A 57,356-nucleotide genomic window follows, 5' to 3' on the forward strand; every position below is an offset into this window, starting at 1 on the left:
CCGCGGCCCTGCCCAATGACAGTTCGCTGTTGTACCGCGCTCGTCTTGAGCAAGCTTATGGTCGACTCCTCGTTCGTCGGCCTGGAACGCGGCGCGCGGGAATCGACTGGCTTCGGACAGCCCAAGAGCGTTACGCGGCCATGGGGGCGCGCCCGTTTCTGGAGACCTGCTCCAAAGAACTGAGTGCGCGCGGCATGCACGTTGATTCGCAACCCGCAGATCCGTTGTCCGGGTTGACCGACCGTGAACGCGAGGTGGTTACTCTCATTTCGCGTGGGTTTCCCTACCGGTCGGCCGCAAAGGAACTGTACGTCAGTGTCAAGACCATCGAGTACCACATCGGTAACGCGTATGCCAAACTCGGTATCTCCAATCGTACAGACCTGGTCAAGAAGCTTGCCGCTGCCGAGGGGACTAGGTCAGGAGGATGAACGCCCCGGTGTGGTCCTTTCGGGCAGTCTCGGGCGCCTCGTGTCAATGCGGTCCTGCCTAGTCCCCTGCCCACTCGGTCCGCAACGCTGATTTCGCCGGGCGATAGTCTCAGCGAGTCGTCTCGACGAGAGCGGTCCAAGTCCTACTTCACAGTGACTCGCGACGCGGAGTAGGAAGCCAACGTGAAAAATATCGGTAGCAGGTCATTCCATCGGTTTGAGCGGCGGTTGTGCGTAGCCCTTGAGCATCGGGCCAACGGGCCCGTCGTTGAGCACGCATTCACCGCTGATCGGTTCGGAGATCCCGCACCCGGATTTCGGATTGCCCCACCGGCTTGTGATATTGAGCCAGGACAGCGATCCAGAATAGGTTCCCCGCGGCTGCCAGGTGAACGGGACAAGCGCCGAGTGGGTGTCCCACAGGATACCGACCCCGGTCTCGTCGGTGAGCTTGGCGCCGTTGGGGAGTTCGCGATACGTGTTGACCCCGACGCCCGGGTAGGAACCGTGTGACCCCTTCGCCGAATAGACGTCCGGGCGCCAATCGGCCAGCCGAACGTACTTGTCGCCAAAGGTGAACTCCTGCCCATCGGCGTGTTGACTGTAGTAGATCTTCGCGGGCCGATTTCCGATGAATCTGAGGGTGACGTGCTCCCAGTCGCCGACGTGGTTGCCGAAGGTGCTGTAGCCGCCGAGGCAGCCTGCGGGCGACATCAATCCGATACAGACGCGCTTGCCGTTGTTGTAGGGATAGAACATCCAGTAGATGATGTCCGTGACATCGGTGGGAACGCCGTTGTCGGTGCGGTGGATCACTTCGGCGTAGGCGCTGACGGCGGTTGAATTCGGCCGCACTCCGTCCAGGAAAGCTGGTTCGGTACAGGAGTCGCAACCGAGTGCCTGGTTGGTGACCAAGTAGCCGTTGGATTCATGCACGTTGTCGAGAAAGGACTCGACCGGCGACGGGAAGTAATACTCGGCAGGGTGCAGCCACACGCGGGGGGCGAACGCGCGGGCGGTAGCGACGGTGACGGCCGCTCCAGACAGAGCGCGCATCCCGGTGAGCGTCTTGTTGATCACTCGGTAGCGCTGAGCGCCACCGCTGTCGCCATGGCCCTGGCGAGCGATGAAAGTCGACGGGGACAGACCGCGATGGTCCGCTGGGTTGGATTGCCAGAGACTGACGTCGTCGTTAGCGCCGGATCCGCTGTCGTCCCATTCCTTGCCGGGGGCACCGGGTAAGGTATAGGTGGACTTGAGACAGCGAACAGCGTCGGTCGACGGTGGCGTGGAGTATCTGGGATTCGCGATACTGCCAAGGCAACTGTAGCCCTGCGGTGGTATCGGTTCCCACAATGATACGTCGTGGTCACCGCCGGAGCCTTTGTCGTCCCAGATCCAGCGGTAACCGACCGGACGGGCGAGGAAGTCGGCCTCTTCGCGTACCAGAAAAGTGTTGGACGGCGGCCCGAACCCTTTCATGACAATGTCGCCCAGTGCGCGGTAGCCGGGGTGACGGCCTACGTTCGGACGCCAGATGGATATGTCGTCGTCGGCGCCACTCGCTCGATCGTCCCAGATTCTGGTGAACTGGTCGGTGGGCTGCAAAGATAAGAACTCCGGTCCACCGGTCGGACCGGACGGACTGGCGAATGATGTCGACGGTAGGACCGCCATCGCCAGTGTCAGCGTCAATACCGGGGTGAATTTTCGTTTCATTGATCTAGGCTGACATGGTGGATCGGTGTCGTCAATACGACCAGAGGGGAAGACCCGCCTGGCAGCACCAGGCGGGCCGAACCCGTGCGGCACGCGCTACCTGACCAATTTGTTGTATTCCGCGAGAGTAAGCTTGCCATCCGTGTTCTCATCAGCCCATTTGACCATTGCATCGATATTCGCTTCGCTGACCTTGGGATCGTCTTTCATCGACTTCTTCAGCTCGGCGACGGTAATGAATCCGTCATTGTCGGTGTCAATTTCATTGAAGTCAGTCTCGACTTCCTTGGCCCTTTCGTCGACGCTCATGAGCTTTCCCTCCGTACTCTGTCGGCCCCCATCGTGGAGGTCGGGAAACTTTTGTACAAAAAACCATTCGACTACTTCTGGGACGTGATTGACGTCACGAATCAGTGCGCTCGGATCATGACACACGAAGTTCGTTCACGCTACCTAGGGGATGATCAAGGTCTGTCATGATCACTTGGTCCGACGCGGTTGACCAGGGGTTTGACCTGGTCCTGAAGCCGTTTATCGACTGTGTTGTGCCCGTCGGTGCCTTTTCGGGCACCTGCGTCTGCTCGAATTCGTGGCCGGATTGCCCCCTGGTTCGTCGGCTCGCCAGGGCTGATGGTGCCGACATCGAGGAAAATCCGCGCTTGGTGGCATTCCTCACCTGCCCGGTCAAGTAATTGATCAAGACAAGATTCCCGATGCGGACGGTGCAGTGAAGACCACGAAGTGATCTGTCTCCGCGCCGAATCATTGAGTGCATGCTGGATCGGCGGGAGCAAAGGAGGGGTGGTGGACAAGCGATCGCTCGTATCCAGGCGATGGAGCATTCGGCTTCGTTGCCATGCTCGTCGTGGGCATGCCCGCCTTTGTCTCGGACCCGGTCGAACCGGTGTCGGCGCAGGTGGACCTCGGCCGCGTCGAACGGCTGTCGGTCACGGATGCCGGCGTGGAGGGGTCGATGCCAGGTCATCGAACGCCCAGGCCGGGCTCCACCCCGCGGACCGTGCACCGACCCCGGGATCACGTCAGTGCGCCGGAACTTGCACCCAGGCCACGACCGTGCCGTCGTCTTCGGCGCCGCGCTCAACCCGACAGCGGCTCGCCTGGGTAGAAGCCCAGGACGTCGCGAATCGGGTCGACTGGCGATCCGAGTTGCTCGGCGGCTCCGAACAGTGGTCATGCGACTTGACGACCGACTGCGGGCGATGGTGATGCACGCCTCCGCGCGCTGGACGGTGCGTTACGGGGAGAATCTGCGCTTCGCCGGGTCGGACCTGCCGAAACCTCGGGTGCACCGGGTCGCCACCCGGCACGGCCGGGTCCCGGTGCACGTCTACCGTCCCCCCGGCCTGGGCGACGGGGCGCCCGCCTACGTGCACTTCCACGGCGGCGCGTGGCTGATGCGCTATCCCCAGATGGACGACTGGTGGTGTCGCTATCTCGCGGCCACCGCCCGCGTGGTGGTGCTCAACGTCGACTTCCGCGCCGGCCCCTACGTCGCCTATCCGGTGGCTCAACACCAGTGTCACGACGTCGCGGCCTGGGCGGCGGGCGGCGGCGCGGAGCTGTGCCTGGACGGCGACCGGATCGCGGTCGGCGGGTTCTCCTCCGGCGGCGGGCTGGCCGCCTCGGTCTGCCTGCAGGCGCGCGACGCCGGGTCGTTTCGGGCGGTGTTGCAGGTGCTGGGGGTGCCCGCGCTCGACCTCGCCTCGGAACTGCCGCCCGGCCGGGGAATGATCTCCCCCGCGCTGCGCCACCTGGTCCGACGCGTCTACTTCCCCGACCCGGCGACCCGAGCGCAGCCCTATGCCTCGCCGGTGCTCGCTCCTGATCTGTCCGGGTTGCCGCCCGCGGTCGTGCTCACCGCGGGACGGGACACCCTGCGGCGCGACGGGGAGCTCTACGTGACCCGGTTGCGTGAGGCCGGTGTCGAGGTCGTGCACGATCTGACACCCCACAGCGACCACTACTTCCTCAGCGAGGACCCGATCCGGGCGCGCACCACGATGGCGATGGTCGCGGACACCCTCACCCGCGCCATGGCATAGCCGTCAGCCGTTCCGCCGCCAAGGGGCCGAGACTCCGGTACGTCCAGGGTCCGAAGGGTGATAACACCCGCTCTCAGGGTTGGTCCGTGCGGAATCTGTCGAGTACCCGGCGCTCCCGTTTCGTCGGTCGCCCGGTTCCTCGGTCGCGGCGGGCGACGGGCGTGGCTGTCTCCGGGGGAGGGGCGGGTGTCCGGTCGATGAAACAGGTGGCGGCGTCGGTCTGCCCGACCCGTTTCTGGATCACCCGCACCACTTCGACGACGCGGACCGTGCCGCCGACGCGGGCGCGCACCTCGTCGCCGGGGGACACCGTTGTCGCGGGTTTGGCGGGTCGGTCGTTGACGCGCACATGTCCGCCCCGGCAGGCCGCGACGGCGTCCGGTCGGGTCTTGGTCAGCCGGATCGCCCACAGCCAGCGATCCACACGGGTGGACTCCACAGTGGTACATGATGCCTTCCCGGCTCGCCAGTCCGCGGCGGCGGTCGACGCCGTGAAAGAGCCGGATATCCGCCGTGGTTTGCGAATGCTCCGGTTCCGGGCCGGATCGGAACCCGCCGCGGTCGGTGCCGCTCTGAGCACCGACCGAGTCCCCCGACCGCAGAGGACGCACGATGACCGGATTCCAGGTCGACCCGGACGCGCTCACCGAACTGTCCGAGTTGATCGCCCGCGGCCATGATGATCTCAGCGCCGCGGAGACGTACGCGTACCAGGTCGAGTGGTTGGACCCGTATACCGGAATCCTGGAACCGTTGCAGCCCAGGGTCCAGGCCGCCTTCGAGGCGCTCGCGCACTACACGACCAGGGCGGCCTCGATCACCGATCTCGCCGCGCAGGCTGTCGGCGCCGCCGCCACCAAGTACGCGAGCGTCGACTCCGGGAACGCGGCGATCCTCGACTTCCAGGTGCCTGCCCAACCCGCGGTTCCGCTTTCCGAACTGGGTCCGTTCTCGCACCACGGATACGAGGACGTGACGGCGCCGCCGCGGCGGCACCTCGTCGAAGCGCCCGGCTACGCCGAGATGGAGTGGAAGTACGCGCTCGAAAGTGACCTGCTCAGCGTCAGCGGCGCGGTCCGCGAGGTCGTTCGGCGGGCATTCGACATCGACATCTTCGAGCCGCTGCTCGGGGTGGCGGCCGGGGACTGGCGGGAGGTGCGCCGGACCGCCGACCGGTGCGTCTTCGTCGGCCGCTGCTGCGCCGATGTCGCCGAGAACCTCGACGCGGGCAGGCGGTCCTCCGCGTCCGACTGGCAGGGAAACGCCGCCGACGGGGCGCACGCCCATCTCGCCGCACTGGCCGCGGGGGTGGCCAGTACGCAGGTCTTCGGCGAGTACCTCGGCGATCAGTTGACGCAGCTCGCCGAGGGCGCTTTCGGTTTCTACCAAGCGATTTCCGGGATTCTGGCGGACCTGCTCGACATCGCCATCGACGTGGCGATCGCGGCGGGCGCCGCGGCCGCGGTGTCGTGGGTGCCGGGTCTCAACCTCGTGGCGGCAGGCTCGGCGGTGGGCTACGCGGCGTACAAGATCGGGAAAATCGGCGAACTGGCGGCGGATGTCTACCGCTACTACGAGGATCTGTCCGCGTTGATCCAGACGATCCAAGCCGGGATGGACATCCTCGGCGGCGGCCAGGTGGCCGCCCAGGGCACCGCCGCGTTGACCGTGCCCGGCGTGGATCTGGCCCCGCTGCCCGACGAGCCCTACGTCTTCCCGCTGTCATGACCGGTCACGACAGGTCGCGGGCGGGCGCCGAGCGGGAGCTGCGCCGTCGCATGCTCGACGACGCGGTGTCCCATGTGGACGATCCGGTGACCCGTGAGCGGCTGATCGCGTTGCGGGACGGGAAGATCAGTGGCCGCGAGTACGTGGCCGGTCTGACCGAAGGGTCGCCGGGGCGGACGGCCGTGCAGTCGTTCCTGCGGGATTTCATGGCGCTGCCGGAGGATCAGCGCGCGGCGCTGGCGGCGGCGCACGAGCGCCGACTCGACGAGATCGTGCGGGAGTCGGCCCAGCGGCCCGACACGACCGACCCGGAGACAGCGACGGACATTCTCCGGGACGCATGGTGACCGCGACCCCGTCGCCGCCCTAGTCGGTGTGCCAGAGGTCGACGCTGTGTGCTCGATCAGGGTGTTGACGCTGGTCAGGACGTCGGTGGCGGGCAGGGCGGGCAGCCGCCGACCGTCTCGCAGCCGAAGCGCCACCTGGTCGTCGGCGGCCTCGTTGGCGCCGATCACGGCCTGGTACGGCACGAGCCGGGCGGCCCGGATGCGGGCGCCCAGCGACCCGTGGTCCGGCCCGACGACCTCCGCGCGCAGCCCGCGGTCGACGCACGCCCGCTGGAATTCGGCGGCCGGGGCAATTCGGCGTCGGAGATCGGGAGCACGGCGAGCTGGGTGGGCGCGAGCCGGCCGGGGAAGGCCCCGCCGCGCAGTTCGATGAGGTGCGCGACGGCCCGCTCCACGCTGCCGATGATGCTGCGGTGGACCATGACCGGCCGGTGTTTGGCCCCGTCTGCGCCGATGTAGTGCAAATCGAACTGCTCCGGCTGGTGGAAGTCGATCTGCGGTCGACAGGGTGGACTCGCGGCCCGCGCTGTCGGCGATCTGGACGTCGATCTTGGGGCCGTAGAACGCCGCCTCGCCATCGACGGCCTCGTAGGCCACCCCTGAACTGTCGAGGACTTCGATCAACTCGGCGCGGTACATGCCGCCCAGTTCGGCCGGCCGCAGCGGCAGTTCGCGGTAGCTGTGGGCGCGGGAGCGGTAGATCAGCGCGTGGTGGGGGCACAGGCTCGGCCGCAGGACGACCTGCTCGCCCACAGGCCAAGTTCGCGGTGATCGTGCATCGCGGGTCTCCTCGCGGACTTTCGAGGCGGGTGACGACACCGCGAAGCCCCGGGGCACTCGCCCGGGGCTTGTCGACAAAGGCAACTGTCAGCGCGCCGGGACACTCTCCGGCGTCGTCGTCCGACCAGCGCGCTGCATGCCGGGACCGTAGCAGTGGTGCCGCTCCCGCCGCGTCCGATTTTACCCGGCTCGTTCGGAAATGGCCTGGTCAGGGCGGGGTCGGTGGTCGAGCTTCCGGCGGATCTGGGCGAGGATCGTCGGTCCGAGGAAGTCGATGTGGACCAGGATGCGCCCGGGTACGGCGGCGAGTTCCTCCACGGTGCCGATGCCGACGCTGTTCAGCAGATTGGCCGCGCGCGTGCTCAGCGCCATGGTGTCCAGCGGGGTCGTCGCGGCAGGCGCGGCGTGCGGGCGCCAGGTGGGCTGCTCGCCCGCGGTGAGCGCGCGGGCCACGGTCGCGGCGAGCGGCCGGTGCCCGGTGACGAGGATGGTGCGCGCGCCGGTCCGGGCGAGCAGGACGCGCGGGCCCGGGACGCCGTGGGGCGCGCGGGGATCGACGACGGTGGCCGCGGCGGCGGTGCCGTGCGCGAACCGGTCGAGGACGGTCCGCAGAGCCACGCCCAGGGTGCGGTGGTCGGTGCCTGCCCGGCGGTGCCTGTCCGGGCTCGGGTGCAGGATCACCTGGTAGCCGTCCGGGGCGGGCGAGAGTCGTTGGCGTGTCACGGTGATCATCCCTATCGTGTGCTAGCCGTCTTGCTATATGACAGTGTTTAATCCACAACGTCAACTCGAACATGTTCATACAATCGGGTGATGTTTACCGTGTTGTACCCGGTGACACGAGAAGGTGGGCACTGTGAACGACTCAGGACTCCCCAGCGCACTCCAGTCCGCGGGCCCGGTGCTGTACCGGCGCATGATCACGTCGTCGCTGCGGCGATGGCGCGACGAGGCCGGGCTGACCCAGGCCGAGGCCGCCCGGCGGCTGGACCGCACCGTCAGCCACATCAGCAATATCGAGACCGACCGGCTGCCGCCCACGAGCGATCTCGAACTGCTGCTCACCATGTACGGCAAGCAGGACCGCATCCAGTACATGCGCGAGCTGCTGTCGGCGGCCAAGCGGACGAAGAACTGGTGGACATCGCCGTCCGGCGCCGTGCCCGGCTGGTTCGGCCTCTATCTCGGCCTGGAGTCCGGCGCCGCCGGGCTGTCCAGCTTCGACAGCACCGTGGTGCCCAGTCTGCTCCAGACCCGCGACTACGCCGAGGCCGTGCTCCGCGGCGACCCGGCTCTCACCGACGAGCAGGTCCAGGAATCGCTGGAGGTGCGCATGCGGCGCCAGCAGATCCTCGACCGCGTGGACAACCCGCTGCACCTCGGTGTCGTGTTGGACGAGTCGGTGCTCTACCGCATTCGCGGCGACGCCGAGACGATGCGTGCCCAGTTCGAGCACCTGCTCACCATGTCCGAGCGGCCGCGGATCGACATCCAGGTGCTGCCGTTCGACGCGGGCTCGACGCCGGTCAAGAACGGTGGCACGTTCACCTTGATGACCTTCCCGCCCGAGATGGAGCACGACCCCGGCCTGGTCTACGTCGAGATGCTGACCAGCGCGACGTACCTGGAGCGGCCCGAAGACCTCGGCGAGTACCAGCGGGTGCTGGACAGACTGCGCACGCTGGCCGCCGATCCGAAGACCTCGCGCCAGCTCATCGAGCGGGCGATGAAGAAGTAATCCGGGTGGACTTCTCAGGCGGCTCACAGCCATTCCACGGGTTGAGCCCGTTGACTGGTGTCACCGGCCCTTGGTGACCGGTGCGGCCCGCCCGAGGAGGCCACGTCATGCACACCAACGCCATCCCGATACCCCACTCCGTCGCCATCATGTCGGAGTCGTGCAGCGGGCGCGGTCCGCGGTCGATCAACGCCGACGCCGTCGCCACCGCGACTGACCCGGTCACCGGCCGCGCGGCCTTCGCGGTCGCCGACGGGATCGGCGACCACCTGCTCGCCGCGCGGGCCGCGCGCACCGTCGCGACGGTCGCGGCGCGGGTCGGCGCCCGGGCGGGCGCACGGGCCGCGATCCTTGCCGCGCAACAGGAACTGCTGCGCGAGTTCGCCCAGCCCGCCGCGGACAGCGTGCTCGTCGTGGCGGTACTGCCGGTGGACGACGGACCGTGCGACATCGCCTGGGTTGGCGACTGCCGTGCGTACCGGTGGAACGGCAGGGTGCTCCACCAGGTCACCGCCGACCACACCCTCGCCGAGTACCTGCGGGCGTGCGGGCAGTCCGCCACGCCGCGGATGGAGCACGTGGTGACCACATCGGTGCGCACGGTCCGCCCGGCAGGCATCGGCCAGGCGGGCACCGGGTCCGTCGGTCGGCTGCTGCTGAGTACCGACGGGGTGCACAAGACGCTCGGGATGATCGGGATCAAGACGGTCCTCGCCGACGAACAGGCTGTCGGCCACGCCGCCGAGACCCTGGTGGACACCGCCCACCGCTTGGGCGGCAGGGATAACGCCACCGCACTCGTGGTGGACCGACTCGCGCCCGGGGCGTAGCGGAGTCGGCGGAGCAGGGCGCGCGGGTATGGCCGACTTGGGGCGCGGCCACCGGTCGACGCTCTGGCCGGTGTTGCGCGGCAAATGTTCGGCGCGCGGTCTCGATGTCGATCGGACTGTCCAAATTGGACTAGTTGGGCTTTCCGACCCCTGGTGTCAGCGGGTAGTCGTCCCTGGGTTGGTCGCTGGTCGACCAGATGTGGGCCGGTGTGTCGCGGCAGTGCGCGGGCCAGGTCGCGGTTCATCGCCTACTGTCGGAATCGGAACCAGTCGTACCCGCCGGAAGGGCACAAGCATGATCACCGTAGGACTCGTCGTGAAGTTGACCGCCAAGCCGGACACCGTGGACGAGGTCGCCGCGTTTCTCACCGACGCGGTCGCGCTGGCCAACGAGGAGCCCGGCACGCCGGTGTGGCTCGCGCTGCGCACCGACGAGACGACGTTCTGGATCGTCGACGCGTTCCCCGGTGAGGCGGAGCGCCAGGCGCACCTGTCCGGGCCGATCGCAGCCGCGCTGATGGCCAACGCGGACCGTCTGCTGAGCGCGCCGCCGGAGATCAACCCGGCCGAGGTACTGGCCGCCAAGTAGCCGCCCCGCCGCCCGCCCCGGCGTCAGGGGCGGGCGGGCGACCGGTCGCGCAGCAGGGTCTCGCCCTTGATCAGCCAGGCCACGCCGAAGGCGAGGATCGCGACGGTTTCCAGCCACAGCGCGGGACGCAGGTCCCGGGTCGCGGCGTCGAAGAACCAGGCGAGCACCGCGATGAGGGCCAGGCACACCAGCATGATCACCCCGCAGGCGAGGTAGACCTGGTTGCGCTGGATCTTGCGCGGGCCGGGGTGCTCTTGGTCGGTCTTGCGGAACAGGACCAGGCAGAAGTACGCGAGGGTCAGGAAGAACGCCGCCGCGAACACGATGTGCAGGACGCCGATCACCTGCTCGGCCTGCGTCGGGTTCTCGGGCCTGGTCGGGAACAGGGCCGCGCCGACCGCCGCGACCGCGGCGACGTTGCCCGCGACGTCGTCGACGCGCCCGTATCCGCGGTAGGACAGCAGGAACACGCCGATCGCGCACATGGTGCCGACGTAGACGTCGCGCAGGTCGCTGTAGTAGTAGCCGCTGATCGAGTTGAGCAGGCCGCCGCCCGCGAGCAGGGTGCCGGTGATCAGCACCACCGGCAGCGCCATGCCGAGCAGGCCGACGGCGCGGCGCAGGAACAGGTACGAGTGAACGAGTGTCATGGTCGCCTTCGGTCCGGCGGTCGGGGTGCGGGGCAAACCGTAGCGCCCGATTGTCGGTGCCGCGTGCGAACATATGTTCGTGTCAGCCCGGGCGACGATCCTGCATGCCGACCTCGACGCGTTCTACGCGTCGGTCGAGCAGCGCGACAAACCCTGGCTGCGCGGACGGCCGGTGATCGTGGGCGGGGGAGTGGTGCTCGCGGCCAGCTACGAGGCGAAGTCCCGCGGCGTGCGCACCGCGATGGGCGGCGCCGAGGCGCGCCGTCTCTGTCCACACGCGACGGTGGTGGCGCCGCGGATGTCGGCGTACGCCGAGGCGAGCAAGGCGGTGTTCGAGGTCTTCCGCGACACCACGCCGCTGGTCGAGGGGCTGTCGATCGACGAGGCGTTCCTGGAGGTCGCGGGCCTGTGGCGGATCGCGGGGACGCCCGCGGAGATCGCCGCCCGGCTGCGCGCCGACGTGCTGAGCCGGGTCGGGCTGCCGATCACGGTCGGTGTGGCGCGCACCAAGTTCCTCGCCAAGGTGGCCAGCGCGGTCGCCAAGCCGGACGGGCTGCTGGTGGTGGCGCCGGAGGCGGAGTTGGCGTTCCTGCACCCGCTCCCGGTCGAGCGGCTCTGGGGCGTGGGGCGGGTGACCTCGGCCAAGCTGCGCGACCTGGGGATCAAGACGGTCGGCGAGGTGTCCGAGTTGACCGAGTCGACGCTGGTGTCGCTGCTGGGCCGGGCCGCCGGACGCCACTTGCACGCCTTGGCGCACAACCGCGACCCGCGCCAGGTGCGGGTCGGTCGCCGTCGCCGGTCGATCGGGTCGCAGCGCGCCCTCGGCCGCGCGCCGCGCACCCCCGCCGACCTCGACGCCACCGTCGTCGCCATCGCCGACCGGCTCGCCCGCAGGCTGCGCGGCGCCCACCGGGTCTGCCGCACCGTGACGCTGCGCCTGCGCTTCGCCGACTACACCCGAGCGACCCGGTCGCACACCCTGGCCGAGGCCACCGGCGACACCGACCAGATCATGGCGGCCGCCCGCACCCTGCTGCGCTCGGCCCTGCCGCTGATCCGCGACAACGGGATCACCCTGATCGGCTTGACGTTGGCCAACCTCGGCAACGACGACGCCGTCCAACTCGCGTTCCACTTCGACACGCCGGACACCGGGTGTCTCGACGTCGCCGTCGACCTGGTGCGTGCGCGGTTCGGGTCGGTCGCGGTGACCAGGGCGGTGCTGTTGGGCCGGGATCCGGGGGTGTCGGTTCCGCTGCTGCCGGATTGACGGTCAGCCGTGTGGATCCACTGTGGAGCGTTCGGCGGAGCCTCGTTACCTATCGCTTCAGTCCACTATGGAGTGTACCGATGACGACGGTGGCGTGGTATTGGGCGGAGTCGGTCGTTCGTGCGGTCAGGCCGGCGTGAACGACGGCGTCGATCGTCTGCGGCGCCTGGTGTTCGCTGGTCTCGATGAGCAGGTGGCCGCCGGGCGCCAGCCAGTCCCGGGCCGCTGCGGTCACCCGCCGCTGGGTGTCCAGGCCGTCGGGGCCGCCGTCGAGGGCCTGCCGCGGCTCGTGCAGGCGGGCCTCCGGGGGCAGCAGCCGGATCGCGGCGGACGGCACGTACGGCGCGTTGACCACCAGGACGTCGACGCGCCCGCGCAGGTCGGCGGGCAGCGGCGCGTAGAGGTCGCCCTCGTACACCCGACCGGCGGCGACGTTGCGCCGGGCGCACCGCACCGCGGCCGGATCGATGTCCACGGCGTGCAACTCGACCCCGTCCAGCGCCGCGACCAGCGCGGCACCCACCGCACCCGAGCCGCAGCACAGGTCGACGATCACCGCACCCGGCCGGTCGGCGAGTGCGATGGCCTCGCGGACAAGGAATTCGGTGCGCCGCCGCGGGACGAAGACACCGGGGTCGACCGCGATCCGCAGCCCGCAGAACTCCGCCCAGCCGAGCAGGTGTTCGAGCGGCTCGCCCGCGGCGCGCCGGTCAACCAGGGCGGTGAGGTCGGTGGGCGTGCGCGCCGCGGCGACGAGCAGGCGGGCCTCGTCCTCGGCGAAGACACAGCCCGCGGCGCGGAGCCTGGCGACGATGACGGAGTGCGGTGACATGAGCGCGCCTTTCGGGGGTTGCCGCCGGGCGCTCTCTCGTCAGATCAGTCGGACACGCGAGGAGAGCACCCGCCCTGGACCAGCGATCATGGGGTTCCCACCTCCTCGATTCCGACCCTGTCGATCACAACCACACTACCTGAACCGCGGGGAGACCGTCAGTGGTCTCAGCAGGCGGGCCCGGGGTGGCTCAAGTGGAGCCACCCCGGGACTGTCCACTTAGCTCAGTCGGTAGCTGTTGGCGAAGCCGCTGGGGTTGCACACGTTGAGCTGGTTGCTCACCTGGCTGTAGCTGAAGCCAGACGGCACCGAGCACGCCCAGAGCCCGACGACCGGCACCCGGACGTTGTAGCTGTTGGCGAAACCGCTGGGGTTGCACACATTGAGCTGGTTGACGACCCGGTCCCAGGTGTGGCCCGCGGGAATCGAGCACGCGTAGAAGTTGTCACCCGGGGCGCGCAGCCGGTAGCTGTTGGCGAAACCGCTGGGGTTGCAGACATTGAGCTGGTTGGACACCTGGTCCCAGACGTACCCGGACGGCACCGAGCAGACGTAGATGTTGTTCGCCGGACTCCGCAGCCGGTAGCTGTTGGCGAAACCGCTGGGGTTGCAGACATTGAGCTGGTTGACGACCTGGTCCCAGGTGTAGCCCGGGGGGATCGAGCAGGCGTAGGTCCCGTCCAGGTTCTGGTTGACCGTCCACCCGAACGACGTGCTGCCGGTCCGGTTGGCGGTGTCCCTGGCCGTGACGGTCACGGAGTAGGTGTTGACCGTGGTCGGCGAGCCGGTGATCCGGCCGGTGGTGGTGTTGATGGACAGCCCGGCGGGCAGGCCGGTGGCCGACCAGGCGTAGGGCGTGGTGTCGCCGGTAGCGGACATCTGGAGGCTGACCGCGGTGTTGCGCAAGGTGGTCTGGCTGCCCGGGTTGTTCACCGACGGGCCGCCCGGTGTGCCGCCCCCGGTGTTGACGAACAGCAGCCGGTTCGGCGAGCCCGAACCCGGGTTGGTGATCTTGTTCGGCGTCGAGTTGGTGAACATCGTGCTGGCCACCTGGGCGGGCGTCAGACCGGGGCTGCCGCCCAGGATCAGCGCCGCGCCGCCCGCCACGTGCGGGGCGGCCATCGAGGTGCCGCTGATCGTGTTGGTCGCGCTGTCGCTGCTGCTCCACGCCGAGGTGATGCTCTCGCCGGGGGCGAAGATGTCGCTGCACGTGCCGTAGTTGGAGAACGACGCGCGGGCGTCGTTGATGGTGGAGGCGTTGACCGTGATCGCCTCGGCGACCCTGGCCGGGGTGAAGTTGCACGCGCTGGAGTTGGAGTTGCCGGACGCGATCGAGTACGTCACGCCGTCGGCGATGGACCGGCGTACCGCGGCCTCGCCGGTCGGGTCGCTGCCGGAGCCGCCGAGGCTCATGTTGGCCACCGCCGGGCCGGACGTGTGGTGCCCGGTCACCCAGTCGATGCCCGCGGCCACTCCGGCGAACGAGCCGGAACCCGCGCAGTTGAGCACTTTCACCGCGATCAGCCGCACACCCTTGGCCACGCCGTAGGACGTGCCGCCGACCGTGCCCGCCACGTGCGTGCCGTGCCCGTTGCAGTCGGTGTTGTTGCCGTCGACGGTGTTCGTGCCCCAGAGGGCGCGGCCGCCGAAGTCGCTGTGCGTGGTGCGGATGCCGGTGTCGATGATGTAGGCGGTGACGTTGGCCGCGGTGTTCGGGTAGGTGTAGGCGTTGTCCAGCGGCAGGTTCCGCTGGTCGATCCGGTTCAGCCCCCAGGACGGCGGATTGAGCTGCGTGGCGGCCAGTTCGACGGTGCCGTTCTGCTGCACGTAGGCCACATCGGGCTCGGCGGCCAACTGCCGGGCGGCCTTCGCGCTGAGCGTGCCCGCGAACCCGCGCAGGGCGTGCCGGTAGGTGTAGTCGATCTTGGCGTCGTACTTGGCGGACAGGGTGTCCGTCAGCGCGTCGGTGGTCGCCAGGCCCTCCTTGTAGACCACGATGTAGCTGTCCTCGATGGCCGTCGCGCTGCCCGCGCCGAGGATCTCACCCTCGGCCGCCGCGGTCCACGGCGTGATCGCGGTCAGGGTGACGGCCGTCGCCGCGATCGTGCCCAGCCCGGCCAGTCGCCGGGTCCAGGATCTGCTTCCCATAGCGGACTCTCCTCGTGCGGTCGGCCCGCCGAATACACGGCGGGCCGGGATGAGGTGGGGATCGATCGCGCGGTCGTGATCAGGACGCTAACGTCGGCGGCCGGTGCGGACAATCGTCGGATCAGGCGATGCCTGCGGCCGTTCGAGGCGGCCGATTTCCTTGATACGCCAACCCGATTCACTCGCCTGCGATGATTGCCGGACCGGTGTCCGCCGAACGGCGGATCGGTTCACTTCGCGGGAAAGCGGGCGACCCAGCCGCGCTGCCACGGGGTTTCCACGGCCTTGTGGTGATAGTTCGCCCGAGTCCACTCGATTGCGTCCGATGTGGACAGTCTAGAAAGGACGGCGAGGCAGGCGATGACGGTGCCGGTGCGGCCGATACCCGCGCCACAGGCCACTTCGACCCGACGCCCCGCGCACGCGTCGTCGTGCAGCGCACGGATCTGGCGCACGGCACCGTCTCGGTCGCGCGGCAGCAGGAAGTCCGGCCAGGCAACCCAGTCGTGCGGCCAGCGCAGGGTGGACTCGTGGCGGTCGCGGAGCTTCCGGGTACCCAGATAGAGTCCCCGATCGGGGACGTCGCCGGGCGGCAGCGGATCGCGCAGGCCGCGACCCCGGACCCAGGTCCCATCGGGCAGCCGGATCGCGCCGGTGAGGTTCTTCATGCCCTACATGATCCCTGATCGGTCGGCGTCCGAATTGGGTCGTCAGCGCGTGCCCCAGTCGGTTACCTTGGCCGCCATGACGACCATGAAGGTGCAGGTGGACCTGCGATCGGACAACCGTTACCTGACCTGCTGGGTCGAGCCACGCGTCAAGGTCGGCGACCGGATCACCCTGAAGAACTCCGCCGAGCCGCTGCGTCGGTGGGATGTGCTCCGAGTCGGCGCCCCTTCGCAGGCGAGTGACATCAATCGAGGCTGGAACAACAACTACTGAGCCTGGCCGCCGCCGCCCAGTGCGGCTCCTGGTGGTCCCCGCAACGCTGGCTCAGCGTGCGGTGCACTGTGGGCGTTGTCGACTGTGGCGGAATGTCACCCGTTTGGGTCTTTCCAGGTGTTTCGGTCTGCTTGGATAGTTTGGTCGGCTTACTGGGGTGGCGAGTCGTCGGGGGGCGCGCTCGGGCACAGGGGGATGTTTCGATGTCAGGCCGAGTTGGTTTGTTGTTGTGTGCCGTGCTCTTGACGGTCGTGGGGGTTGACGGCGTCACGGCCGAGGGTTCGGAGCGCCGCTCGTCGGCTGCTGGACCTGTTGTGACCGAAGCGGCGGATGAGCGGTCGGCGAAGGCTGCCGCTGTGGCGTCCGGTGGCCGCGTGGAGGTGCTGGACCAGCGGACCGAGACCGGGCGGGTGTTCGCGAATCCTTCGGGCACCGTGACGTTGGAGCAGCACAGTTTGCCTGTGCGCACTCGTCAGGACGGCCGGTGGGTCGACATTGACACGACGTTGCGGATGGTGGGCGGCCGCGTTGTACCGGTCGCATCGGCTGCCGAGGTGGCGTTGTCGGCTGGTGGTTCGTCGCCGTTGGTGGTGTTGGGGCGCGAGGGAAAGCAGTTGTCGTTGTCGTGGCCTGGAAACCTTCCCGTTCCCGATCTTGCGGGGGACACGGCGACCTATCGCGATGTGCTTGCGGGTGTCGATGTGCAGATGCGTGCCGAATCGACTGGTGCGCGGCTACTCGTTGTGGTCAAGGATCGTGTCGCGGCCGCCAACCCCGCGCTGCGATCGCTGAGTTTCCGCTATACGACCAAGGATCTGGAGTTGCGCCGTGATGCGGCGGCTGGCTCGGTGTCTGCTGTGGACAGTGGTGGCAGGGTGGTGTTCGGCGCTGGGACCGCACTGATGTGGGATTCCGGGGACCAGCCTGACGTTGGGGAGGCCGGAGTTGGGCAGCGGGCACGGAAACTGGCTGCCATGCCGGTAGCGGTCAGTTCTGGAGAGCTGACCGTTGTTCCCGACCAGAACCTGCTCACCGGAGCCGACACCGCGTACCCGGTGATGGTCGACCCGTGGTTTACCGCGGGCGCATGGGCGTGGACGTATGTGAATCGCAAGTTCCCGGATCAGTCGTACTGGTCTTATGGCCGTGAGGTCGGTTCCAATGCGGGATTCGAGGCGACCGACAACACGACCCAGCGTTCGTATTTCCGCATGGGAACGGGTGCCCTCAATGGCAAGGACATCATCAGCGCCCAGTTCCGGGTGAACCTGTGGGGTGGATGGTCGTGCACCCAGCGCGAGGTGCAGTTGTGGGCCGGTGGGGACATCGGGCCGGGTACGACGTGGAATAACCAGCCGTGGCGGCGTTACATCGGTTCGCTGACTGCGGCGAAGAGGTCGGGCGGAACGGGGACGTGCGCGCCGGGCGTCGTCGAGTTCAACGCGCTGTCGGCGGTGAGTGAGGCCACATCGAACGGCTACGCGCACACGGTCTTGTCCTTGCAGGCTCCAGAACAGGCGGAGAACAATCAGGACCCGTTCTTCTGGAAGAAGTTCAGCCCCGACCCGCAGTTGGTGATCGAGTACAACACCGCGCCGAACGTGCCCGCGGACCTGTATGCCGACATCAATCTGCCGTGTGCGACTGGCGGTGGTCGCCCAGTCACGAACACGAGTCCGACCCTGTTCGCCACGGGCGCCGATGTCGACGGCGGCAATGTCGAGGTCGAGTTCGAGTGGTACCACCACGGTGGCAGCAAGATCGGGAGCTACCGGCACCCGTTCGTGGCGACCGGCTCCCGGTTCTCGGCGGTAGTTCCGGTGGCCGCACTCCAGGACGGCAACGTCTACACCTGGCGAGCTCGCAGCGGGGACGGCCGGGTGTGGGGGCCGTGGTCCGGGTCATGCGAGTTCGCCGTCGACACCACCCGGCCGACCGCAATTCCGGTGGTGAGTTCGGCCGCGTTCCCCGAAAACGATCTCGGCATCCCGGCAGGCAGTCGCGGCGAGTTCACCTTCACCTCCGCGGATCCAGACGTCCACGGCTACCGCTACCGACTTGCCGAGGGCACCACATACTTCATCCCCGCAGGCCCCGGTACCGGGAGGCTGGCGTCGGTTCCGGTCACGGCCACGACCAGCAGGCCGCAGACCATGTACGTCTACAGCGTCGACCGGGCGGGCAACCGCAGTGACACCTATCGGGCATACCCGTTCTACCCCGATGAGCCCGTCCCGCCACCGCCCCCTGTCCGGCACGACGTCAACGCGGACGCGCTGGCCGATGTGACCGCGGTCCGGCAGGTGGACGCGGACGAGACGGCGTTCCTGACCTTCGTCTCGACCGGACAGTCGGTGTATGCACCGTCGCATACCTGGGAGAGCGGTCCCAACACCAACTTTCGCGCCGACCGGATCAAGACCGGCGTGGGCGACTTCAACGGCGACGGCCGCAGCGATCTCGTGGTGCTTCGAGACGAAGGCGGCAATCGCCTCACCCTCTGGCTGTTCTATGCCAACGGCATCGGCTACGACATTCCGACGGTCCCGGCCTGGGACAGCGGGCCTGGCTCCTGGGACTTGAACCGGGTGAAACCAGTCACCGGGGACTTCAACGGCGACGGCAAGGACGACGTGGCCGCCGTGTACAACTACGACTCGCCGCACATCGGGATGTGGGCATTCCTCGGCACGGGCACCGGTATCGCGGCCCCGACGATGTGGTGGCAGACTCCCGCGGCGGGTTGGGCCGACTGGAACCGCATGAAGGTTGTGGCCGGAGATTTCGACGGTGACGGCGACTCGGATGTTGCCCATTTCTATTCGTATCCAGACGAGCAAACCAGGCTCTGGATCCACTACTCGTCCGGGTTGGCGTTCGGTGCGGGCACCGAGGCGTGGAACAGCGGACCGTTCCAATGGGACTGGAATCGGATGAAGCCAGTCGTCGCCGACTCCAACGGCGACGGCAAGGACGATGTGATCGCGTTCTACGAGTACTACAACGCCAACTTCCGAATCTGGATCTTCACCGGCACGACAACCGGTGTGCAAGCACCAACCACTTGGTTCACCGGCCCGGCAGGCTGGGCGGACTGGTCTCGAATGAAGATCGTCGCCGGAGACTTCGACGGTGACGGCCGAGACGACGTCGCGCACCTGTACCGGTACCCGAACAACCGCACTGCATTGTGGGCGCACACCTCGACCGGTACCGCGTTCGGTGCGGGCGCACTGCGCTGGGACAGCGGTGACTGGGGCCTGGACTGGGATCGAACCACCTTCCACTGATCCATTCGACTTCGCCATCAGGGGTGTATATAGCCATGGTGAGAACGCCAGTCTCGGTTCACCGGTCCGGCGCCAAGGTGTCATTGCGGCGTGCCGCACTGACGGTGCTGGCCGTCGTCGTTGTCGCGGTCACGCTCCCCGTGGGGTCGGTAGCGGCGGCGCCTCCGCCCGCTGCGTCCCCGGAAGTACCCACGCCGCAGCGAGAATCGTCGGTCCCGGTCAATGCCGTATCCGCATCGCCCGTCTCCACGCAGCCTGTGCCGGGCCGCGCCCTGTCCAACGCGCCTGGCTTCGCGTGGCCGGGTGCGGAGGTCGCCGAGGTCGACCTCGGGCGGGCGAGCGGCGGTGGGTTGGCCAAGGTCGACCGGCTCCCGGTGCTTGTCGGCGAACCCCAGTCCGCCAGTCCCGATCGGACGACGCCAGGCAAGGTTCGCGTTCGGATCATCGACAACGCGAAGCCGTCGAACGGTTCAAGTGCGTTGGTGTTCCGAGTGGAGCGCGCCGACGGTGTCAAGGAACCCGGGCAGGTTCGGGTAGCCGTGGACTACAGCGGGTTCCGACACGCGTTCGGTGGGGATTGGTCCGCACGGCTGAGATTGGTGAGCGTTCCAGAGTGTGCTCTGTCCACACCGGACAGACTGGAATGCCTGCCCACGCCGCGGGAGTCACACAACGACGCCATGTCGGGCATCGTCGCGGCGGACACCGCGGCGGACGGCGGCATGCTTGCGTTGATGGCTGGCTCGTCCGGTGCAGGCGGCGACTTCGCGGCAAGCGCGTTGGCGCCGTCGTCGACGTGGAGTGCGGGCGGTTCGTCGGGTGAGTTCACCTGGTCCTACCCGATGCGGGTTCCGCCGACGTTGGGTGGACCCGCGCCCGAGGTGGCACTTGCCTATTCCTCCGGCAGTGTCGACGGCCGCACTTCCTCGACGAACAATCAGCCGTCCTGGGTGGGCGAGGGATTCGACCTCCCCGTCGGCGGGCACGTGGAGCGGCGGTACAAGTCGTGTGCCGATGATCTGGGTGGCAACAACGGCCAGACCAAGACCGGCGACCTGTGCTGGGGGACCGAGAACGCCTTCGTGACCCTCGGTGGCAAGGCCAGTGAACTGATTCGCAACGATGCCGATGGCGTGTGGCGGTTGAAGAACGACGACGGATCCCGCATCGAGAAGACCACCAGCTCCGGCAACGGCGACAACAACGGCGAGTCGTGGCGGATCACGACGAGAGAAGGCACCCAGTACCTGTTCGGCTCACGAGCCGCGGCGAACTCCACCTGGACCGTGCCGGTGTTCGGCAACAACCCCGGCGAGGACTGCTATCAGTCCGCGTACTCGACGTCATGGTGTCAGCAGGCATACCGCTGGAACCTCGACCACGTTGTCGACCCCAACGGCAACACCACCGGCTACGTCTATCAGACCGAGAGCAATCTCTACGGTCGCAACCTTGCCACCGCCGGATCGACCTACCACCGCGGTGGCTGGCTCGACCGCATCGAGTACGGCACCCACACCGCCACACCCGGTCAGGCACCCATGCGGGTCCTGCTGACCGCGGCCGACCGCTGCGTGACGCCTGGAGCGACGTGCACCGCGTCGAATCCGTCGAACTGGCCCGACACCCCGTGGGACCAGAACTGCACCGGCGGGACCTGTCCCGGGAAGACGTCCCCGACGTTCTGGACGCAGAAACGCCTGGCGGCGGTCACAACCCAGGTGTGGGCTGGTTCGGCCTACCGCGACGTCGACTCCTGGACTCTGGAACACCGGTTTCTCGACCCCGGCGACAGCACCAGTGCCGCGTTGTGGCTCGAAGCGATTCGGCACACGGGTCTGGTCGGCGGATCGGCGACGGTCCCGGACGTCAACTTCAACGAGATCCCGCTGAGCAACCGGGTCGACGGCATCGACACGCTGCCACCCCTGGTCCGCCACCGCATCTCGTCGATCATGAACGAAACTGGTGGACAGATCGCCGTCACCTACTCGCCACGCGAGTGCGATCGCAGCAGTGTCATGCCCGCCACCCCGGACTCGAACACCAAACGGTGTTTCCCGGTGTACTGGACACCCCAGGGCCAGCCACAGTTGCTCGACTGGTTCCACAAGTACGTCGTGACCGCGGTGACCCAACACGACCACACTGGCGGCGGGCGCCCGATCCTGACCAGCTACGACTACCTCGGCGCCCCGGCCTGGCACTACGACGACGAGGACGGCCTGGTTCCCGCCGACCGCAAGACGTGGTCGCAATGGCGTGGCTATGGCCAAGTCGGTGTCACCGTCGGCGACGCCACAGTCAATCGGACTCGTTCCGTGTCCACCTATCTGCGTGGCATGGACGAAGACAAACTGGCCAACGGCACCCGACGCGACGTCGTCGTCACCGACTCCTCCGGCGGCACCGTGGACGATCACGAACTCCTCGCCGGAACGGTCCGCGAAACCGTGACCTACAAGGCATTCGGCGACTCCACCGTGCTCTCCGCCACCGTTACCGACCCCTGGATCTCGGCTGCGCGAGCGACCAGCGTCCGGCCCTGGGGAACCGACACCGCGCATCTCACGGCGAGTGTGTCCGTGCGTTCCCGGGTCGCACTCGAAACCGGCGGCTGGCGCACCACCCAGATCGACACGTCGGTGGACCCGGCCACCGGATTGCCCACCGCGGTATCCGACCTGGGCGACACGTCCACCACGGCCGACGACCGATGCACCCGCACCACCTACGCCACCAACACCGGCGCCTGGATGCTCGCCTACACCAACCGCATCGAGACCGTCGGTGTCGCCTGCACCACCCCGGCCACCTACCCCGCCGACCTGCTCTCCGACACCCGCACTTTCTACGACGGCGCCACCACCCACACCACCGCACCCACCAAAGGCGACATCACCAAGACCGAAGTCGCCGAATCCTGGGGCGGCACCACACCCCGCTACATCACCACCAGCCGCGCAACCCACGACCAACACGGCAGAGCAATCGAAGCATGGGACGCCACCGGCGAACGATCCACCATCGCGTTCACACCCACCACAGGCGGACCCGTCACCCAAACTTTGGCGACCAATCCACTCGGCCACACAGTAACCACCACGATCGAACCCGCCTGGGGCCAACCGACACTAATTGCCGATGCCAACTCCCGACGCACTGAGACTAGCTATGACTCACTCGGTCGAGTGACGAAGGTATGGGCGCCTGGCCGGAACAAGGCGACGCAGACGCCGAGCGCGGAGTATGAATACAGGGTTCAGAGTAGTGCGGCGAGTGTTGTGTCCACTCGGTCGCTCCGCCCGGACGGAGCGACGTACACGGTGGCGCATGCGATTCTCGACGGCCTACTGCGGGTCAGGCAGGTACAGGCACCCTCCCCCGGAATCACGGGCGGTCGGATCATTTCCGAGTCGCACTATGACTCAAGAGGCGCCGCGTACAAGTCCAACGGCCCATTCTTCAACGGAGCGCCACCTGACACTGCCTTGGTCACGCCGATCAATGACAACGATGTGCCGACTCAGACACTGACCGAGTTCGATGGCGCAGGGCGGGCCACGGCTGCCATTGTCCGGGAGATGGGGGTAGAAAAGTGGCGGACTACGTGGTCTTACGGGGGTGACCGAGTCCATGTAGATCCCCCCGCAGGTGCAACTCCGATCACTAGGGTTGTCGATGCCAGGGGGCAGGCCACCCAGCTCCAACAATACATCGGGCAAGGTCCCACTGGCACTTACCAGACCACAAGATACTCCTACACGGATGCTGGTGAGCTGTCCACCGTCTCCGACCCAGAAGGCAACGTCTGGCGAAACTTCTATGACCTGCGCGGATTCACCACACGACGAGAAGACCCAGTAAACGGGACAACGACGTTCACTTATGACGACGCGGGCAGATTGCGATCGACTACCGACTCTCGAAACATCACGCTTGCCTACGACTATGACCGACTGTCGAGAAAGGTTGGTCTGTATGACGGTTCTCTGACAGGTCTCAAGCGTGCGGAATGGGCTTTTGATATGCCTGGTGGGCTCGGCCTACCGGCATCGAGCACTCGGTTCGACAACGGTAACGCGTACGTTTCCCGGGTGGAAGGTTACGATGACGCCGGGCGCCCCACCGGGGGCTCGGTCGTCATTCCAGCAGTCGAGGGTCCTCTTGCGGGCAGTTACGCCACGACGTTCGCATATCGTCCGAACGGCATGCCTCAATCGGTGTCCCTGCCCAGCGCAGGAGGGTTACCCGCCGAGACATTGACGGTGGGATACAATACAATAGGACTCCCTGACACGCTGTCCGGATCTAACAGCTACGTCAAACAAACCACTTACAGCGACCTCGGCGAACTTGGCCAGCTCAATATGTCGACAGCCACCTCGGGTAAGAAGACCAGTCAGACGTTCTATTACGAACGCGGAACCCGGCGACTGTCTCAGATTCGGTTGGACCGACAAGCAACGGGTGTCAACCAGGGCAATCTCTACTTCTCCTACGATGCCGCCGGAAACGTCACCCGCATTGCGGATCTGCCTGTCAACCTCCCATCTGACATCCAATGCTTTCGTCACGACCATTTTCAGCGGATCACGGACGCCTGGACACCGAATACAGACAATTGCGCCACGAACCCAACGGCTGGCGCGCTTGGCGGGCCGGCGCCGTACTGGCACTCCTACGAATACGACGGCATAGGCAACCGTTCCTCCGAGGTACAGCACGCGTCATCGGGTGACACCACTCGCACCTATACATATCCTGCACTTGGCCAACCCCAACGACCGACACTGCGTCAAGTAACCACGCTCAGACCTGGGCAAACGGCGACAACGGACTCGTTCGCATACAACGAAACCGGCGACACTGTCACCCGTTCGGTCGCTGGACAACCTGGACACGCGCTGACCTGGACAGCCGAAGGACAGTTGGCCAGCGACACCGCCAACAATCAGACAACCACATTCGTGTACACCGCTGACGGCCAACGTCTGCTGCGACGGGATCCCACCCACACCACCCTGTACCTTGGGCAGACCGAACTCCGCTGCGAGCGCTCGACCGGTGCGATCACCGGTACCCGCCAGTATGTCCATGGCGGTCGGGTAATCGGGATACGAACCCCCGGTGGGCTCAGTTGGCTCTCGGCAGACCATCACGGAACCAGTCTTTTCGCCGTCAATCCCACGACCCTTGATGTCCAACGGAAGCGTTACCTGCCGTTCGGAGGGCAACGAGGTGCGCCCCCCATGTCCTGGCCTGGAGACCGAGGTTTCCTGGGTGGTCCCCTAGACTGGGCGACAGGGCTGACACACCTAGGTGCGCGCGATTACGACAGCGTCACAGGTCGGTTCATCTCGGTCGATCCGATCATGAACGCGGCCGACTCCCAACAGATGAACGGCTACACCTACGCCAACAACAACCCCACCACCTTCCACGACCCGACGGGCCTCTTCCTCGATTGCGGCTGCGCATCTGACCGCTACGGATCCGACAACATCGTCCACAACGCCAATGGCTCTCCGCTGAGTAATCTGCACGCCCAGAAATATCTCAACCCGCAACAAAAAGGTCGCTGGCAAGCCAAAGCGGCCGTCCGCGACGTCAAAGCCAAGGCCGACCGCGCACTGCTTGACCAACAAATCGGCCAACTCTACAAAGACTGCGTCAACATCAAGTCATCCTGCCCGGCCGCTGTGCAGTTGAGTGAGGCCAACAAACGCTTCTTCAGCACCCCCATTCCTGCCACCACTTGGGCCGACGTGGTCGCTGCCTGGTCAGCTACAGCCAAAGCGATCGTCGACTGGACCACCCCGGTCTACGACATAGCCGAATGCCAGGAGAATCCTGGACTCTCCAGTTGTGCGGCCGCAGGCGCGGCCTTTCTAGGCTCAATCGGCAAACTACTCGGCAAGGGTGCCAAGAAACTTCTCGGCAACTCTGATGAGGCTGCTAAGGTCCCCCCTAATGGGGGTTTGGGCGATTTGGTACGTGTTACGGTCAAAGACCCTGATGCCATCGCGCTTGCAGGAAGACTTGATGGTCAGCCAACCGTTAGATTCGCCAACGATCCTATTGGGCGCGAGTTTGACGCTGTTAGTGACAAGTATGTCGCGCAAACCAAACCGGCAAGTTTCACGTTGAACCAGAAATTTCGAAACCAGGCGAAGGCCACATTTGAGTACGCTATGAAGTCCGGCAGATTGCCGTACTTTCATTTCAACGGAGCGCCGGGGCCTGGTGTGCTTGAGGCAGTCGACCGGTATAGTGAACGCTATGGGGTGACGGCCGTTATTGACTTGCGTCCACTGGGAGGCTGACGTGCATGAATTCCATGGCTGGTTCGGTTTGTCTGAAACCACCGAGGAGGCTGATATTGGCGGATTGCAGAACGTTGTGAATGAGATCCGTCAACTTCTCACGCCCCATGAATTGGCGCCCATGTCAATGTCGTGGTCATTGGAGCCATTAAATGGACAGTATTTTCTCATTGTGACCGGAAATCCCAATCGGCGTAGGACCGAGCTTGCGCTTCTCGATCGTGCCTTAGAGTTGATTCGCGATCGGCTGCCAGGATCTTGGGGGCTGCTCTATGAGCGGGATGATGAATTGCCCGTTCCGCCAGGACCCAATTCCTATCAGGTTAGAGTCTTGGCTCGCGGACAGTTCAGTGTTCACCTCGACCCATTCCTGTCCCCGTGTAATCCAACAATTGAGGATTGATTTCTCTGGATTCCACCTGTTGGATTGAGTAGAAGATACATTCGAAGCACTTCGGAACGTTCAACGTGGGAAGAAGGGGTGTTTTCACCTTGGCGGGCGGAATAGAGTTCGGCAAGGAATTCGATTGGATGACCTCTGGTCGGGTGTTCGGCAGACTGATTGATGCGATTAGGAGAGATGATCGGCTAACTGTAATGGTTGAGGAGAAACTACGTATGGCGGAGGCGAACGCCGTGCTGTACCTCACCAACATGGAGCCTGAAGTGGCAGTCGAGGTGTTGGACTTGGTTGAGGATGTCGCCAAGAATGAGACGAAGATCTACAGCAACAATGAGTCTGCGTGGGACCGACAGTACGGAAAGGAACTGGGGGAGCTGCTCCGCCTGATCGCAGAGCGGCGACCGGGTGACTGTCGATGAGCTGAACTACGAGAAAGGGTACCAGTGAGTGGCGGAATAGTATTTGGTCGAAGCCTGGACTGGATGGTGTCAGGCGTAATTTTTGGGCGGTTGATTGACGCGATTCGCGTCAGTGTCGGCGCCTCAATTGCGGTTGTGAATGAACTCAACGAGGCCGAAGCCAGCGGTGGAATGCTCCTTTTCGATTGCATGGAGCCTGATGTTGCGGATGAAGTTTTCGCAGTACTGGAAAGTGTCGTTCGATCGGAACTATCCAAGCAACTTGATGAAGCATCACTAGTACTCCAGTCGTAGATCGTGATGCTCATGGTTTTTGGCGGGATTGTCGCTGGTAGTGGGCTTGTTGGGCGCGGTGTTGGTGTCGTCGGCGCCAGCGTGAGCAGGCGAGGATGTGCCCGGTATCGGCGGCTGGTGTGGCGGCGAGTGTGTTGTAGAGGTGTCGGATTTCGTTGAGTGTCAAGGGGATCAGTCCTTCCGGGGTGGGTGTGGCCCGGGCTGCGACGGTGGTGATGGCGAGGAAGGCGTGGGCGAGCAGCACGAGGGTTGTCCAGCGGTACCAGGAGGTCCAGCAGCGGACCTGGTGTTCGTCGAGCCCGGTCTGGCCTTTGCCGGTTTGGAAGGATTCCTCGATGGTCCACCGGCGTCCGGCGACCCGCACGAGCGTGGCCAGCGGCACCGGGCCGGGCGCGTAGCAGCGGTAGTAGGCCAGTTCGCCGGTGCGGCGGTTGCGTCGGATCAGCAGCCATCGGTTCCCGGGGTGCTCGCTGTCGCTGGTGATGCCGATCCAGGCCCAGTCGTAGAACCGGTGCCCTTTGACGCCTTTCCCGGCGGAGAGACGCTGCCAGGCGCGTTTCGGTAACCGGGCGAGCAGTTCATCGGCCCGCTGGGTGCCCGTGGCGGTGCTGACATGGTGGGCGCAGGCCACCGCCAGCACGTACCCGACCTGCCGTTTCTCCAGGTCGCCGCGCAGGGTCGGGTTGCCGCCGTAGACCTCGTCGCCGGCGACCCACGCCGCGGGCACACCACCATCGAGGGCGCGCAGGATCATCCGTGAGGCCAGCGCGGGCTTGGTCGCGAACCGCGTGTCCTCGGGCACCCCAGCCCCCGCGCACCGGTCGGTGTCGTCGGTCCACGAGCGCGGCAGGTAGAACTCACGGTCGATCAGCGTGTGCCCGGCCTTGGTCGTATAGGTCAGAAACACCCCGACCCGGGCGTTCTCGATCCGCCCGGCGGTGCCGGTGTATTGCCGCTGCACCCCGACCGTGCACTCGCCCTTCTTCACGTCCCCGGTCTCGTCCACGACCAGCATCGCCTCGACGTCACCGAGTCGTTCCACAGCGACATCGCGCACGTCGTCCCGGACCTCGTCGGCATCCCACACCGCCCGCGACAGCAAGTGCTGCATCCCGTCCGGCGTCGCGTCCCCGGCATGCTCAGCGATCGTCCAGCAATTCTTACGCGGCAGATCCGACAACAACCCCAACACGAACGACCTGGCCCACCGACGCGGCTCCACCCGCCCGAACCGGCCCGCCACCCGGGCCATCAACTCCTCGAAGATCTCCTGCCAGCCAACAGGATCAACCCCGGCACGGTCTAAGCTCGTACCCGCGGCCACCACGCGATCTTGATAGGTCCACACAACCAATCATGATCAACTGGTGGCCGCACCCGTCTCCGACACCCCCACCAGCCAAGATCACGATCTACGACTGGAGTACTAGTGGATCGCAACTACAGGGAGAGTTTGACTTTACTGCTTAGTGCTATGGAGAAATTTGCCCGAGAATAGCATTTAATCCTATGTCGGCCGGTGAAATGGAGTTTGACAACGAGTGCGACTGGATGAACCGCACCGGGTGTCATGGCCCAGCACGAAGACGGCGGTTGCCGCGTACACCGGGGCGGTGGGCGGTGCCTGAGCGTCGCCCGCGTTCGTTGGCCGACTGCGACACGACTGCTTCGGCGACGGGGTTCGAATCCGATCGATCATGGCAACTTTGATCCCGCTGCTCGACTTGTGTGGGGGTGGGGGGTGTGGTGCACCATCTTGGTGGGCGTCCAACGCGAATGCCCCGGCACACGCTGCGGGTGAGCCGGGGCATTCGTCGTTCGCGGGTGTCAGTGCTCGCGGACGGTGGTGGTGAACGCCGCCCATGCCTGGGGGGCGAACGCCAGGATCGGGCTCGCGGGGGCGAGCTTGGTGTCCCGAACACCGACAACCGTGTGGATCGAGCCGACTTCAACGCAAGCGTTGGCGCCGTTGCTGTAGGTCGACTTGTGCCAGTTTTTCGCGGTCGCCAGAGCTGAGCCGACCTCGACGCAGCCGTTGGCGGCGTCGCTGTAGGTCGACTTGTGCCAGTTCGTCGCGGTGGCGAGGGCGGCAGCGGCGTCCTCGTACCTCATGTGATCACTACTCCTTCGCTATCCGATGGATGAACGCCGGAGAGTCTGCCGGTTTGACGGCCTGGACACGGAGTCGGGCAAGTGCGTTGCGGTACCGCACGATCTGCTCCTGGTCCTCGTAGTAGTAACCCTTGACTCGGGTGTCTATGTAGACCACGCCGGGATCGTTCTCCAACTCGGGCGGGAACGACAACAGGTCAAACGTTCCCTCGCCACCAGTGTGCGCCCCTGCGGAGAACGGCAACACCTGGATATCGATGTTGGGTCGCTCGGACAGTTCCACGAGGTGGTTGAGTTGCGCGCGCATGGTCTCCGCGCCGCCGACCTGCCAGCGCAGGGCAGGCTCAGCGACCACCCGCCACACCAGTGGCTGGATCCCTTCGTCCAGTACCTCGTGCTGCCGGGCCATTCGAAGCTCAACCTGTCGGTCGACCTCATCCATCGGTCGCTCTGGCTCGCCGCCGCGAATGATGGCCCGGGCGTAGTCCGGCGTCTGGAAGAGACCCGGGATCACGTGCGCGTCCCAGCTTTCGATCTGGATGGCGCTGGATTCCAGGCCCAGGAACAGGTTGAAGTACTCGGGCACGGACTCGCTGAAGCCGATCCACCAGTCCTTGCCCTTCTTCGCCCGGAGCCGCAGTTCGCGCCAGAACGGGACCCGGTCGGGTACGCCGTACAACTGCAGCAACCGCTCCAGCTCCAGCGGTCCGGGCAGCGAACGGCCCAGTTCCATGTGGCCGACGTTCTGCGTGCTGCCCTGGATCGCGGCGGCGGCGTCTTCGCGGCTGAGCCCGCAGGTCTCGCGGAGTTTGCGCAGCTCGAAGGCGATCCAGCGCTTGAGGACGGTAGGGCTGTTGGCGACCACGATGATCCTTTCCGTCGGCGGGTGGCACCCAGCATGCCGGATTCAGCTCAGACCGGCATTCACCCAATCGGAGGACTAACAATGGAGCACGCTCCATTGTAGCATCTGCAACGGGAGTGGTTCCAGATGGAGCTGCGGAGCCGGAACCGCTCCTCCAGGGGGTGCCACCTGCTTGGCCGCCCGCGCCACCGCGGGTGGCCGCCCCCTGGTCCAGTTCGACGGCACGCGAGGGAGTCACGGCATGCGGAGACCCGGGAGGTCGGCCCTGGCTACCGTCCTCGGCTGGCTCGGGGCCCGATCCGATCCCCACGCCGCCACGGTGCGCTGCCGAACCGACAGCGGACGGCGGGCCGTGCTGCGGGTGCACGCCTGCGCGGCCGGGATCGGCCTGAGCTGCACCCGGCCGGGTCCGTACGTCCTGCCACCGCTGGCGGTGGGCAGGCTGCGCGCGGCACTGCGGGACGCGGTCCAGGCCCACGCTCTCCTCGCCGCCGACGAACACGCGAAGAAGCTCGCCGACGGGGACCCCGCGGCGCTCATCGAGGTGATCGCCGAGGTGACGGCCGCGCTCACCGCCATGGCTGGGGAGGGAATCCCGGATGACGACGATGGCGATCACCGGTCGCGACCGCGTGCGGCGGCGTGAATCGGCTGTGCGCCCACCACACCGCGACCAGCCGATGAGCTGGGCGCGCAGCCCGCACTACGGGGGACGCGCGCACCTCGTTTCGCACGGCCGGTTCAGCGGACTGTGCGGAATGCCGATCGCCGACCCGCAACCGGTGCGGCCGGGCGACGCGCTGACGTGTCCCGAGTGCGCACTGCACTTCGTGGAGGCGATGTTCCCGGCGACGCAGTCATGGCCTTACGGAGCCCGGTGAGGAGCACGCCCGACCGCGCGCTGGTCGCCTACCCGCAACTCCGGCGGCTGATCCAGTTGCGGGACAACGGATGGATGTTCATCCCTGTTGCCATCGACGGGCGGCTGGACGAGCTGCGCGGTGTGCGCACGTGGCCCACCGGCTGGGCGGAAGCCATCCGGGTCAACAACATCACCGACGCTGCGGCGCTGCGGACCGACCCGGACGGGCGCATCGTCTGGGCACGCGACGGCGGTCTGGTCGACGTCGTGGACGCGCTGGCGGCGCTGCCCGCACCGGAGTTGCTCGGTCGGTCCGGCCTCGTCGTGCCGAACATGAACCTCGCGCCCCAAGGCTTCTGGCAGTGAAGCGGACATCAATGACGAATCAGGGTGGGTCGAGTCTGCTGCGGAGTAGCTGGGCGAGGTGGATCGGTTGCCTGTCACCGAGTTGGGCGATCTGGAGCCTGCACGAGTAGCCGTCCGCGAGGACCGGGGCGTCGGGGGAGGCCGCCGCCAGGTGGGGCAGGAAGGACTGCTCGGCGCAGGTCTTCGAGATGTCGTAGTGCCCCTTCTCGAAGCCGAAGTTGCCTGCCAGGCCACAACATCCCTCATCGACACTGTCCACAGTGACCCCGGCGTCGCGGAGCAGGGTGCGGTCGTGGTGGGTGCCGAGCACGGCCCGGTGGTGGCAGTGGAACTGGGTGACTGCGGCGACTGGTTCCGCCGACGTGAACGGAAGTTGTCGGTCGTGCAGGAGTTCGGCGAGGGTGCGGATACGCGCGGCGATGCGGCGGGCGCCGTCCTCGGGCAGGAGTTCGGGGAGATCGGCGCGCAGTGCGGCGGCGCAGCTCGGTTCGAGGGTGACGATGGGCCGGGTGTCGGCCGGGTCGTCGAGGGCGCGGATTGTGCGGCGCAGCACGCGTTTGGCGGTGTCGAGCTGACCGGTGGAAATCCAGGTGAGGCCGCAGCACAGCCCCGGAGCCGACGGCTGGACGCGGAAGCGGGCGGCCTCCAGCACGGCGACCGCGTCGATGGCGACCTCGGGGGAGAAGGACGCGGTGAAGGTGTCCACCCACAGCACCACCTCCTCGCCAGTCTCAAGTGGACGGTGGCGGCGCAGCCACGGGCGCAGCCTGCGCGGGGACAGCCGGGGCAGCGCCCGCCTGCGGTCGATGCCCCCCAACCGCTTCGCCAGGGGCTCGACGCCGGGGACGGCGAGTAGGGCGTTGGCCAGCCGCGGGGCGCGGCGGGCGGCGGCGAGCCAGCGCGGCAGCCAGCCCATGCTGTAGTGGCTCGCGGGCCGGAGCCTGCGCCGATAGCGCTGGTGCAGGAACTCGGCCTTGTAGGTCGCCATGTCGACGGTGACCGGGCACTCGGACCGGCATGCCTTGCACCCCAGGCACAAGTCGAGCGCGTCGGCCGCGTCGGTGGAGCGCCAGGCATCGTCGGCGAGGTGGCCGTCGAGCATCTCGAACAGGATGCGGGCCCGGCCGCGGGTGCTGTGCCGTTCGTCGCGGGTCGCGCGGTAGGACGGGCACATCCCGCCGCCTTCGGACTTGCGGCACGCGCCGACGCCCACGCAGCGCCGCAGGGCCTTGCCCAGGTCGCCGTCGTCGGTCTCGTAGGCGAACCCCAGGTCGATCGTGTGCGGCCTGCTGTGGGCGACCTTCAGGTCCGCGTCGAGCGGTCGGGGATCGACCAGGATGCCGGGGTTGAACAGCCCGGTCGGGTCGAAGGCGTGCTTGAACGCCGCGAACGCCGACAGCATCGGCACACTGTACATTGTGGACAACAGCTCGGAGCGGGCCCGGCCGTCGCCGTGTTCGCCGGACAGTGAACCCTCATGTGCCACCACGAGTTCGGCGGCGTCGGTCTGGAACGACCGGTACGCCGCGCGGCCCTCGGCGGTGAGCAGGTCGTGGTCGATGCGGACGTGCACGCAGCCCTCGCCGAAGTGGCCGTACACCACGCCCCGCCTGCCGTAGCGCTTGAGCAGGCCCCGGAAATCGCCGAGGTAGCCCGCGAGCCGGTCGGGCGGCACGGCCGCGTCCTCCCACCCTGGCCACGCCTCGCCGCCGTCGGCGCTGCGCGTGGCCAGCCCGGCGCCCTGCTCGCGAATCCGCCAGAACGCTGTCTGTAGTGGACGGTCGACGATCACCTGTGTGCCAACTGCATCGGCCGTCAGGCGGTGGGCCGCGGCCACGGCCTCGGCGGTGTCCGCGCCGCCGACCTCGACCAGCAGCCACGCGCGGCCCGGCGGCAGGTCCGGCCTGCTGGGGGGCGTCGGCCTGGAGTCGAAGGTGCGGACCAGTTCGTCGTCTATGCCCTCGACGGTGAGTGCGCCGGACTTCGCCAGGTGAGGCGCGGCCGTCGCGGCGGCGATGTCGTCGGCGAACCCCAGCACCGCCAGCACCCGCGCGGCGGGCGGGACGACCAGCCGGACCGTGGCTGCGGTGACGACAGCACAGGTTCCCTCGCTGCCGACCAGCGCCCGCGCGAGGTCGAACCCGTTCTCCGGCAACAGGTGCTGGAGCGCGTAGCCGGACATCTGCCGGGGAAACCGGCCCAGCTCGGTGCGGATCGGGGCCAGGTAGCCGTCGCGCAACTCGGTCAGTTTCTCAGTCAGTGGACCGGTGTTCGTCTCTCGGCCGAGGGTGGTCCGGGTGCCGTCGGCGAGGACCACGTCGAGGGAGTCGACGTTGTCGGCGGTGGTGCCCCACGCGACCGAGTGCGAGCCGCACGCGTTGGTGCCGATCATGCCGCCGACCGTGCACCGGTTGTGCGTGGAGGGATCGACGCCGAAGGTCAGCCCGTGCTCGCCCGCCCGCGCACGCAGATCGTCCAGCACGACACCGGGTTGCACGGTCGCCGTGGATCGCTCGCGATCGATCTCGACCACGGTGTTCAGGTGCCTGCTGAAGTCGACCACGACACCGGGACCGATCGCGTTGCCCGCGATGTTGGTGCCCGCGCCGCGCGAGGTGACGGGCACACCTGCCTCGGCGCACCGGGTGACGAGCCGGACCACGTCCTCGGTGTCGCGCGGGAACACCACAGCTTGTGGGACCACGCGGTGGTTGGATGCGTCGCAGGCGTAGGCGGCGCGCGTGCCGTCGTCGTCGTGGACCTCGCCGCGCAGCTCGGCGCGCAGCGCTCGGGCGAACGAGTCGGTGGACACGCTTTCTCCGCTCAGATCAGGAAAAGCTCGGCGGGCACGGTCGACGCGGCGGCGTCGAGCAGTCCTCTGTCGACACCCGCGCGGTCGAGGCTGTCCACAAGCCGTCCCAACGCCTCCGGCGGCGGCGGGGAGTTCGGCTGGCCCGCGTCCGAGGACAGCACGAGCCCGCCGCCCGCCGCCCGCGCGACCTCGGCCAGCAGCGCGGGCGGACAGTTCGGCTGGTGCAGCAACTGGTACGCGGTGATCTCCACGACTCCGCCCGCCTGGCTGAGCTCCCTGATGTCGTTGGGGGACAACCCCGGCACAGTGTAGGACGGATGGGTGAGCAGGACCCGCCGGATGCCGTAGTGCCGGGCGCGGTCCAGCAGCCACGCGCACTCCGGTCCACTGAGGTGCCCGGTGGCCAGCACCGCGTCGTGATCGGCGATCAGCGCCAGCACCAGTTCGGCGGCGGCCGCGGCGGTGGGGTCCACGGGCGGCACCGCGAAGACACCGCGGTCGAGCCGCGGGTCCTGGTCGCACAGCCGGGGCAGGCCGGCGCGCTGCTGGGTGTGCGCGTCCGCCGTGGGCATCCAGACCACCCGCCCACCCGCGGTCAGGGTGGCCGCGACCGCGGCCGGGTTCACCCCGCCCGCGGCCTGGTTGAGCGTGATGCCGCCGACGACCCGCAGTCCTGACGACCGCGACAGCGCGTGCGCCCGACCGACCGTCGACTCGTAGTGTCCTTTAAGGACGAACCCCGTGCACCCGAAATCGACGTAGTGGGCGGCGATGTCGCTGTCGTCGCCGATCCGGTCGAGCACATCGGGGGCGGCGTGCACGTGGCAGTCGAACATCTCACCCGACCGCCGTGATCCGCGCGCCCGCGCCGCGCCGGGCGGTCTCGGTCGCGATCAGGTCGAACCCGGAATCGCGCAGCAGCGGCCATTCGCGGCGCAGCTCGCGCAGCGCGGCCAGGTCGACCTCGACCACGGCGCGGCCCGCGGCGGCACTGAGTTTCGCCAACCGCCTGCCGTCGGGCACCACTACCCTGGACCCGCCCCAGAAAGTGCCGCCCAGCTCCGTGCCGCACCGGTTGACGAAGACCACACAGGACTGCAGCGCGACCGCGGCGTGCGTGATCAGCACTTCCCACATGCGCTGCACCGGAACCGCGGCCGAGCTGCGCAGGCTGTTCGCGATCACCACCAGGATCTCCGCGCCGGAATGCGCGGCCAGCCACGGCAGGGCGGGCTGCCACAGGTCGTTGCAGACCAGGACGGCGATCGTGGCGCCGCGAATCCGGTGGCACTCCAGCCGGTCGCCGGGGTGGAACTGGTCGCTCTCTCGCCAGCCCCGGTACTGCACCAGATACAGCTTGCGCTGCACGGCCACCTCGTCGCGGTCGATGATTGCCGCGCTGTTGTAGGGTCGGTCCACGCCCTCCTCGGCGAACCCGACGACCACGGCGGGCCCGTGCCCGCCGAGGCTGGTCAGCCGCGGGTCGTTGGCGGGCAAGGCAAGCGGGTCCGTCAGCTCACCGATGTGGTAGCCGTGCGTGGCCAGCTCGGCGGTGACCGCGAGGTCCACATGGGACACCTGGCGGAGCTGGCTGTGCAGCTCCGCCAGGTTGTGCTCGACGGCCCCGAGGATCGGCGAGGTCTGGATCAGCGCGATCCGAAATCTGTCGGGGTCCTCGCTCAACTGATGAAACCCTTTTCCCGCAGCCACTTGTCGGCAACCTGCTCGGCGGTGAGGCCCTCGACGTCCACACCGGCGCTCAGCTTGCGCAGGGTCGTGTCGTCGAGTGCCTGGGAGATCGGCGCGATGATGTCGGCGAGCTTGGGGTTGGCCTCGGCGACCTGCTTGCGCACGGTCAGCGACGGGTTGTACGGGGTGAAGAACTGCTTGTCGTCGGTCAACACGGTGAGCCCGAGCGACTCGATCCGGCCGTCGGTGGCGAATATCTCGCCGAAGTTGCACGGGTTGGACTTGTCGATGGAGTTCGGCACGGCGCCCAGCGCGAGTTCGGCCTTGGCGGACCGGTCCAGCGTGAAGCCGTACGCCTTCTCCACGCCCGGCCAGCCATCCTCGCGGCCGAAGAACTCGGCGGCACCACAGAAGGTGGCCTTGTCGGGGCTTGTCTGGACGAGCTTGGCGTAGTCGCTGATCGTGCGGATGCCGAGCTCGTCGCCCTTCTCCTTGGTGGTGGCGATCGCGTAGGTGTTGTTGGCGGGGGCCGGATCGAGCCAGCGGACACCGTTCTTCTCAAGGTCCTGCTTGGCCACGGCGTCGTACTGCTTGCGGGCGTCGGGAATGGGCGTCGTCTGCTTGAGGTGGGTCACCCACCCGGTTCCCGTGTACTCCCAGTACATGTCGATGTCGCCGCTCTGCTGCGCGGCCCGGACGCTACTGGTGCCGGAGATGCCGCAGGAGCGCTTGACGGTGGCGCCCACCGACTCCAGCGCCTTGGCGGTGAGTTCGCACAGCACGAGCTGCTCGGTGAACTCCTTTCCACCGACCGAGAGCGACACGCCGTCGAGGGTGCCCTTGTCGGCGAGTGAGCCGCGCTTGGCCTCGGTGCCGGGTGCCTCGCCGAGCGAGCACGCGCTCAGCGTGAGCCCGGCGATCGCTGCCAGTGCGGGAAGGATGGTGCGGTGACGCATCGGAGATCCTCGTTTCGGTCTGGGTCAGATGCCGCGCGGACGCAGGAATCGCTCGGCGATCCCGGCGAGCCAGTCCACGAGCAGGGCGAGGGACACGGTGAGCACGCTGCCGGTCATGATCACCGGCGTGCGGTTGAAGACGATGCCGCTTTCGATCAGGGAGCCGAGGCCGCCCGCGTTGGTGTAGGTGGCCAGCGTCGCGACGCCGACGTTGAGGATCAGCGCCACCCGGATGCCCGCCAGCATGACCGGCACGGCGAGCGGCAACTCGATCTTCGTCAGGATCTGCCGGGAACTCATGCCCATGCCGCGGCCCGCGTCGATCAGCGCCGCGTCCACCTGCTGGAGCCCGACCATCGTGTTGCGCAGCACGGGAAGCAGCGCGTAGAGCACCAGCGCGATGGTCGCCATCCACAGGCCGACGCCGAACAGGATCGCGAGCAGCACCAGGATGCCGATCGACGGGATGGCCTGTCCGGCATTGGCCACGGCCAGCACGGGACCCCGCAGCAGCCGCATCCACGGCCTGCTCAGCAGCACTCCCAACGGAACCGCGATGACAATGACGGCCACTGTGGACATCGCGACGAGCCGGACGTGTTCCAGCGCCCGCGCCAGGATCTCGTCGGTGGCCAGCAGCCGGGCCTCGATCGAGTCCAGCTCGGCGAACTGGAGGTAGCCGAGCATGGCGACGGCCAGCGTCACGGCGATGACGGGCAGCGGCCAGGACGCCGTGCGCGCGGCCCCGGTGTCCTGGACCGCCAGATCGGTGGAACTCATGCCATCCCCTCGCAGGCTCGGTGAAGCCGCTCGCGTGACAGTGACTCGCTCGCAAGCGCGCTCATGGCCGGACCTTTCCGGCCGAGCCCGCCGACAGCAGGTCCCGCAGGGTGAACGTTCGATCGTCCGCTGTGGACTCGCCGGACACGACCGCGGAGTCCACGCCGTCCTGGAGCATGCGCTCCAGCACCGAGTAGAGCGTTTCGTCGGCCGACACCCGCAATCCGTTGCCCGCGGCCGGTTCGGCGTCCGCGCTGTCGAGGTCGCCGACCCGCAGCAGGGCTAGCCTGCGGATCGCCGCGCCCGAGCCGACGAACGACCGGACGTAGTCGTCGGCCGGGTTGGTCAGGATCTCCAGCGGGCTGGCGAACTGCGCCAGGCGTGAGCCCTCGCTGAACACCGCGACCCGGTCGCCGAGCTTGAGCGCCTCGTCGATGTCGTGCGTGACGAACACGATGGTCTTGCGGATCCGCCGCTGAAGATCGAGGAACTCCTCCTGCAGCCTGCCGCGGGTGATCGGGTCGATCGCGCCGAACGGCTCGTCCATCAGCATCACCGGCGGGTCGGCCGCCAGCGCGCGGGCCACCCCGATCCGCTGCTGCTGTCCGCCGGAGAGCTGCTTTGGATACCTGGTGCGGAACTGGGCGGGTTCGAGGCCGACGAGGTCGAGCAGTTCGTCCACTCTGGACTCGGTGCGGGCCTTGTCCCAGCCCAGCAGACGCGGCACCAGGCCGATGTTGGCGGCGACGGTCATGTGCGGGATGAGGCCGACCTGCTGGATGACGTAACCGATGTGTCGACGCAGGTCGTCCACATCGACCTTGGTCACGTCCTTTCCGTCGATCCAGATGCGCCCGCCGGAGGGTTCCACCATCCGGTTGATCATCCGCAGCGTGGTCGTCTTGCCGCAGCCCGACGGACCGACGAAGACGACGAACTCGCCCGCGCGGATGTCCATCGACAGGGGCGCGACAGCGTCGCCGGACTGGCCGGAATAGCGCTTGTGCACGGTGTCCAGCCGAATCATGACGTCGGCGGGCGGGGGTGTTGTGGTTTCAGACATGGAGACCTCGCGGCGTGGTCAGGCGGCCGATCAGGATGAAGGCGGCGTCGAGTACGAGCGCGACGACAACGACGCCGAGGACGCCGCTGAGGGCCTCGTTCAGCGCGTTGGCGCCGCCGATGCGGGCCAGGCCGCGGAAGATCAGCTCACCGAGACCGGGGCCGCGGACCGCGGCGCCGATGGCCGCGATGGCCACGACCATGATCGTGGCGACCCGGATTCCATTGAGGATCACCGGCCAGGCCAGCGGCAGCCGGACGAGTCTCAGCCGTTGGGCGGACCGCATGCCCATGCCGCTGGCCGCGTCCAGCACGGCAGGGTCCACGGATTCCAGGCCGGTCACGGTGTTGCGCAGGATCGGGAAGATCGCGTACACCGTCAACGCCACGACCGCGGGCGCCAGACCGAGCCCCAGGATCGGGATCAGGATGCCGAACAGGGCGAACGACGGGATGGTGAGCAGCGTCCCGGTCACCGACAGCAGCGCGGATCGCAGCCGGGGCATGCGTTCGCTGCCCAGCGCGAGGCCCACGCCGATCACGGTGGCCGCCGCCACGCTCAGCAGGACGAGCTGGATGTGTTGCAGGGTGAGGAAAAGGATTCGGTCGGCGTTGCGGATGACATAGTCGTCGAAGGACATCCGGCTCACTCCACCTTCGTCGGGCCGAACGCCTGGCCCAGGAACTCGTCGATGAGGTCGACAACCGACTTGAACGTCGTGTGGTCGTCGAACATCCACTCGGTGTGTCCGTGCTCGGGCAGCAGTTCCAGTCGCTTGGGCTCGCCCGCCCGCTCGAACAGGTCCGCGGCCTCCTCGGGCTTGTGCAGCTCGTTGCGCTCGCCGTGCACGATCAGCAGCGGGCGCGGCGCGATCCGGTGCACCACCTCGAAGGGCCGGAACCGCAGCAGGTAGTCCGCCGACTCCAGCGTCACGCCGGAGCCGAACCCGGGCGCCCGGTACAGCTCCTCGCCGACGTAGCCGTCGGTCCGGTCGTCCAGGTCGAGCCGGACGATGTCCCACGGCGAGGTGATCTCGGAGCGGCCCGCGGTGGCGCGCACCGCGCGGTCGGCGTCGATGCGCCGCAGCAATGTGGACCACGACGTCTCGTCGTGCATGTTGCGGGTCGAGCGGTATCCGTCGGCGACGGCGTTGCACGAGACCACCGCGCCGACCCGCGGGTCGTCGGCGGCCTCGGCCACCACGACGCCGCCGCCGAGACCCCAGCCGAGCAGGGCGATCCGGTCCGCGTCGAGCAGTTCGTGCGCGCTGACCCGGTCGACCGCGGCGCGCACGTCCTCCACCCAGTCCTGCGGCACGAGTCTGCCGCGTTCCCCTTCGCTGAGGCCGAAGCCGCGGTAGTCGAAGGCCAGCACCGCGTAGCCGCGCGGCGCCAGTGCCCTGGCGAACCGCTCGGGGTGGATGACCTTGAGCCCCTGGTAGCCGCTCGCGGGCACGACCACCGGGTACGGCGCGCCGGAACCGTTGTCGTCGGGCAGATGCAGGTCCGCGTCGATACGCAATCTGTTGCTGTAGAAGGAAAGCGGAACGGAAGGCATGGCTGGGTTATCTCCTGGGCTGGGTTTCTGGGACCTGGCCGGTCACAGACCTGGTTCGGATGAGATGGCTCGGGACAGGTGCGTCGCCGCGGCCGCGACGTGCTGGCCCGCCTGCCACAGGCGACCGCGCAGCCGATACGCGGGCGCGGACACGTTCAGCGTCGCGATGATCCGCCCGGTGAAGTCGCGGACCGGGGCCGCGGCCGCCACCAGGTCGGGGTCGAACTCGCCGTCCGCGGTGGCGAACCCACTCTGTCTGGCCTCGCGCAGTCGACGCAGGAACTCGTCGACGGACTTCGGTGCCTGCGGGCCGGGTCCGGGCGTGGCCAGCCCGTCGAGCAGGGCCCGCACGGCCTCGTCGGAGTGGTCGAACAGCAGCGCCCGGCCCGAGGACGTGCAGTGCACCGGCGCCGTCCGGCCGACCCACCCCACCGCCTCGATGGACCGCTGGGAACTCTCGGACAGGATCGTCAGCACGTCGCGCCCGCGCAGCACACTGAGGTGCACCCGCTCCGCCAACTGGTTCGACAACTGCCGCATCACCGGGGGCGCGAGCAGCAGCAACCGCTGGTCACCGGCCCGTGCGGCCAGGGTGAAGAACCGCCAACCCAACCGGTGTCTACCGTCGCTGTCGCGTTCCACCACCCCGAGGTCGACCAGCGGCCGAAGCTGCCGGGACACACTGGACTTGTCCTTGCCCAGGGCGCGGGCGACCTCGGCGCCGGTCATCCCGTCCGGCGCCGCGCTCAGCGCCTCCAGGGTCCCCAGGAGCCGCGCCGCGGTCGACCGCTCCTGCTCGGACATGCCGGGCAGCTTGGCCCTGTGTGGTGAAGCACGCAACAGCTCGTTGCGTTTAACGCAACCCGGCGCGGCTCATGCCGAGCGGCGTCGTGCGGGTTGCCGGGACGCCCGTGGACAGTCTCTTCGGGACGGTGCATGGGCGGAGGGTCAGCGGGGCTGTGTCACCGCAACGGGTTCAGGAACGCGGCGGCCCGCTCGGCACCCGCGCGGCGCGAGGCGTCGTCGGTGCCGACGCGGAGGGTGGCGTAGAGGCCCGCCGCGAGTTGGTCGACGACTTCCGCTGGAAGATCGCTTTCCAACGTCAGCGAGGCGGCGGCGGACCCCTGCGGAACCCGGTCCTCGATGCGCTTCATCAGGCCCACCAGCACGACCGATTCGCGGATCTCGGTCTCGTTGACGCCGCCTTCGGCGATCGTGCTCTCGTCGTTGTCCGCCAGCTTTACCGGCAACGCTTTGTCGGGATGCTCGAAGAACGCCTTCTGAATACGCTTCGCCGCCGCGATGTAGTCTTTATAAGTGTCGACGTCGAGTGGTCGCGGTACCGGTAGTTCGTTCCAGAGTTCCGATCCGGTGTAGCCGTTGACTTCGAGCCGAACACTCGCCTTCACCTGGCCGAGCTCGACTGATGCCGCGATCGCGGGCAGCGTCAGCGAGGTCACGTTGCTGACGTCGCTGATCTCCACCAGCAGCCGGTATCCGTATCCCCAGGTCTCCGAACGCCGGGTTCGCGGGATCTTTCGCACAGCGCTCCGAGCCACGTCGATGACCAGCAGTCGGTAGTCGGCGGACGCCTTGACGGAGCCGAGCGTGAAGCCCGCCTCGACCGCCGCCTGCTGCTCCAACTGATAGATGCTCGACGTCCATTGCGCGTACTGAAGATTCGGTGCTGATTGGGGTGAACTCTCGTCGCCAACGGCGATCGCGCGCATAGCCATGTCTGGTCCGTTCGCCTGGTTTCCTCCGTCGGCCTGCTCTTTGATACTCGTTGTTGTCGGCGTGCCCGTTACCGTGGGAGTACCCGCCCGCCGTCCCGGCCTGCGCGACGAGGGAGGTTTCTGGAGTGGAAAATGGGGTGTCGTAGGCATTCCCGGTGGCGCTGGGGCCTGGATACCGTGTTTCGCGACGACAGGTGTCCAGGGCCGGGAAAACGGGAGAATTCGATGGCAGACAGCTTGACAGGAACGGTCGCGCTGGTGACCGGGGCGTCCAGTGGCATCGGGGCGGCCACCGCGGTGGAACTGGCCGGGCGGGGGGCGGCGGTGGCCTTGCTCGCCCGCCGCCAGGATCGGTTGGCGGCGGTGGCGGAGCGGATTCGGGCGGGCGGCGGTACGGCGGAGATTGTCGAGCTCGACGTCACCGATGCCGACGTTGTCGCAGCGGCGGTGGAAACCGTGGTGCGGCGGTTGGGGCGGCTGGACACGGTGGTCAACAATGCGGGCGTGATGCTGCTCGGCGGGTTCGAGAGCGCGCCGCCGCAGGAGTGGGAGCGAATGGTGTCGGTCAATCTGACCGGGCTGCTGCACGTCACCCGGGCGGCATTGCCCTATCTGAACAAGGCGGCCGAACAACCGCCGCGGCAGGTGGCCGACATCGTGAACATCAGCTCGATGGCGGGCCGGAAGGCATTTCCCAGCGGCGGGGTCTACAACGCGACGAAATTCGCGGTAGGCGCGTTCAGCGAATCGCTTCGGCAGGAAGTCACCAGCAGGCACATTCGGGTTTCCGTGGTGGAGCCGGGCGTGGTGGCCACGGAACTGGCCAGCCATAACCGGCCCGAGGTGCAGGCGGCGCTGAGCGGGCAGTTCGCCGATCTGGAGACCCTGCGGCCCGAGGACGTCGCCGATCTGATCGGGTACGTCGTCACCTGTCCGCGGCACGTGGCGATCAACGAGGTCCTGCTGCGGCCGACCGCTCAGGTCTTCTGACCGGTCACCAACTTGCGGGCGTCCGCGACGGACGGGCAGCCCGCCAGGCCGAGGGCCTCGGCGAACTCGGCGGCCAGCAGGTCGAGCACCTGGCGCACGCCCGCGGCGCCCGCCACGGCCAGGCCCCACAGCACCGGGCGGCCGACGAGGACCCCGGACGCGCCGAGCGCAAGCGCTTTCAGCACGTCGGTTCCACTGCGGATCCCGCTGTCCAGCAACACCTCGCAGCGCTCGCCAACCGCGTCCCGGATCAGCGGCAGTGCCTGGCAGGCGGGCGCGGCGCCGTCGAGCTGGCGGCCGCCGTGGTTGGAGACGACCACCGCGTCCACCCCGCACTCGACCAGGCGCACCGCGTCGTCCGGGTGCAGGACGCCCTTGACGATCAGCGGCAGCCGAGTACGTTCGCGCAGGTCATCGACGTCCGACCAGCTCAGCGACGGGTCGAGCGCGGCCCTGGTGTGCGCCGCGACGGCCGACCCGCCGGAGGCCGCGTCGTGGGCCGCGGACGGGGCGCCGCCGTCGAGGTTGGCCGCCGTGACGTGGCCCGGCAGCGCGAACTGGTTGCGCAGGTCCCGCAGCCTGCGGCCCATCCACGGGACGTCGGCGGTGAGCATCACCGCGCCGCAGCCCGCGTCCTCGGCGCGCCGGACCAGGTCGAGGGTGCGGGCCCGGTCGCGCAGCCAGTAGAGCTGGAACCAGGTCGAGCCGCCCATCTCGGCTATTCGCTCCACGGAATGCCCGCTGAGGGTCGCGGCCGTGAACGGAATTCCCGCTTCCTTGGCCGCGCTTGCCGACGCCAATTCGCCATCGGGATGCACGAGGGTCTGATAGGCCATCGGCGCGATGGCGACCGGCATCGACGCCCCGGCGCCGAAGAATTCGGATCTTGGGTCGCACCGTGACACGTCGCGGAGCACCCGGGGTAGCACGTACACCTGGGACAACCCGGTGATATTCGCGGCCAGCGTACTTTCCGTGCCGCTGCCGCCCGCGATGAAATCCCACACGTCCTTGGCGAGTACCGAGCGGCACCTGCGCGCCAGTTCCGGGATATCCAGCGGAGTTTCGGTGTTGGTCATGATCTCGCTCCAGATCGGCCCGAAGACGTGGACCGTCAAGTCGTAACACAACACCGGGCCGGGCAATACGCTTGCCCTGTCTTGCCGGCGAGACAGCGTCCCCCGCACCTTGCTTGCCGCCCGGCGGACATCGTAGCGTTGAATCCCGGAGCTGATTCTGAAGAATGTGGCAACAGTAGGGATGCCCGATGACTGTCGAAGCAGCAAAGGCCACCCGGGCGGTACTGTCCGGGAATTGGGTCGACGACATTCTCCTCGGCGGTGCCGACGCCGAGGTCTGCCTGTGGCTCGACGAACCGATCGATCGGGCCCAACTCCGGCACGCGGTCCGCGTCCGCCAGATCGAGTTGGCGGCCGAGGGCGTGCGGCGCGGCGGGACCGTCGCGCTGTGGCTGCCGCCGTCGCTGGAGTTCGTCGTGACGCTGCTGGCGGTCTGGCGCTCCGGCGGCCGGGCGATCCTGTTCGACTACCGGCTCACCCAACACGAGGTCGACCTCGCCTGCCAGCGCCTGCGGCCCCAGTTCGTGGTCAGGGCGCGCGGCACCAGGGGCGGTGCCCTGCGCGGCTACCTGGACGTGGTGGACACCATTGTCGAAGCCCGATCCGGTCTGCCCGCCACGACCGAGCACGTGCTGATCCAGCTCAGCTCCGGGTCCACCGGCCCGTCGAAGGTCATCGGCCGCACCGCCGAGAACCTGATCGCCGAACTCGGCCGGTACAGCCGGATGGCAGGCGTGGCGGGCGAAGGCGAGCGGATCGTGCTGCTCTCCTCGATGGTCCACGTGCTCGGCCTGGTCGGCGGCGTTATGTTCGGACTGCACGCGGGCGCGCAAGTCGTTGTGCCGCAACGGATGACCGGGGAGGGCATCTTGCGCACGGTCGCCGCGGGTGACGCGCCCACCACCGTGATCGGCGTGCCGTTCCACATCGAACTGCTCACCGCGGTGGCCGATCCGGCCCCGCTGTCGCAGTTGATTCGGATGACGACCGGCGGCGAACTGGTCCGGCCGCGGGTGGCGGAGGCGTTCCTCGACCGGTACTCCGCCTTCCTGGGCACGATGTACGGGATGACTGAGACCGGCGTGATCGCCGAAGATCTGTCCGGCGGACACCGGCCCGCGCTCGCGCCCGCCCCTGGCATGGAACTGCGGGTCGCGGGCGGCGAACTGCTGGTGCGCACGGCGCGGACGCCGTACCTCGGCGCGGTCGACCCCACCCGCTGGGTCGACGGCTGGCTGCACACCAAGGACGCGGGAACCATCGACGCCGCAACGGGTCTGGTGACCGTGCTCGGCAGGCTCGACGCCCAGGTGTCGATCGGCGGGCTGAAGGTCGACCTGATGGAGATCGAACAGGTCGTGTCCGGCTTGCCGGGGGTGACCGAGGCCGTGCTGGTGTACGACCGCGGCATCGCGGCCTACGTGGTCGTGGACGACTCGGTGACGGTGGCCGACCTGCAGGAGGGTCTCGCCGCGCAGGTGGCGCCGTACAAGCGGCCGCAGCGGTACACGGTGCTCGACAAGCTGCCACGCACGGTGACCGGCAAGATCGTCCGCGACCTCGCCGCGCTGGCCGCCGCCCGCCGACCGGAATGCGACGCGGCGTAGCGCTCGTCATACCGGCCGGGTGAGGACGTCATGATCGCGTCCGGGCGCATTTCACACCGATAAACCAATTTTCTACTCTCTCGTTGCGCATTGCTTGCCCCCCTCCTTCGGCACGCCGTAGCTTCGGATCGCAAGAATCCTGGTCCGAAGTTCGAGCGATCCTGCCTGGTGGGGAAACGTCATGAATCTGACCAAGACCGCGACCGAATTAGCCGGCCTGCCGGTGGTGCTACCGAATTCACCGGCGGCGGGCGAATCAGCCGTACCGAGTCGAATCAATCTCGACGGTTGCGCGGTGACCAGACGCAATTCGCTGATCCTGCCGACCGAGCTTCCGGTAGACCGGTGGCGGGACATCGGCGAACAGATCCTGCGCATCTCGAACTCGTCCGGTTGGTGGTTCGGCGATTGGTTGCTCTACGGCGAGCGGACCTATCCCGACCGCTACCGCAAGGCGATCGAGGGCACGATGCTGGACTACCAGACCCTGCGCAACTACGCGTGGATCGCGCGCCGGTTCCGGCCATCTCGCCGGCGAGACAGGCTCAGCGTGCAGCACCACATCGAGGTGGCCGCCCTCTCCGACGAGGAGCAGGACGCCTGGCTGGACCGCGCGGAGCGCTTCTCCTGGTCCAGGAACAAGCTCCGGGCGATGGTCAAGACCGACCGCGAGGTCGAGGCGCGGGCGACCGCACCCGCGAACGCGCCCGAACAAGCACACGTCGCGTTCCGGCTGAACATCTCGCCGGAACGCAAACAAGCCTGGGTGGACGCCGCGGAACGGGCGAACCTGGTGCTGGTCGAATGGATGGAAATCGAGCTGGATCGCGCCGCGAACCCCGGAGAATGTGCGGGCTAGTTCGGTTGCGGCCGCTCGGGTCGACCCGCACAATTGGTTGTAGACCGCTTTTGGTCCTGGTCGGAAATCACCTCTGCGAGCGCGGCAGGCGCTTGTCCGCACGAAGGGAAACGGGATATGAGCGAGCAGGTGCAAGAGCTGGTGCTGGATGTGCTGAAAGAAATGAACTACGACGTCGAGGACGTCGACGGCGACATGCAGCTCGGGCCGTCCGGGATGGACCTGGAATCGCTGACCGTCGCGGAGTTGGCCGTTCGGATCGAGGACGCCATCGGCGTGAAGTTCTACGACGACGACATGGAGCGCGTGGTCACCATGACGCTCGACGAGTTCGTCGCCGAGATCGACTCCCGGGTGGCGCTCACCGAGGCGTCGGGGTCCGGCACGTGAGCGTGATCGTCCCGCCCGGCCGAGACGACGTGGTGGACATGCTCTCGACCTACGGGTCCCGGCAGGCGGCGGACGTCGAGGAGCACATCGGCTCGCTGGAGCGGGCGTGGCTCATCCACCAGGTCGAGCAGCGCTACACCGTGGAGTTGGACTTCAGCGACGAGCAGGTGGACCGGATCACCACGGTGTCCGCCGCGGTGTCCGTCCTCGCCGAACTGCTGGCGGGCGGCGATGGCTGAGTCAGCCGGAACCGCCTCGCCGGTGGTCATCAGCGGCCTCGCCGTCCTGTCCGCGTGCGGACGAGGGACCGAGCCGCTGGCGGCCGCCGTGTTCGAGGGGGTTCCGGCGTTCGGATCGGTGACCCGGTTCGACGTCAGCCGCCGACGGGCCACCGTGGCCGCGGAGAATCCGCTGGTCACGAGCCTGGTCGAGGAACTGGCCCTGGTGATCGCGGACGCGGGCGAGCGGGCCGGGCTGACCCCGGCCGAGCGCGCGGACTGTCCGCTGCTGTTGGCCGCGCACGCCGAGCCGAGCGGGGTCCGGTCGGCGGCGTACCAGGGTGCGGGCGCGCTCGCCGCGGCGGTGGCGGCGGGCGCGGGCCTGCGCCGGGCACCGCGCGCGTATACCGCCGGGTGCGTCGCGGCGAGTTCGGCGGTCGCCGACGCCGCGACGATGGTCGGGTCCGGTCGGGCCGAGCGGGTGGTCGTCGCGGCGGGCTACCTGGTGGACGCCGACTACTTCGCCCTGTTCGACGCGGGCGGCGCGCTCGCCGACGACGGCAGGGTCCGCCCGTTCAGCGCGGGTCGCCGGGGGCTGCTGCTCGGCGACGCGGTGGTCGCCGTGGTGGTCGAATCGGCTGCGGCGCAACGGAATCGGGGCGCGCGAGCGGTGGCCGAACTGGTCGGCTGGGGCCGGGCGGGCGACGCCCACCACGTGTGCAGGCCGCGACCGGACGGCGTCGGGCTGGCCAGGGCCATCCGCGCGGCCCTCGACCGCGCCGGGCTGACGCCCGCGGATATCGGCTATATCAACGCGAACGGCGCGGGGTCGGTCATGGCCGACGCGGCCGAGTCGGCGGCGCTGCGCCGCGCGTTCGGCGACCGGGCCACCGAGGTGCCGGTCAGCTCCACGAAGTCGGTGCACGGGCACGCGTTGGAGGCCTCGGCGTTGCTCGAACTGGTGGCCACCGTGCTCGCCGTGCGCGAGCGGCGGCTGCCCGTCAACGCCGGATTTCTCGGGCCGGACGAGGACTGCCCGCTCAACCTGGTGCGCGAACCGAACCGGGAAACCCCGACGCGGTACGCGCTCAGCCTGAACTCGGCGTTCGGCGGCGCCAACACCGCGCTGTTGGTCGGTGCGGCATGATCGGCGACCTGACCGACCGCGCGGGTACCGCCGGGCTGACGCTGCTCGCCGCGGCGAGGTGGCCGGAAACCGAGGCACCGACACCGATTCCGGGGTTCGTGGTGTCCACGTTCAGCCCGCTGGTCGCCGCGGTCGCCGACCGGTGCCTGCGCACGTACTTCGGGGACCCCCCGGCCGACCCGGCCCATGGTGGTCGAACCGCGGTCGTGGTGTCCAGTGTGGACGGTGATGTGGCCACGGCAGCCGCCGTCGCCAAGGCCGTCGACAACGGCTCACGGGTGTCCGCACTGCTGTTCTACCAATCGGTGCCCAACTCGGTCGCCGGTCACATCGCGGCGAAGTGGGGGCTGGCAGGCCCGCTGGTGTGCACCAGCCCGACCGCGGACGCCCTGGACGACATGTTCGACCTCGCCGCGCTGCTCTTCGACGACGGCGACGCCGCGCACGCCCTGCTCGTCCTCGCCGGGTCCGGGACTGGGTCCGGGTCCGGGCCTGGGGACGACGAGACGGTCGCGGTCCTGGTCACCCGGTTCGACAGCGAGTACCTCAAGGGAGACGACAATGAGTGGCAGGAATCTTCGCGCACGACTCGCTGACGACCCGGCGCTGGGCACCGGGAACGTGCTCAGCACGCTGGTCGGCTACGGCAGCGGCCGCGACACCCCGACGCTGACCTTCGACTCCGATGTGGACGGTCACCGGGCCGGGGAATCGCTCAGCCTGGCCGAACTGGAGCGCTGCGTCGCGGCCCGGGCGGGCTGGCTGCGGGCACACGGGATCGGCCCGCGCGACGTGGTCGCGGTGTACTCGTCGGTCGCGGCCGACATGGTGCTCGGCTTCCTCGCGCTGACCCGGATCGGCGCCATCGCCGCGCTGGTCAACGGAAACCTCGACGGCGCCACGGCCGCGACGTACATCAGCAGGCTGCGGGCGACCGGCGTGCTGACCGACGAGGCGCACCGACCGCTTCTCGTCGCGCACGACCCGGGCACCGATCTGCTCGGCGACACCGCGGAACTGGGCGGCGGCGACCCGGCGCTGGGCACCACGCCGTACCGTCACCACCGCGACGACCCGGTCTCCCTGACGCACTCCTCCGGCACCACCGGCATTCCCAAGGCCGTGCTGCACACGCACGCGACCCTGTTCGCGGCCAACCGCAACCGGTTGCGCCTCCCGCGCGCCCAGGGGGTCGACCGGATGCTGAGCGCGCTGCCCGCCGCACACGCCGCCACCCTGATCGCGGTCAACCTGGCCCTGTGCAACCAGGCCGAGTTCTTCCCACTGAGCAAGCAGAGTGGCGCGGCGGTGCTGGACGCGATCGAGCACTGGCGCCCGTCCGGCGTCTTCGGGTTCGCGGCGACGTGGGCGGACATGGCGAACATCGATCTGTCCACTCGCGACCTGGACTCGGTCGGCCTGTGGTGGAACACCGGCGACTGCGCGCACGAGGCGCACATCCGCAAGCTCATCGGGGTCGGCAACCACGCCGTCGCCACCGCGCAAGGCGTGGTGCGCAAGCCGGGGTCCCGGCTCATCGACGGACTGGGCACCTCGGAGCTCGGGCAGTCGCCGTTCTTCATCACCCACGGACCCGGCACCACCCGGTACGGCCGCTGCATCGGAAAGCCGCACGTGCACGCGAAAGTAGCCGTGCTCGGCCCGGACGGCGATGAGCTGCCGCCCGGAGAGGTCGGACTCCTCGGCGTGCAGGCCGAGTCGATCACGCCCGGGTACTGGAACGACTCGGTGAGCACCTACCGGTCCAAGCTCGCGGGCTACTTCCTGCCCGGCGACCTGGTTTTCCGCGACGAGGAAGGGTTCTACTACCACCTCGACCGCGCCACCGACGCCGTCGACCTCGGCGACGGCAAGCGGCTCTACACCGCGATGTCCGAGGAACGCGTGTTGACGGCCATCGCCGACATCGCCGACTGCACGGTGATCGCGTTCCAGACCGACGGCAAGGCGGTCGTGGACGTGCTGCTGCGGCTCGCCCCGGACGCCGACCCCGAGCTGGATCGCACCCAGGCGGTGCTTTCCGCCCTCGGCGAGGCCGCCGCGGCCGCCGTGCGGCGGGTCACCGTGGTGCCCGCGGGCGACATCCCGACCGGTCCGACCGGCAAGGTCCGCAAGGTCGCGCTGCGCGAGCGGCACGCCGAGCTGACGGCTGCGGGGACACCGTGAGCGGGGCCAGTCGACCCCATGCCGTGGTCACCGGCATCGGTCTGACCACACCGCTGGGCGACGGGGTCTCCGAGTTCTTCGACGCGCTGTGCACCGGCCGTTCCGGGCTGCGGCGGCCACCGAGGAACCATCCCGTCGCGTCCACTGTGGAGGTTGCCGGGATCGCGCGGCCCATCGAGGCGGCCGAGTTCGTCTCGCCGCGCGACGGGTTGCACGTCGACCGGTACGTGCTGCTGGCGATGTCCGCGGCGAGCGACGCGCTGATCGACGCCAAGCTGGTCGTCGGCCAGGACGTCGACGCGCGGCGCGTCGCGGTCGTCGTCTCGACCGGCGGCGCGGGCCTGGAAACCTATGAGCGCCAAGCCCTCGCGCGGCACGACCGGGGGCGGGCCGCGATCAGCCCGTACTACCTGCCCGGCATGCTGCCCAACATGGCGGCGGCGCGGATCGCCATCGCGCACGGCATCCGCGGGGTCAGCTCGTCGATCGCGACGGCGTGCGCGGCGGGCGCGCAGGCGGTGGCCGAGGCGCTGCGGATCATCCGGGCCGGTGAGGCCGATGTGGTGGTGTGCGGCGGATCGGACGCGCCGCTGCACCCGACTGTCGCGTTGGGATTCGCCAACGCCAGGGCACTGGCCACCGGTTGGGACGACGACCCGGCCGCGGCCAGCAGACCGTTCGACCGGCGCCGCAACGGTTTCGTGCTCGCCGAGGGCGCGGGAATCCTGGTGGTGGAACGGCGCGAGCACGCCAACGCGCGCGGTGTCATCGGCTACGCCGACCTCATCGGCTGGGGCGGGTCCACCGACGCGCACCACCCGACGACGCCGCGCCCGGACGGCGAGGGGGCGGCGGAGTGCATGCGCCGCGCGCTGATGGACGCGGGCATCGCGCCGCGGCACGTCGACTACATCAACGCGCACGGCACAAGCACCAAACTGGGCGATGTCGCGGAGACCAGGGCGATCCACACCGTGTTCGGCGCCCACGCGCCCGCGGTGAGTTCGACCAAGTCGGTCACCGGGCACATGCTCGGCGGCGCGGGCGCGATCGAGGCCGCGGCGACCGCGATCGCCATCGCGGCGGGCGAACTGCCGCCGACGCACAACCTCACGGATCCAGACCCGGCCTGCGATCTGAACCACATCCGGGACAAGGCGCGCCGCGCCGACGTCTCGATCGCCATGTCCAACTCGTTCGGCTTCGGCGGACACAACATCAGCCTGCTGTTCGGCCGGTCCCAGACCAGGACCGAGCGGGAACGCACGACGGCCGAAGCACAGACCCAGGTGGTCGACACCCGATTCTCGCGCAACGGACACAGCAAGTTCAGAGGAGCACTGTGATGAAGATAGGCACTGTCGACCATGTCGAGTTCTACGTGGGTGACGCGCAGCAGGCCGCGTTCTATCTGTGCACCGCCTTCGGGTTCCGCGTTTTCGGTCAGGGCGGACCGGAAACGGGCTTGGTCGGCCAGCGTTCGGTGCTGTTGAGCCAGGGCGGCATCCGCATCCTGCTCACCTCGGGCCTCGCGCCCGGCCACCCGGCCACCGAGTTCGTCAGCAGGCACGGCGACGGGGTGGCCGCGATCGCCTTCGGCACCGACGATGTGGCCACGGCGTACGCCGAAGCGGTCGAGCGCGGCGCCGCGGGCATCGCGCCGCCGGTGGTGCACGAGCACGAGGGCGAGCGGGTCGTTCTGGCGACGGTGTCCGGGTTCGGCGACGTGCACCACCGGCTGGTCGAGCGGCACACGCGGCCGGAGAACTTCCTGCCCGGCCTGATCGACGTCATCGGGCCCGACCCGGACGCGGGCGACGACCTGCTGCGCGAGATCGACCACTTCGCCGTGTGTCTGCCCGCGGGCACGCTCGGCCCGACAACCCGGTTCTACCAGGATGTCTTCGAGTTCGAGCAGGTGTTCGCCGAGCGCATCGAGGTCGGCGACCAGGCGATGGACTCCGCCGTGGTGCGCAGCCCTTCCGGCAAGGCGACGTTCACGCTGATCGAGCCGGACGCCGCGCTGCGTCCCGGCCAGATCGACGACTTCCTGCGCCGCAACGGCGGCGCGGGCGTGCAGCACATCGCGTTCGAGACCGACGACATCGCCTCGGCGGTCGCCACCCTGGGGCGCTGGGGGGTCGACTTCCTCACCACACCGGCGAGTTACTACGACGGACTGGAGCAGCGGCTCGGTCGCCCGGACATCGCGCTGTCGATCCTGCGCGAGCACAACGTCCTCGCCGACCGGGACCACGCCGGTCAGATGTTCCAGATCTTCACCAAGCCCATGCACGTGCGGCACACGCTGTTCTTCGAGCTGATCGAGCGGCACGGCGCGCTGACCTTCGGCAGCGGCAACGTCCGCGCGCTCTACGAGGCCGTCGAACGCGACCAGGACAACGCCCGGCAAGCGGCCTGATCACCGACCCGATGAACCGAGAGGCACCCACTATGTCGACCAGCAGCATGTCGACCACCGACTTCGTGTTGTCCAGAGCGGAGTCCGACTTACTGCCGTCGGCAGCCGACGTGCAGTCCTACGCCGAACACGGCTGGTACCTGTCGAAGAAGTTGCTGACCGACGACGAGGTAGACGACCTGGTGGCGGCGAGCGACCGGTTCTACGCGGGACACCGCGACCGCACCCTGCCCGCGCACCCGGCCAACCTGGCGTACTGGACGCCCGCGGACGGGCATGCCATGCGGCACAACGACTACATCCACTACGAGAGCGACGTCATCGCGCGCATCCTGCGCAAGCCGATCATCGGCGCCACCGCGGCGCGGCTGGCCCAGGCGGACGAGATCCGGGTGTTCCAGTCGACGATGATCCTCAAGGCACCGGTGGCGACCGAGCCGACGAACGTGGTGCCCTGGCACTTCGACAAGCACTACTGGCAGACCTGCACCTCGGACCGGATGCTGACGGCGTTCATCCCGTTCACCGACTGCACCGAGGAAATGGGCACCATCACGATGGTCGACGGGAGCCACCGCTGGCGGGAGATCGGCGGCGGCGACAGCACGACCCGACACTTCGCGAACCGGGACAACGGCGAGCTGGAAGCCCTGCTGGAAGACAACGCCGCGCACAACCAGGCGACGGTGCGGAAGATCCCGGTCACGATTCCCAAGGGGCACATCAGTTTCCACCACTGCCGCACCTACCACGGCAGTGGCCCCAACCGCAGCGACCAGCCGCGCCGCGCGATCTCGCTGCACCTGCAGGACGGGGCCAACCAGTACCGGCCGTACCGGCGGTCGGACGGCACGGTGGTCGAGTACAACCACGACAACCTGGTCCGCACGGCCCCGCAGGGCGGACCCGACTACGCCGACCCCGAGTACTGCCCCGTGTTGTGGAGCTGAGCCATGGCGCCGACCGAGAGTGATTCCGCGCTGTACCAGGCGATGCGCCTGATCCGGGTGTTCGAGGAGCGCGCGCTCGACCTGGTGGCGACCGGCGAGATCGTCGGCGGCATCCACCCCTACATCGGGGAGGAGGCCGTGGCTGTCGGGGTGTGCGCCGCGCTGCGGGCGGACGACGTGATCGCGAGCACCCACCGCGGCCACGGCCACGTCCTGGCCAAGGGCGCCGACCCGGCGCGGATGATGGCCGAACTGTTCGGGCGGACCACCGGGCTGAACCGCGGGCGCGGCGGCTCGATGCACGCCGCCGATGTCAGCAAAGGGATTCTCGGGGCGAACGCGATCGTCGGCGCGAACGCGGCGATCATCGCGGGCGCGGCGTGGGCGGCGCGGCAGTCCGGCCGCGACCAGGTGGCCGTCTCCTTCTTCGGCGACGGCGCGCTGAACCAGGGGGTGCTGCTCGAAGCCCTGAACCTGGCGGCATTGTGGCGGCTGCCCGTGCTGTTCGTCTGTGAGAACAACGGATACGCCACCACGATGCCGACCAGGGACGGCGTCGCGGGCACCGCCGTGGGCCGCGCGGCGGCCTTCGGCATCCCGGCCGCGGTGGTCGACGGGATGGACGTCGCCGAGGTGCGCGCGGCGGCGGCGACCGCCGTGGCCCGTGCCGCGGCGGGCGGCGGGCCGACGTTCCTGGAGTGCCTCACCTACCGCTTCGAGTGCCACCACACGGTGGAGCGGGCGCTGCGCGTCGATTACCGCACCGAGGCGGAGATCGCGAGCTGGCGCACACGCGATCCTTTGGTGATCCAGGGAAATCGGCTCGACGCGGCTCGCCGGGACGACATCGACGCGGAGATCGACACGATCATCACCGACGCCGTCGAGTTCGCAAGGTCCAGCCCGCGCCCGCATCCGGTGGACGCGCTGGACCACCTCTACGCGTCCGGCCTGCGACCGAGAGCGGGGGTCAGCTAGATGCCACGATTGACCTATATCCAGGCGTTGAACAAGGCGTTGACCGCGGAGATGGCCGACGACCCGACGGTGTGCGTGCTGGGCGAGGACATCCGGGCCGCGCTCACCGGTCTCACCAGGGGCCTGGTGAAGAAGTTCGGGCCGGAGCGGGTGCTGGACACCCCGTTGTCGGAACAGGCGTTCACCAGTTTCGCCACGGGTGCTGCGATGTCCGGGTACCGGCCGGTCGTCGAGTTCCAGATCCCGTCGCTGCTGTTCCTCGCCTTCGAGCAGATCGCCAACCACGCGCACAAGTTCTCGCTGATGTCCGGTGGGCAGACCAAGGTCCCGGTCACGTATGTGCTGCCCGGCGCGGGATCCCGCGCCGGGTGGGCCGGACAGCACTCCGACCAGCCGCACAGTCTGTTCGCGCACATCGGGGTCAAGACCGTCATCCCCGCCACGCCGACGGACGCGATCGGGTTGCTGCGCACCGCGATCCGTGACGACGACCCGGTGGTCCTGTTCGCGCCCGCCGCCCTGCTGCGGACCCGGGAGGACGTGCCCGCCGAGGTCGCCGCGATCCCGTTCGGCGAGGGGCGGATCCACCGGTCCGGCTCGGACGTCACGGTTGTCGCGATAGGACACCTCGTGCAGGACGCTTTGGCCGTGGCCGAGCAACTCGCGGACCGGTACTCCGTCGAGGTTTTCGACCCGAGGACGGTCTACCCGTTCGACTGGGCGGGCCTCGCGGAGTCCGTCGGCCGGACCGGTCGGCTCGTGGTCCTGGACGACGGGAACCGGTCCTGCGGCGTCGCCGCCGAGATCGTGGCGACGGCGGCGGAGGAGATGGCGCTGGTCGCGCCGCCGAAGCGGGTCACCCGGCCGGACGGTGCCGTGCTGCCGTTCGCGCTGGAGCTGGACCAGTCGATCCAGCCGAGTCAGGAGGATCTGGCCTACGCGATCACCGCCGTCATGAAGTAGGGCCATCGACGAGGAGAGGTTCGACATGGTGAGTCAGCAGTCGGTGGACCGGGAAGCCGCCGACCCGTACTGCCTGCGGCCGGGCGAGGCCGCGGCGTGCCTGCGCGGGCATCCCTGGCGGCGCTTCGTCGTCGTCGGGGACAGTGTGGCCGAAGGGCTCGGCGAGGCGGTTCCGGGATATCGAGACAACTCGTGGACCGACCGGATCGCCGACGCGCTCGCCGCCGAGCGGCCGGACCTCGCCCATCTCAATCTGGGCAAGCGAAATCTCACCGCCGCCGAGGTCCGCGCGCACCAGCTCGCGGACGCTGTCGCGTTCGGACCGGACCTGGTACTGGTGGCCTGCGGCGGCTTCGACGTGTTGCAGCGGACCTACGACGACGATGCGGTGGGCGCGGAGATCGAGGCGATCATCCAAACGTTGCGCGAGCAGTCGTGCGATGTGGTCACGGTGGGCTTGTTCGACGGCTCGTACTCGCCCTATGTGCCGGACAAGCTGCGGGCGATGCTGCACCTGCGGTTGGGGCAGCTCGCCGACCGGACAGCCGCACTGTCCACTCGGTACGGTGGCATCCACGTGAGCCTCACCCGGCACCCGGCCGCGAAGAATCCCGACCTGTACGGCAGTGATGGACGACACGGCACCAGACGGAGCCACGCGATAGCCGCCGCGGAATGCATCCGGCGGCTCGGCGCGCGGCTGGACGAAATCCACGGGGAAACATGTCGAGCGAGACAATCCAGGTCTGCGTGATCGGTGCGGGTCCGCGAGGGCTGTCGGTGCTGGAACGCCTCTGCGCGAATGTCGCCGAATGCGTTCCGGCACACCGGACAGTGCGGATACACCTCGTAGATCCCTATGTGCACCAAGGCGGTCGGGTGTGGCGGGCCGACCAGGACCAAGAGTTCCTGATGAACACGGTGTCCGCGCAGGTCACCATGTTCCTCGACGACAGCGTCGAGTGCGCGGGTCCGGTGGTGGCCGGGCCGAGCCTGTACGAGTGGGCCCGGTTCGTGACCCTGCTCGACCCGTTCAACGACCTGCCCGAGGGCATTCGGCGGGAGGCCGCCGACCTGGGACCGAACTCCTATCCCTCACGGGCCTTCTACGGACACTATCTCGGCTGGACGCTGCGGCACATCATCCGCACCACCGCGCCGAACGTGACCATCGAGACCCACGCGCTGGACGCGGTCGACGTCCTCGACGCCGAGGACGGCACGCAGATCGTGGCACTCGCCGACGGCAGGCGGATCACCGAGGTGCACGCCGTCGTGCTTGCCCAGGGGCATGTCGGAATCGCGCTCAGCAAAGGGAAACAGGCCCTCGCCGACTTCGCGGCGGTGAACCACCTGCACTACGTCCCGCCCAGCAACCCGGCCGATGTGGACCTGGATTTCCTCGCGCCCGACGAACCGGTGATCCTGCGCGGCCTCGGGCTGAACTTCTTCGACCACATGGCGATGCTCACCCTCGGGCGGGGCGGGCGGTTCCAGCGGGGCGCGGACGGCAGGCTCACCTATCGCCGCTCCGGCCGGGAACCGAAGCTGATCGCCGGATCGCGGCGGGGCATCCCGTACCACGCGCGCGGGGAGAACCAGAAAGGCGTCTACGGCAGGCATCTGCCGTACTTCCTCACCCCCGCTGTCATCGCGGACATGCGGTGCAAGGCCGAGCGGGGCGAGCCGGTGAGCTTCGCGGCCGATCTGTGGTGGGTGATCGACGCCGAGGTGCGCGCGGTCTACTACGCGACCCTCGTCGGCGAGCGGGAGTGCACCTGCACGGCGGCGGAGTTCCTGCGCGAGTTCCGGGCGCTGGACCTCGGCCGGGTCGCGGGCGCCATACCGCTGGTCTCGACGGTGTCCGCGGCGGAAAGCGCGCTGCTGGACCGGTTCGGCGTCCCGGTCGACCAGCGCTGGGACTGGACGATCGTGGCGAACCCGTGCAGGCACGAGACTTTTCGCACCG

53 protein-coding genes (1 of these 53 running past the window's edge) are annotated in these 57,356 nt (G+C 68.2%); 29 read left to right on the top strand and 24 right to left on the bottom strand.

Translation table 11 applies throughout. From position 1 onward, the window contains the following. Positions 1-431, top strand: a 431-nt coding sequence (locus ACT4N7_RS15670) for a response regulator transcription factor (RefSeq protein WP_444829458.1), incomplete at its 5' end; no start/stop codon positions are given. 204 nt (positions 432-635) lie between these two features. On the opposite strand, the gene ACT4N7_RS15675 is transcribed toward ACT4N7_RS15670, so the two are convergent. Both ACT4N7_RS15675 and ACT4N7_RS15680 read right to left on the bottom strand, forming a co-directional pair. Beyond that, positions 636-2,150 (bottom strand): Vps62-related protein, encoded by a 1,515-nt coding sequence (locus ACT4N7_RS15675; protein ID WP_444829459.1) that lies wholly within the window; start codon positions 2,148-2,150, stop codon positions 636-638. Between the two features lie 96 nt (positions 2,151-2,246). Beyond that, positions 2,247-2,585: an EF-hand domain-containing protein gene (locus ACT4N7_RS15680; protein ID WP_444829460.1), complete on the bottom strand. Its 339-nt coding sequence runs from the start codon at positions 2,583-2,585 to the stop codon at positions 2,247-2,249. Positions 2,586-3,343: 758 nt separating this feature from the next. Between ACT4N7_RS15680 and ACT4N7_RS15685 the strand changes: the two genes are divergently transcribed. Further along, positions 3,344-4,213 (top strand): alpha/beta hydrolase, encoded by an 870-nt coding sequence (locus tag ACT4N7_RS15685; protein WP_444829461.1) that lies wholly within the window; start codon positions 3,344-3,346, stop codon positions 4,211-4,213. 73 nt (positions 4,214-4,286) lie between these two features. Here ACT4N7_RS15685 and ACT4N7_RS15690 read toward each other — a convergent pair whose 3' ends face one another. Then, positions 4,287-4,652 (bottom strand): RNA-binding S4 domain-containing protein, encoded by a 366-nt coding sequence (locus ACT4N7_RS15690; protein WP_444829462.1) that lies wholly within the window; start codon positions 4,650-4,652, stop codon positions 4,287-4,289. A 173-nt stretch (positions 4,653-4,825) separates the two neighbouring features. On the opposite strand from ACT4N7_RS15690, the gene ACT4N7_RS15695 reads away from it, so the two are divergent. After that, positions 4,826-5,941: a hypothetical protein gene (locus ACT4N7_RS15695; RefSeq protein ID WP_444829463.1), complete on the top strand. Its 1,116-nt coding sequence runs from the start codon at positions 4,826-4,828 to the stop codon at positions 5,939-5,941. Here ACT4N7_RS15695 and ACT4N7_RS15700 read toward each other — a convergent pair. From ACT4N7_RS15700 to ACT4N7_RS15710, 3 genes are all read right to left on the bottom strand, one after another. Further along, positions 5,920-6,537 carry a hypothetical protein gene (locus tag ACT4N7_RS15700; protein WP_444829515.1) on the bottom strand — a complete coding sequence of 206 codons (618 nt, stop codon included), beginning with the start codon at positions 6,535-6,537 and terminating at the stop codon, positions 5,920-5,922. The two genes, ACT4N7_RS15695 and ACT4N7_RS15700, sit on opposite strands and share 22 nt — an antisense overlap. Then, the gene (locus ACT4N7_RS15705; RefSeq protein ID WP_444829517.1) at positions 6,453-6,710 is read right to left on the bottom strand and encodes a hypothetical protein; all 258 of its coding nucleotides are present in this window, start codon (positions 6,708-6,710) and stop codon (positions 6,453-6,455) included. Before ACT4N7_RS15705 ends, ACT4N7_RS15700 begins: the two co-directional genes overlap by 85 nt. Positions 6,711-7,248: 538 nt before the next feature. Then, positions 7,249-7,791, bottom strand: coding sequence for a DNA-directed RNA polymerase subunit alpha C-terminal domain-containing protein (locus tag ACT4N7_RS15710; protein WP_444829464.1), 543 nt, complete (start codon positions 7,789-7,791; stop codon positions 7,249-7,251). Between the two features lie 133 nt (positions 7,792-7,924). Between ACT4N7_RS15710 and ACT4N7_RS15715 the strand changes: the two genes are divergently transcribed. The 3 genes from ACT4N7_RS15715 (at position 7,925) to ACT4N7_RS15725 (ending at position 10,225) form a co-directional block, all read left to right on the top strand. After that, on the top strand, positions 7,925-8,806 hold the full coding sequence (locus tag ACT4N7_RS15715; RefSeq protein ID WP_444829465.1) for a helix-turn-helix domain-containing protein: 882 nt from the start codon (positions 7,925-7,927) through the stop codon (positions 8,804-8,806). A gap of 107 nt (positions 8,807-8,913) precedes the next feature. Then, positions 8,914-9,636, top strand: a complete 723-nt coding sequence (locus ACT4N7_RS15720; RefSeq protein WP_444829466.1) for a PP2C family protein-serine/threonine phosphatase — start codon at positions 8,914-8,916, stop codon at positions 9,634-9,636. A gap of 295 nt (positions 9,637-9,931) precedes the next feature. Then, complete coding sequence (locus ACT4N7_RS15725) at positions 9,932-10,225, top strand: putative quinol monooxygenase (protein ID WP_444829467.1); 294 nt, start codon at positions 9,932-9,934, stop codon at positions 10,223-10,225. Positions 10,226-10,248: 23 nt separating this feature from the next. On the opposite strand, the gene ACT4N7_RS15730 is transcribed toward ACT4N7_RS15725, so the two are convergent. Continuing rightward, positions 10,249-10,875, bottom strand: a complete 627-nt coding sequence (locus tag ACT4N7_RS15730; RefSeq protein ID WP_444829468.1) for a DUF998 domain-containing protein — start codon at positions 10,873-10,875, stop codon at positions 10,249-10,251. A gap of 73 nt (positions 10,876-10,948) precedes the next feature. On the opposite strand from ACT4N7_RS15730, the gene dinB reads away from it, so the two are divergent. Next, positions 10,949-12,145, top strand: a complete 1,197-nt coding sequence (gene dinB / locus ACT4N7_RS15735) for a DNA polymerase IV (protein ID WP_444829469.1) — start codon at positions 10,949-10,951, stop codon at positions 12,143-12,145. Positions 12,146-12,194: 49 nt separating this feature from the next. Here the strand turns inward: dinB and ACT4N7_RS15740 are convergent, their stop codons facing one another. The 3 genes from ACT4N7_RS15740 to ACT4N7_RS15750 all read right to left on the bottom strand — a co-directional run bounded on the left by ACT4N7_RS15740 (position 12,195) and on the right by ACT4N7_RS15750 (position 15,793). Further along, positions 12,195-12,977 (bottom strand): putative protein N(5)-glutamine methyltransferase, encoded by a 783-nt coding sequence (locus ACT4N7_RS15740; RefSeq protein ID WP_444829470.1) that lies wholly within the window; start codon positions 12,975-12,977, stop codon positions 12,195-12,197. 219 nt (positions 12,978-13,196) lie between these two features. Further along, the gene (locus tag ACT4N7_RS15745; RefSeq protein ID WP_444829471.1) at positions 13,197-15,125 is read right to left on the bottom strand and encodes a S8 family peptidase; all 1,929 of its coding nucleotides are present in this window, start codon (positions 15,123-15,125) and stop codon (positions 13,197-13,199) included. 230 nt (positions 15,126-15,355) lie between these two features. Next, on the bottom strand, positions 15,356-15,793 hold the full coding sequence (locus tag ACT4N7_RS15750; RefSeq protein WP_444829472.1) for a protein-tyrosine phosphatase family protein: 438 nt from the start codon (positions 15,791-15,793) through the stop codon (positions 15,356-15,358). On the opposite strand from ACT4N7_RS15750, the gene ACT4N7_RS15755 reads away from it, so the two are divergent. From ACT4N7_RS15755 to ACT4N7_RS15775, 5 genes are all read left to right on the top strand, one after another. Then, entirely contained in the window at positions 15,792-16,067 is a 276-nt protein-coding gene (locus tag ACT4N7_RS15755; protein ID WP_444829473.1) for a hypothetical protein, read from the top strand. The two genes, ACT4N7_RS15750 and ACT4N7_RS15755, sit on opposite strands and share 2 nt — an antisense overlap. Before the next feature lie 92 nt (positions 16,068-16,159). Next, on the top strand, positions 16,160-19,357 hold the full coding sequence (locus tag ACT4N7_RS15760; protein ID WP_444829474.1) for an FG-GAP-like repeat-containing protein: 3,198 nt from the start codon (positions 16,160-16,162) through the stop codon (positions 19,355-19,357). Positions 19,358-19,395: 38 nt separating this feature from the next. Beyond that, on the top strand, positions 19,396-25,683 hold the full coding sequence (locus ACT4N7_RS15765) for a restriction endonuclease fold toxin (RefSeq protein WP_444829475.1): 6,288 nt from the start codon (positions 19,396-19,398) through the stop codon (positions 25,681-25,683). Between the two features lies 1 nt (position 25,684). Further along, on the top strand, positions 25,685-26,086 hold the full coding sequence (locus ACT4N7_RS15770) for an Imm7 family immunity protein (RefSeq protein ID WP_444829476.1): 402 nt from the start codon (positions 25,685-25,687) through the stop codon (positions 26,084-26,086). 128 nt (positions 26,087-26,214) lie between these two features. Continuing rightward, positions 26,215-26,505, top strand: a complete 291-nt coding sequence (locus ACT4N7_RS15775) for a hypothetical protein (protein WP_444829477.1) — start codon at positions 26,215-26,217, stop codon at positions 26,503-26,505. Between the two features lie 304 nt (positions 26,506-26,809). Here ACT4N7_RS15775 and ACT4N7_RS15780 read toward each other — a convergent pair whose 3' ends face one another. From ACT4N7_RS15780 to ACT4N7_RS15790, 3 genes are all read right to left on the bottom strand, one after another. Then, a complete protein-coding gene (locus tag ACT4N7_RS15780) occupies positions 26,810-28,051 on the bottom strand; it encodes an IS701 family transposase (RefSeq protein WP_444829516.1) in 1,242 nt (413 codons plus the stop codon). 575 nt (positions 28,052-28,626) lie between these two features. Continuing rightward, a complete protein-coding gene (locus ACT4N7_RS15785; RefSeq protein WP_444829478.1) occupies positions 28,627-28,911 on the bottom strand; it encodes a DUF397 domain-containing protein in 285 nt (94 codons plus the stop codon). 7 nt (positions 28,912-28,918) lie between these two features. After that, positions 28,919-29,776 (bottom strand): helix-turn-helix domain-containing protein, encoded by an 858-nt coding sequence (locus tag ACT4N7_RS15790; protein WP_444829479.1) that lies wholly within the window; start codon positions 29,774-29,776, stop codon positions 28,919-28,921. Between the two features lie 241 nt (positions 29,777-30,017). Here ACT4N7_RS15790 and ACT4N7_RS15795 point away from each other — a divergent pair, with 241 nt between their 5' ends. Both ACT4N7_RS15795 and ACT4N7_RS15800 read left to right on the top strand, forming a co-directional pair. After that, the gene (locus ACT4N7_RS15795) at positions 30,018-30,422 is read left to right on the top strand and encodes a hypothetical protein (RefSeq protein WP_444829480.1); all 405 of its coding nucleotides are present in this window, start codon (positions 30,018-30,020) and stop codon (positions 30,420-30,422) included. A gap of 231 nt (positions 30,423-30,653) precedes the next feature. Next, entirely contained in the window at positions 30,654-31,004 is a 351-nt protein-coding gene (locus tag ACT4N7_RS15800; RefSeq protein WP_444829481.1) for a hypothetical protein, read from the top strand. Positions 31,005-31,023: 19 nt separating this feature from the next. Here ACT4N7_RS15800 and ACT4N7_RS15805 read toward each other — a convergent pair whose 3' ends face one another. The 10 genes from ACT4N7_RS15805 to ACT4N7_RS15850 form a co-directional block, all read right to left on the bottom strand. Continuing rightward, entirely contained in the window at positions 31,024-33,816 is a 2,793-nt protein-coding gene (locus ACT4N7_RS15805) for an FAD-binding and (Fe-S)-binding domain-containing protein (protein WP_444829482.1), read from the bottom strand. Positions 33,817-33,827: 11 nt separating this feature from the next. Beyond that, complete coding sequence (locus tag ACT4N7_RS15810; protein WP_444829483.1) at positions 33,828-34,652, bottom strand: DUF6282 family protein; 825 nt, start codon at positions 34,650-34,652, stop codon at positions 33,828-33,830. Position 34,653: 1 nt separating this feature from the next. Beyond that, complete coding sequence (locus ACT4N7_RS15815; RefSeq protein WP_444829484.1) at positions 34,654-35,499, bottom strand: carbon-nitrogen hydrolase family protein; 846 nt, start codon at positions 35,497-35,499, stop codon at positions 34,654-34,656. Then, the gene (locus ACT4N7_RS15820) at positions 35,496-36,461 is read right to left on the bottom strand and encodes a glycine betaine ABC transporter substrate-binding protein (RefSeq protein WP_444829485.1); all 966 of its coding nucleotides are present in this window, start codon (positions 36,459-36,461) and stop codon (positions 35,496-35,498) included. Before ACT4N7_RS15820 ends, ACT4N7_RS15815 begins: the two co-directional genes overlap by 4 nt. A 24-nt stretch (positions 36,462-36,485) precedes the next feature. Next, positions 36,486-37,241: an ABC transporter permease gene (locus ACT4N7_RS15825; RefSeq protein WP_444829486.1), complete on the bottom strand. Its 756-nt coding sequence runs from the start codon at positions 37,239-37,241 to the stop codon at positions 36,486-36,488. 61 nt (positions 37,242-37,302) lie between these two features. Next, positions 37,303-38,304: an ABC transporter ATP-binding protein gene (locus ACT4N7_RS15830; RefSeq protein ID WP_444829487.1), complete on the bottom strand. Its 1,002-nt coding sequence runs from the start codon at positions 38,302-38,304 to the stop codon at positions 37,303-37,305. Then, positions 38,297-38,944, bottom strand: a complete 648-nt coding sequence (locus ACT4N7_RS15835; RefSeq protein WP_444829488.1) for an ABC transporter permease — start codon at positions 38,942-38,944, stop codon at positions 38,297-38,299. Before ACT4N7_RS15835 ends, ACT4N7_RS15830 begins: the two co-directional genes overlap by 8 nt. A gap of 5 nt (positions 38,945-38,949) precedes the next feature. Beyond that, on the bottom strand, positions 38,950-39,861 hold the full coding sequence (locus ACT4N7_RS15840; protein WP_444829489.1) for an alpha/beta hydrolase: 912 nt from the start codon (positions 39,859-39,861) through the stop codon (positions 38,950-38,952). A gap of 42 nt (positions 39,862-39,903) precedes the next feature. Next, positions 39,904-40,665, bottom strand: a complete 762-nt coding sequence (locus ACT4N7_RS15845; RefSeq protein ID WP_444829490.1) for an IclR family transcriptional regulator — start codon at positions 40,663-40,665, stop codon at positions 39,904-39,906. 158 nt (positions 40,666-40,823) lie between these two features. After that, positions 40,824-41,597 carry a hypothetical protein gene (locus tag ACT4N7_RS15850; protein WP_444829491.1) on the bottom strand — a complete coding sequence of 258 codons (774 nt, stop codon included), beginning with the start codon at positions 41,595-41,597 and terminating at the stop codon, positions 40,824-40,826. A gap of 258 nt (positions 41,598-41,855) precedes the next feature. Between ACT4N7_RS15850 and ACT4N7_RS15855 the strand changes: the two genes are divergently transcribed. Beyond that, complete coding sequence (locus ACT4N7_RS15855) at positions 41,856-42,587, top strand: SDR family NAD(P)-dependent oxidoreductase (protein WP_444829492.1); 732 nt, start codon at positions 41,856-41,858, stop codon at positions 42,585-42,587. On the opposite strand, the gene ACT4N7_RS15860 is transcribed toward ACT4N7_RS15855, so the two are convergent. Beyond that, positions 42,575-43,666, bottom strand: coding sequence for an alpha-hydroxy acid oxidase (locus ACT4N7_RS15860; protein ID WP_444829493.1), 1,092 nt, complete (start codon positions 43,664-43,666; stop codon positions 42,575-42,577). The genes ACT4N7_RS15855 and ACT4N7_RS15860 overlap by 13 nt on opposite strands. A 188-nt stretch (positions 43,667-43,854) precedes the next feature. Between ACT4N7_RS15860 and ACT4N7_RS15865 the strand changes: the two genes are divergently transcribed. The 14 genes from ACT4N7_RS15865 to ACT4N7_RS15930 all read left to right on the top strand — a co-directional run. Continuing rightward, the gene (locus tag ACT4N7_RS15865) at positions 43,855-45,273 is read left to right on the top strand and encodes a class I adenylate-forming enzyme family protein (RefSeq protein ID WP_444829494.1); all 1,419 of its coding nucleotides are present in this window, start codon (positions 43,855-43,857) and stop codon (positions 45,271-45,273) included. 181 nt (positions 45,274-45,454) lie between these two features. Then, positions 45,455-46,132, top strand: coding sequence for an LmbU family transcriptional regulator (locus ACT4N7_RS15870; protein ID WP_444829495.1), 678 nt, complete (start codon positions 45,455-45,457; stop codon positions 46,130-46,132). A gap of 117 nt (positions 46,133-46,249) precedes the next feature. Further along, positions 46,250-46,522 (top strand): phosphopantetheine-binding protein, encoded by a 273-nt coding sequence (locus tag ACT4N7_RS15875; RefSeq protein ID WP_444829496.1) that lies wholly within the window; start codon positions 46,250-46,252, stop codon positions 46,520-46,522. Beyond that, positions 46,519-46,761, top strand: coding sequence for a hypothetical protein (locus ACT4N7_RS15880; RefSeq protein ID WP_444829497.1), 243 nt, complete (start codon positions 46,519-46,521; stop codon positions 46,759-46,761). Before ACT4N7_RS15875 ends, ACT4N7_RS15880 begins: the two co-directional genes overlap by 4 nt. Then, a complete protein-coding gene (locus ACT4N7_RS15885; RefSeq protein ID WP_444829498.1) occupies positions 46,754-47,887 on the top strand; it encodes a beta-ketoacyl synthase N-terminal-like domain-containing protein in 1,134 nt (377 codons plus the stop codon). The genes ACT4N7_RS15880 and ACT4N7_RS15885 overlap by 8 nt, the downstream gene beginning before the upstream one ends. Then, positions 47,884-48,483 (top strand): hypothetical protein, encoded by a 600-nt coding sequence (locus tag ACT4N7_RS15890; protein WP_444829499.1) that lies wholly within the window; start codon positions 47,884-47,886, stop codon positions 48,481-48,483. The genes ACT4N7_RS15885 and ACT4N7_RS15890 overlap by 4 nt, the downstream gene beginning before the upstream one ends. After that, a complete protein-coding gene (locus ACT4N7_RS15895) occupies positions 48,449-50,074 on the top strand; it encodes a class I adenylate-forming enzyme family protein (protein WP_444829500.1) in 1,626 nt (541 codons plus the stop codon). The genes ACT4N7_RS15890 and ACT4N7_RS15895 overlap by 35 nt, the downstream gene beginning before the upstream one ends. Then, positions 50,071-51,420: a beta-ketoacyl-[acyl-carrier-protein] synthase family protein gene (locus tag ACT4N7_RS15900; protein WP_444829501.1), complete on the top strand. Its 1,350-nt coding sequence runs from the start codon at positions 50,071-50,073 to the stop codon at positions 51,418-51,420. Before ACT4N7_RS15895 ends, ACT4N7_RS15900 begins: the two co-directional genes overlap by 4 nt. Continuing rightward, positions 51,420-52,496, top strand: coding sequence for a 4-hydroxyphenylpyruvate dioxygenase (hppD, locus tag ACT4N7_RS15905; protein WP_444829502.1), 1,077 nt, complete (start codon positions 51,420-51,422; stop codon positions 52,494-52,496). Before ACT4N7_RS15900 ends, hppD begins: the two co-directional genes overlap by 1 nt. 47 nt (positions 52,497-52,543) lie before the next feature. Beyond that, a complete protein-coding gene (locus tag ACT4N7_RS15910; RefSeq protein WP_444829503.1) occupies positions 52,544-53,446 on the top strand; it encodes a phytanoyl-CoA dioxygenase family protein in 903 nt (300 codons plus the stop codon). Positions 53,447-53,449: 3 nt separating this feature from the next. Then, complete coding sequence (locus tag ACT4N7_RS15915) at positions 53,450-54,424, top strand: thiamine pyrophosphate-dependent dehydrogenase E1 component subunit alpha (RefSeq protein WP_444829504.1); 975 nt, start codon at positions 53,450-53,452, stop codon at positions 54,422-54,424. Continuing rightward, positions 54,425-55,387 (top strand): alpha-ketoacid dehydrogenase subunit beta, encoded by a 963-nt coding sequence (locus tag ACT4N7_RS15920; RefSeq protein WP_444829505.1) that lies wholly within the window; start codon positions 54,425-54,427, stop codon positions 55,385-55,387. A 25-nt stretch (positions 55,388-55,412) separates the two neighbouring features. Next, a complete protein-coding gene (locus tag ACT4N7_RS15925; protein ID WP_444829506.1) occupies positions 55,413-56,141 on the top strand; it encodes an SGNH/GDSL hydrolase family protein in 729 nt (242 codons plus the stop codon). Beyond that, positions 56,111-57,356 carry the 5' portion of an FAD/NAD(P)-binding protein gene (locus tag ACT4N7_RS15930; RefSeq protein WP_444829507.1) on the top strand. 752 nt of this gene lie beyond the right edge of the window, so the window shows 1,246 of its 1,998 coding nt (coding positions 1-1,246); its start codon is at positions 56,111-56,113; its stop codon lies off the right edge, out of view. The genes ACT4N7_RS15925 and ACT4N7_RS15930 overlap by 31 nt, the downstream gene beginning before the upstream one ends.

This window comes from Actinokineospora sp. (assembly GCF_052390155.1).
Taxonomy (GTDB): domain Bacteria; phylum Actinomycetota; class Actinomycetes; order Mycobacteriales; family Pseudonocardiaceae; genus Actinokineospora.

Excerpts from the sequence above, each read along its gene's own strand:
- ACT4N7_RS15825 (WP_444829486.1), bottom strand. The coding sequence starts at position 37,241 with ATGAGTTCCACCGATCTGGCGGTCCAGGACACCGGGGCCGCGCGCACG.
- ACT4N7_RS15895 (WP_444829500.1), top strand. The coding sequence starts at position 48,449 with ATGAGTGGCAGGAATCTTCGCGCACGACTCGCTGACGACCCGGCGCTG.
- ACT4N7_RS15835 (WP_444829488.1), bottom strand. The coding sequence starts at position 38,944 with ATGTCCTTCGACGACTATGTCATCCGCAACGCCGACCGAATCCTTTTC.
- ACT4N7_RS15925 (WP_444829506.1), top strand. The coding sequence starts at position 55,413 with ATGGTGAGTCAGCAGTCGGTGGACCGGGAAGCCGCCGACCCGTACTGC.
- ACT4N7_RS15720 (WP_444829466.1), top strand. The coding sequence starts at position 8,914 with ATGCACACCAACGCCATCCCGATACCCCACTCCGTCGCCATCATGTCG.
- ACT4N7_RS15725 (WP_444829467.1), top strand. The coding sequence starts at position 9,932 with ATGATCACCGTAGGACTCGTCGTGAAGTTGACCGCCAAGCCGGACACC.
- ACT4N7_RS15910 (WP_444829503.1), top strand. The coding sequence starts at position 52,544 with ATGTCGACCACCGACTTCGTGTTGTCCAGAGCGGAGTCCGACTTACTG.
- ACT4N7_RS15845 (WP_444829490.1), bottom strand. The coding sequence starts at position 40,665 with ATGTCCGAGCAGGAGCGGTCGACCGCGGCGCGGCTCCTGGGGACCCTG.
- ACT4N7_RS15870 (WP_444829495.1), top strand. The coding sequence starts at position 45,455 with ATGAATCTGACCAAGACCGCGACCGAATTAGCCGGCCTGCCGGTGGTG.
- dinB (WP_444829469.1), top strand. The coding sequence starts at position 10,949 with ATGTTCGTGTCAGCCCGGGCGACGATCCTGCATGCCGACCTCGACGCG.
- ACT4N7_RS15920 (WP_444829505.1), top strand. The coding sequence starts at position 54,425 with ATGCCACGATTGACCTATATCCAGGCGTTGAACAAGGCGTTGACCGCG.
- hppD (WP_444829502.1), top strand. The coding sequence starts at position 51,420 with ATGAAGATAGGCACTGTCGACCATGTCGAGTTCTACGTGGGTGACGCG.
- ACT4N7_RS15840 (WP_444829489.1), bottom strand. The coding sequence starts at position 39,861 with ATGCCTTCCGTTCCGCTTTCCTTCTACAGCAACAGATTGCGTATCGAC.
- ACT4N7_RS15695 (WP_444829463.1), top strand. The coding sequence starts at position 4,826 with ATGACCGGATTCCAGGTCGACCCGGACGCGCTCACCGAACTGTCCGAG.
- ACT4N7_RS15730 (WP_444829468.1), bottom strand. The coding sequence starts at position 10,875 with ATGACACTCGTTCACTCGTACCTGTTCCTGCGCCGCGCCGTCGGCCTG.
- ACT4N7_RS15775 (WP_444829477.1), top strand. The coding sequence starts at position 26,215 with ATGACCTCTGGTCGGGTGTTCGGCAGACTGATTGATGCGATTAGGAGA.
- ACT4N7_RS15915 (WP_444829504.1), top strand. The coding sequence starts at position 53,450 with ATGGCGCCGACCGAGAGTGATTCCGCGCTGTACCAGGCGATGCGCCTG.
- ACT4N7_RS15830 (WP_444829487.1), bottom strand. The coding sequence starts at position 38,304 with ATGTCTGAAACCACAACACCCCCGCCCGCCGACGTCATGATTCGGCTG.
- ACT4N7_RS15885 (WP_444829498.1), top strand. The coding sequence starts at position 46,754 with ATGGCTGAGTCAGCCGGAACCGCCTCGCCGGTGGTCATCAGCGGCCTC.
- ACT4N7_RS15795 (WP_444829480.1), top strand. The coding sequence starts at position 30,018 with ATGCGGAGACCCGGGAGGTCGGCCCTGGCTACCGTCCTCGGCTGGCTC.
- ACT4N7_RS15875 (WP_444829496.1), top strand. The coding sequence starts at position 46,250 with ATGAGCGAGCAGGTGCAAGAGCTGGTGCTGGATGTGCTGAAAGAAATG.
- ACT4N7_RS15820 (WP_444829485.1), bottom strand. The coding sequence starts at position 36,461 with ATGCGTCACCGCACCATCCTTCCCGCACTGGCAGCGATCGCCGGGCTC.
- ACT4N7_RS15685 (WP_444829461.1), top strand. The coding sequence starts at position 3,344 with ATGCGACTTGACGACCGACTGCGGGCGATGGTGATGCACGCCTCCGCG.
- ACT4N7_RS15755 (WP_444829473.1), top strand. The coding sequence starts at position 15,792 with ATGCCCTACATGATCCCTGATCGGTCGGCGTCCGAATTGGGTCGTCAG.
- ACT4N7_RS15850 (WP_444829491.1), bottom strand. The coding sequence starts at position 41,597 with ATGGCTATGCGCGCGATCGCCGTTGGCGACGAGAGTTCACCCCAATCA.
- ACT4N7_RS15675 (WP_444829459.1), bottom strand. The coding sequence starts at position 2,150 with ATGAAACGAAAATTCACCCCGGTATTGACGCTGACACTGGCGATGGCG.
- ACT4N7_RS15785 (WP_444829478.1), bottom strand. The coding sequence starts at position 28,911 with ATGAGGTACGAGGACGCCGCTGCCGCCCTCGCCACCGCGACGAACTGG.
- ACT4N7_RS15740 (WP_444829470.1), bottom strand. The coding sequence starts at position 12,977 with ATGTCACCGCACTCCGTCATCGTCGCCAGGCTCCGCGCCGCGGGCTGT.
- ACT4N7_RS15705 (WP_444829517.1), bottom strand. The coding sequence starts at position 6,710 with ATGGTCCACCGCAGCATCATCGGCAGCGTGGAGCGGGCCGTCGCGCAC.
- ACT4N7_RS15810 (WP_444829483.1), bottom strand. The coding sequence starts at position 34,652 with ATGTTCGACTGCCACGTGCACGCCGCCCCCGATGTGCTCGACCGGATC.
- ACT4N7_RS15745 (WP_444829471.1), bottom strand. The coding sequence starts at position 15,125 with ATGGGAAGCAGATCCTGGACCCGGCGACTGGCCGGGCTGGGCACGATC.
- ACT4N7_RS15760 (WP_444829474.1), top strand. The coding sequence starts at position 16,160 with ATGTCACCCGTTTGGGTCTTTCCAGGTGTTTCGGTCTGCTTGGATAGT.
- ACT4N7_RS15780 (WP_444829516.1), bottom strand. The coding sequence starts at position 28,051 with ATGGCCCGGGTGGCGGGCCGGTTCGGGCGGGTGGAGCCGCGTCGGTGG.
- ACT4N7_RS15750 (WP_444829472.1), bottom strand. The coding sequence starts at position 15,793 with ATGAAGAACCTCACCGGCGCGATCCGGCTGCCCGATGGGACCTGGGTC.
- ACT4N7_RS15865 (WP_444829494.1), top strand. The coding sequence starts at position 43,855 with ATGACTGTCGAAGCAGCAAAGGCCACCCGGGCGGTACTGTCCGGGAAT.
- ACT4N7_RS15890 (WP_444829499.1), top strand. The coding sequence starts at position 47,884 with ATGATCGGCGACCTGACCGACCGCGCGGGTACCGCCGGGCTGACGCTG.
- ACT4N7_RS15860 (WP_444829493.1), bottom strand. The coding sequence starts at position 43,666 with ATGACCAACACCGAAACTCCGCTGGATATCCCGGAACTGGCGCGCAGG.